The sequence below is a fragment of the Paenibacillus sp. LHD-117 genome (assembly GCF_030929555.1).
Lineage (GTDB): Bacteria > Bacillota > Bacilli > Paenibacillales > Paenibacillaceae > Pristimantibacillus.
On record NZ_JAVFVT010000019.1, the window covers coordinates 57,672 to 115,342 of the forward strand.

Below are 57,671 nucleotides of genomic sequence, written 5' to 3' on the forward strand. Positions count from 1 at the left end.
AGGTGTATGCTTCTTCCGTCAGAATAACCGTTATGCCATGCTCTGCCGCTTTGTATTGGATCATCTTGATCAGCATCCGATGAGGGATATGACAGAAGGACTGATTGTTTCGCCGCCCGATCGAAGCCTCTTGCTTCCAGCCGTCGTTATGCCCGATGACGATCGTGCCGATCTGCTCTTCCACAGCCAGATTCACAATCTGAAAGCTTACCTTGTGGAACAGGTCTTTGATCCTGCGGTGTCGCTTCAGATGCATCCGTTCTAACCGTCTCGATGTGTGCGTTCCTTCGCCAGGCGCTTTGCCCATGCGTAGAAGGCTCGTGTAATAGGCCTTCATCTTGTTGTAGTACTGATTGATCGACTTGACAATCCCGCCCTTCACCACGACCGGTTTCGAACCGGTGGTAGTGACGATGGTTGCAAGATTGTTGACGCCAAGATCAATTGCCATTAGTAAATCAGAATGAATTACGGCCATTACGTTTTCTTGCGTAGCTTCCTTCATTGCTTTCTGATTTACAAAAACCAGTTCGACTACATAGCGGCCATAGCTTGGGACTACTCGCACCTGCATCAATCTGCCATCCGTATGGCCTAACTTGCCAATGTTAAGCTGCAGCTTGGTCTTGGGGAATTTGAGATACTTCCGATCTTTGATCACGCAATCCTGATTCGAGAAGACTACTTCCTTCACCCTGTTTCGGGCATATCCCGGTATATGGGGCTGTCCATTATACTTCTCAGGATGATTGCGGTGGTCCTTGATGCTGGCGAAGAAGGCGTTCCAGTTTTGAAACACAACTTTCATGATTCCTTGACTGCTTTGCGCGGGAAGCGCCCGATAGTCGGTTTGTTCCATCACTCTGAATAAAGCGTCCAGGAAGTTATATTGAATAAAAGGAGTTTCCTGGGTCGGAAGCTTGAATGGGCGAGAACGATTCATTTCGTTTCGTCGCTCGTTCATGGCGTCAATAGTTGAGTTAAGCGTGTCTATAACTTGCTGCTGCAACGGCTGCAGCGGTTCATTCCGCCCAAAAGCTGTAAACACTTGACGAATATAAAAGTTCGTCGTGTTGTAGAGATTCTTGGCATCCTGACAAGCCTGGTCCAAGTAAGCAAACAATCGATGACCGGGTTTAATCCAAATTTGATAGGTTCGATAATCTTTCTTCGCTTCAGGCAAGATCTCACCTCCCCTCCATAAATAATGCGAATATATGTTCTGTTTCAATTATATCGCATATGTTGTTGGGGAAGAAGAACATTTTGAGAGAAGACTCAGGAAGACGCCGATTCACCTCGCCACTTGCAGAAGTGGGAGTCCTCTCGGCGAAATTGATAGACCTATGCTAACTGCGTACCTTGCCATGTTTTCGGGAACGAATGGGCAGGACTGTTCCTTGAGACGGCGATCGGACCGTAGTTTGTTTGCGTAAAGCGGGCAAGCGTTTTTGACATCAATTAATGAACAAGCGATTCATCGGTAGATGCATGAATGGTTTCTTGACGATAGTTTGGTTCTATTTTTTTCTTCGGACATATTCTTCCTTGCGACATCCTATGGGAAGGAGCACCAACTTCTCCCCCTCCTTTATACCTTCGTATCCCGTCTCGAGTTTCGGTCCGTCGCCGAGATATTTTTTTCCAATGACATCCACATGACCAGCAACTCGCTTGACCAAGTCAGGCGCTAGGAAAGCAAAAAACCGCCCCCGCCCGAGCCGTTACCCCCCCGATAACGGTCCTAGCAGCAGAGGCGGTATGATCAAGCTTCATAAATAGTATCAGCGTGGTAACCTCAAGCGCTAGTCCTCGGCGCGGCGGCCAGCCTCTTTCCCGCAGCCCTATCCGCCGCAGCCGCGTCTCACCGCATCAAATCCCCCTGGAAGGAGAACACAGAATCGATAAAATCGACGAGCAATCCCGGGAACACGCCGAGCAGAATCGTACCCGCGGCGCACAGCCAGATGACCAGACCGATCGGCAGCGGAACCCGCACGGCGTCTTCGCTGCCGCTTCGCATGAACATTTGACGAATGAGCCCGAAGTAGAAATAGTACGAGATGACGCTGCTCAGCACCATCACCGCCACGATCCAATACGCTTTGGCATTGGCGGCGCCCAGCAAGATGAACAGCTTGCCGAAGAAGCCCGCCGAGATCGGCAGCCCCGCCAGCGACAGCAGGAAAATGACCATCGCCGCGGCCGTCCACGGCGCCCGGTGATACATGCCCGCGAAACCCTTCAGCTCGTCATGACCGGCGGAGCGGCCCACGACCGTCAGCACCGCGAAAGCGCCGATCGTCATCAGCAAGTATGCCGCGAGATAGAACAGCAGCTCCGTCGCGTTGTTGCTGTGCACCGCCGTAATCGAAAGCCCGATCGGCACGAGCAGATAACCCGCGTTCGCCACGCCGGACAAGGCGAGCAATCGCTTCGCGTTTTTTTGCCGAAGGGCGGCGAATACGCCGACGAGCATGGCGATTGCCGCGACGAGCAGAATGGCGAAGAAAAAATCGTCGCCCTGCCCCGCTCCTCCGGCATCCTTCGCGCCGAACAGCCCCGTCGAATAAACGATGCGCATGACGACGGCGAGCGCAGCCCCCTTGGATACGACCGCGAGGAACGCCGCCACCGGCGTCGGCGCGCCTTGGTAGACGTCGAGCGACCAGGCGTGGAACGGCGCGGCCGCGATTTTGACCCCGAAGCCCGCCAGCATCATGCCGAAGCCGACATAGACGAATGCCTCGTAGTTCTCCACGGCCCCAGGGAGCGCCTCTCCGATGGCATTCAGCTGCACCGATCCCGTTACCCCGTACAGATAGGACATGCCGAACAAAATGAAGACCGACGATATGCCTCCGGTCACCACGTACTTGAACGCCGCCTCCGCGGATAAGTCCGATTTGCGCCGCATGGCTACCAGGATGTAGCTCGTAATGCTGAGCAGCTCCAGCCCGATATACAGCGTCACGAGATTGCCGGAGGAGGCCATCGCCATCGCGCCGATCGCGGCGGGAAGCAGCAAGTAGAAATATTCGCCTTTGTCCGTAATGGCGTCGTCGCGCGACGTCGATCCTAACCCGAGCAGCACGACGAAAGATGTGCCGAGGAGGAAGAGCAACTTCAGCAGACTCCCAAAATCGTCGATCCGGTAGCTGTCGCCGAGCAGCGAGATGATCGCGGCATCCCCTTCTCCGGCGTTCATATCGATCATCCGAAGCGCGACGAGCAGTGCCGCTCCCAGAAGGCTCGCTAATGTCAGTCCGCCGATCCAGCCCCGACTCACTCCGCGCGGGAGAAAGAGGTCGAGCACGATCAACGCGATGAAACAAAGGCCAAGCAGCAGCTCGGGAGACATGATCAGCACATCCGGCCATGTCAGCGGCACAAACTCCGTATTGTCCGGCATTGCTTACCCCCCTGACCTTGTCGCGAATAATTGATCCATGAAGCCGCCGACGCTGAATTGCACCGTATCCGTCAGGACGGACGGGTAACAGCCGAGCAGCACGATAAAAGCAAGCAGCACGATCATGGGCAGCGCCTCGATAAAACGGGCATCCTTCAAGGCGACATGCTCCTCGCGCCGTTCTCCGAACGTAATGCCGAGCACGCTTCGAAGCACGTACACCGCCGTCAAAATAATGCCCACCACCGCCGCGGCCGTCAGCCACCGCATCGTCTCGAACAACCCGAGCAGCGACAGGAATTCGCCGACGAAGCCGGACAAGCCCGGCAAACCAAGCGAAGCGAGCCCTGCCGTCAGCAGCATCCCGCTCATGAACGGCATAGAGCGCGCTAGCCCTCCCAGCGCAGGAATTTCGGTCGTACCAGTCCGTTCATATAGGCTGCCGACGATGAGGAAGAGCAGCGCCGAGACGAAGCCGTGAGAGACGAGTTGGAAGACCGCGCCTTGCAAACCGATCTCGTTAAATGCGGCCAAGCCGAGCAGCACGATGCCCATATGGCTGATCGAGGAGTAGGCGAGTACAAGCTTGAACTCGGTCTGACGGAAGGCAAGTACAGCCCCATACAGCAAATTGACGAGGCCAAGCGTCGCGAGAACGACCGCCCACTCGCGAGCCTGCTCCGGGAAAAGCAGCAAGCCGAAGCGCAGCAGACCATATGCCCCCATCTTCAGCAGGATGCCCGAGTGAATCATGACGACGGCGGGAGAGGCTTCCGTATGGACTTTCAGCATCCAAGTATGGAACGGGAACACCGGCAGCTTGATCCCGAATCCGATCAGCAGCAGCACGAAGATCGTCCAAGCCATGGCGCCGCTCATCTCGAACGGATTGAGACCGCCCGTGGCGGCTGCGGTCAGATTCACCCATGCGTTCGGATCGGCCAGATTTCTGGCGATGTCCATATAACTTCCGCTGTAGATCATTTGCGCACCGCCGGTCGTCTCCTCGATCCGGAACCCTGCCGTATTCACGAGCAGCACGAAGGCGATCAGCATAAGCGCGGATCCGATTCCGTTGTAGAGGAGGAACTGGTTGGCCGTTCGCTCGCGGTTGTAATACCCCCATATCCCGATCAGGAAATACATGGCCACCAAAGTCACTTCGAAGAATATAAAAAATAAGAACACGTCGCGTGCCATAAACACACCGAGCATACCGAATTCGAGCAGCAGGAACCATGCGTAGAACGCCTTGCGCCGTTTCTTCACGTGAATAGCCGCGAGCGCTGCCATTGCCGTCACGATCGTCGTGAGGAGCAGCAGCGGCAAGGATAATCCGTCAAGGCCAAGTGAATAGTTAAAGGAGAAAACGATATCCGTATCCGGCCGCAAGTCGTGGTTGACCGGCACTTCCAGCCATGCCGCGTCTTCGCTGTAGACCTCGCCGCCTTGATGATTGTCGTAATCGGCATAAATCCATAAGGACAAGACCAGCGGGATCAGCGTAGCCGCGACCGCGGCAGCCGTAATCCAGCGATGCCGCCCCTTGGGAAGCAGCAGAAGAACGGCCAGCCCGAGCACGGGCGCTAACAAAATGATCGACAACACTGGAATGTCGGCCAGCATGCTCATGATAGAAGCCTCCTTCCGATGATGGCGACCGCCAGCACGATGATGCCGATCACGGCGGCGAGGCTGTACGTTTGGATCTGCCCGTTCTGCAAGCGGAGCGCCGTCTTGCCAGAGTAGCTCGCGACCGAGCCGGCAAACTTGACCAGCCCCCCGATCACGTACTTGTCGAATGCTCCTAGCGCCGTTCCAAGCGCGCGGAGCCCCCGGACGAACACCAGCTCATAGGCCTCGTCGATGTAATACTTCCGCTCAAGCAGGCGAACGAGCCATGGCGCAGATTCTTTGACGGCGGCCGGGCGGAGACGTCCAGAACCGTAGAACAGCCAGCCGAGATAAACACCGGCCGCCCCTGCGAGGATCGACAGCGTAATCGCTACCACGTTTCCGTGTGCGCCTGCTTCCTCGCCCGACAGCCAGCCGCCGAGCCAGCCGTTCCATGGCGTCTCGACGAATCCCGCAACGATCGCCGCGACCGCTAGCACGACGAGCGGCACGGTCATCGTAACCGGCGATTCCTTTGCCTTCGCGACGCCCAAGCTTTCCGCTCCTGTTCCTCTCTTGCCCAGGAAGACGAGCGCGAACACCCGCGTCATGTAGAAGGCCGTGCAAAGCGCTGCCGCAAGCCCGACCGCGAACAGGAACGGGTTCTGCTCAAGCGCGACCGCTAGAATCACATCCTTCGACCAGAAGCCCGCCAGCGGCGGGATGCTTGAGAGCGCCAGCGCGCCGATCGCAAAGGTTAGGGCCGTCACGCGCATGCGCGGATAAAGTCCGCCCATTTCCTTGATGTTCTGCGTATGAACGGCATGAATGACGCTCCCCGCTGCGAGGAAGAGGAGCGCCTTGAAGAACGCGTGGGTGAACAGATGGAATATGCCGCCAGTCCAAGAACCTAGCCCGATCGCCATCATCATATAACCGAGCTGGCTAATCGTCGAATAGGCAAGCACGCGCTTCAAATCGTTCTGCGCCATCGCGATCGTCGCGGCGAAGAGCGCCGTGAATCCGCCCACGTATGCGACGACGTCGCCGGCAAAGGCGGATGCCTCCAGAATCGGGAAGGTTCGCGCCAGCAAGTATACGCCGGCAGCGACCATCGTAGCCGCATGGATCAAGGCGCTGATCGGGGTTGGCCCTTCCATCGCGTCCGGCAGCCAGACATGCAGCGGGAATTGGCCCGACTTGCCGACGGCGCCGAGGAAGATCAGCAGCGCGATAACCGTCGTAATGCCCGTCGCGATGGAGCCGCCTTGGCCTTCGAAGACACTTTCGATCATCGTGAAGCCCAGGGCATGCTCCGGCATGTACCAAAATAAAAGGAAAATGCCGATCAGCAGCCCCGCATCGCCGATTCTCGTCACGATGAATGCCTTCTTGGCGGCGGCCTTCGCGGCAGGTTTCGTATACCAGAAGCCGACCAGTAGGAAGGAGCAGACGCCGACAAGCTCCCAGAAGACGTACAAGGACAGCATATTGTCCGACAGCACCAGTCCCAGCATCGAGAACGTGAATAACGCAACGTAACCGTAGAAAACGGTAATACGTTCGTCCTTTTTCATGTATCCGGCCGAGTAGACGTTGACGAGCAATCCGACGAAGGTGACGACGATCAGCATGAGCGCCGTCAGATTCGTGACTTCGAAGCCAAGCTCGAACGTATATCCCCCGATGCTGATCCAGTCGAAGCTATAATCGTAGTCGACCGCATTCGGTCCGATCCGCTCGAGCAGCACCAGCACCGATAGGACGAATGAAACCAGGGCGGCCAAAGATCCGATCAGCACGCCCGCCTTGCGGAAATTCCGCCCCAGCGCCGTCAGCGCCAGGAACGCGGCGAGCGGGATGAGCGGAATGACCCAAGCTGCTTTCGTATAGAAGTCCATTCCCGCTTCACCTCCTCATGGCATTCATTTGTTCGACGTCCACGGAGCCCCGGGCCCGGAACAGCGCGATCAGCACCGCTACGGCAACGGCAGCCTCCGCCGCGGCAACGGTAATCGTAAAGACCGAGAAGATTTGGCCCGTCAATGACGGGACGACCCCGTATTTGGAGAAGGCGATCAAGTTCAAATTGACCGCGTTCAGCATAAGCTCCAGCGAGAGGAGCACGATAATCGCGTTGCGCTTGGCAAGTGCGCCGTACAAGCCGATGCAGAACAGAATCGCGGCCAGCGTCAGATAAGAAGGTAACATCTTAATTAATCCGCCTCCTTCTTCGCCAAGGAGATCGCGCCGATGAACGCCACTGTGAGCAGGACGGACAGCAGCTCGAACGGCACGATATAGCCGGTATAGAGCAGCTCGCCAATCGCCATCGTATTGTCCGTCCCAGCCTCAAGCACCCCCGCAGCTCCCGCTTCCGGAATTTCCGTCGTGCGAATCGCGTAGAACAGCAGGCCGAACAGACTAAGCGCCCCCGCGGCGGCTAGCGTCTCGCGAAGCGTGCCGACCGTTTCTTTCTGCGCGTCGTGCTTGGTCATCATAATGCCGAAGATCATCAGGATCGACACCGCGCCCGCATAGATGAGCACTTGGACGAACGCTGCGAATTCCGCGTCCAGCAGCACGTATATGCCGGCGAGGCCGAGGAATACCGCCGCCATGGATACGACCATGTGAACGACCTTCTCCAAGCTGATCATAAGGACGGCGCCGGCAATCATGACGGCGGCGAAAATGAAGAACGCTACGAATGCTCCCGTAACCTCCACGTTAAACAATTATTTGGCGCCTCCTTTGGCCGGTGCCCCGATGTTGTTGTTATCCTTGCGCACGAGCGTATTATTGTCGGTCAGCCACTCCGCATCCTTATACAATTCGTCCCGGCTGTAGGTCGCGAGCTCGAAGTGGTTCGTCATGACGATCGCTTCCGTCGGGCATACCTCCGTGCACAGATCGCACAGGATGCAAATTTCGAAATTGATATCGAACGTGTCGATGACCTTGCCCCGCTTCTCGGGATCCGGATTCGGCTTGCCCGTCAGCGTGATGCAGTCGGTCGGGCAAATTCTTGCGCATTGGTTGCAGACGATGCACAGGTCGGGAATAAAATGCTGGATGCCGCGGAAGCGGTCCGGCATATGAATCGGTTCATCGGGATAAGCGGTCGTCACCTTGGGCGCGGCCATCGACTTCAGCGTAACGCCGAGTCCTTGCAGCATTCCGTTCATCATGCGAATTCCTCCAATCCTTATTTGACGAACAGCTCCAGATATAAGGCCGTCAAAAACACATTCAGCAGCGCGACCGGCAGCAGCACCTTCCAACCGAGTCCCATCAGCTGGTCCACGCGGAGGCGCGGGAACGTAGCCCGGATCCAGAAAAACGAAAAGACGACGGCGACGAACTTCAGCAAGAACCAGACCAGTCCGGGCACGAAATCGAGGAATGGGGCGGGCGGATGCCAGCCTCCCAGGAACAGCACCGTCACGAGAGCGGCAATGGCGTAGACGTACACGTATTCCGCCAGCATAAAAAACGCGAACCGGAAGCCGCTGTACTCGACGTGATAACCGGCTACCAGCTCCGACTCCGCCTCCGGCAGGTCGAACGGCGTTCGGTTAAGCTCCGATACGGCCGCGATATAGAATACGGCGAAGCCGATGATCTGGGGCAGGAAGTTCCACTCCCAGAACCAGTCGCCTTGGGCGGCGACGATCGTCTTCAGGTTCAAGCTGCCGCTGAGCAGAATCACTCCGACGACCGAGATGACCAGCGGCACTTCGTAGCTGATCATCTGCGCCGCCGAACGCATGCCCCCAAGCAGCGCGTATTTGTTATTGGATGCCCACCCGCCGAGCACCATCCCCAGCGTAGTGATCCCGGAGAGCGCCACATAATAGAGAAGACCGACGTTGAGGTCGGCAAAATAAAGCTTTTCCGTATACGGAATGACCGCCAGCACGGCGAAGGCCGGCACGAACGCGAGCGCCGGCGCGAGAATGAACAGCAGCCGGTCCGCCTTGCGCGGTATCGTGTCTTCCTTGATGAGCAGCTTCAGGATATCCGCCACCGTCTGCAGCAAGCCGAGCGGCCCGACGCGGTTCGGACCGATCCGGAGCTGCATCCAGCCGATGACCTTCCGCTCGTAGTAGATGGCATACGTCACGAACCCCAGCACGATCAGCAGGAAGACGACTCCCCACACGAACAAAATAAGCGCGTTTCCCCAAGTCATCGTCTCGTTCAGCCATGCGCCCATCAGCAGTCCACCTCCCCGACCACGATATCGATGCCGCCCAGAATCGTAATCAGATTGGTCATCGACTCGCCGACGAGAAGCTTCGGCAGGATGCCGAGATTGACGAACGACGGCCGGCGGAATTTGAGCCGGTACGGCTCGGCCTTGCCTTTGGATACGATATGGCAGCCGATCTCGCCGCGCGGCGATTCGATTCTGGCGTAGGCTTCGCCCGCGGGGGGACGAATGGCGCGAGGCACTTTCCCCATCGTCTCGCCGTCCTTCGGAAACTGCGCGACCGCTTGCTTCAAAATGCGCAGGCTTTGGCGAATTTCCTCCAGCCGGATCCGGTAACGATCGTAACAATCGCCGTTCGTCCCGACGGGTACGTCGAATTCGAACCGGTCATATAGGCTGTACGGTTCATCCTTGCGCAGATCCCACTTCACGCCGGTGCAGCGCAGGTTCGCGCCGGACAAGCCGTAGTCGATCGCCGTCTCCGCGTCGTATCGTCCGACGCCCTTGATACGGGCGAGGAAAATTTCGTTGCCCGACACCAGCTTATCGTACTCCTCCAGCTTTTTCTCCATGTACGGGATGAATGCTTCGACTTTATCCATCCAGCCGGGCGGAGCATCCCACTTCACGCCGCCCACTCGCATGTAATTGTATGTAAGCCGCGCGCCGCACAGCTCGTTGAATAAATTAATGATCATTTCGCGATCCCGGAACGCGTACAGGAACGGGCTCATGGCCCCGATGTCAAGCAAGTACGTGCCCCACCAGACGAGATGGCTGGCCACCCGCTGCAGCTCCATAACGATCAGGCGCAGAAATTCGGCGCGAAGCGGCACTTCCAGCCCCATCATCTTCTCCACAGCGTGGACGATAACGTAGTTGTTCGTCATGGCCGAGACATAATCCATTCGGTCGGTATAAGGAATGATTTGCGTAAAATTCAAGTCTTCCGCCAGCTTCTCCGTTCCCCTGTGCAAATAACCCATGACCGGCGTAGCTTCCGTGATCACTTCTCCGTCGAGCTTCACCACGATTCTGAACACGCCGTGCGTGCTTGGATGCTGGGGTCCTACGTTTAGCAGCAATTCCTCAGTTCGAATCATCGACTGGCTACACCTCCGAATCGAGCGGTTCGTAGTCTTTGCGAAGCGGATGGCCGACCCAGTCGTCCGGCATCATGATCCGCCTCAGATCGGGATGGCCGGGGAAATCGACGCCCAGCAAGTCGTAAATCTCGCGTTCGTTCCAGTTCGCCGACTGCCACACCGGCGTCGCGGACGGAACGGAAGCGGCATCGCGCTCCGTCCTCACCTTCACGGCGACATCGCGTTTGCTGACTAGCGACAGCAGATGGTAGACCACCTCGAGATGGGTCTCGTAATCGACGCCGGTCACGTTGCGCAAATAATCGAACCGAAGCTCGCCGTGCTCCTTCAGCAGCCGCGCGGCCGACGGCCAATGCCCGCTCTTCAAGACGAGAGTCGGCATGTCGCCGTTCAGCTCGTTCAGATACGCTTCATCGATCGCGTCTTCCGCGACCTCGCCCCGCAAGAGTGCCTGCAGCAGCTCGAGCTCCGGCAGCCGGACGGATGGCGGCTTCGGCTCCTCGGGCGCCGCCCCTTCCGCGCCCTCAGCCTCAGCCTTGGCTTTGGCCGCGGCCCGCGCCGCCCGCGCTTCCGCAGCCGCCTTCAGCTTAGCCTCACGCTCCGGATCGGCGGCTGCTTCAGCCGGCGCGCTTCCGCCGGACTCCGCGGCCTCTGCCTCCGCCTTGGCTTTCGCCGCGGCCCTTGCGGCACGCGCCTCCGCGGCCGCCTTCAGCTTCGCTTCGCGCTCCGGATCGGCGGCCGGCTCGGGCGCGGCTTGCGGTACGCCCTCTTCCGCGGACACCGCCGCGGCAGGCTCGCCCTCAGGCTTCGCCTCTGCCTCAGCCGCGCCGCCCTGTTCAGCCTTCGCCTCGTCTCCGCCGGCAGACGCCAACTTCTCCTTCGCTTCCGCCGCCCCCGGCTCCTGCGGCTCCTTCTTCTGCTCGTCGCTCACCCTCCGTTCACCCGCTTCCCTGTCTTCCCTTCGTAGCGGATTTTCTCCTGCAGCTTGTTGATGCCGTAGATGAGCGCCGCCGGATTCGGCGGGCAGCCCGGTATGTAGACGTCGACGGGCACGATCTGGTCGACCCCCTTAATGACGGCGTATGACTTCACGTACGGCCCTCCCGCGGTCGCGCAGGAACCCATGGCGATGACCCACTTCGGCTCCGGCATCTGGTCGTACAGACGGCGCAGCAGCGGTCCCATCTTCTTCGTCACGGTACCCGAGACGATCATGACATCCGATTGTCTTGGCGACGTGCGGAACATGACGCCGAACCGGTCCAGGTCGTAGTGAGAAGCTCCCGTGCCCATCATCTCGATGGCGCAGCAGGCGAGTCCGAACGTAAGCGGCCACAGCGAGTTGCTGCGCGCCCATGCCTTAAGGCTCTCCAGCGTGCCCATGAATACGTTGCGTTCCAGCTCTTTGCGTTCTTCGAGCGTAATCGATTCCAGGTTCAATTCCATCTCAGCACCCTCTTCTTCCATGCGTATAGGAGTCCAATGAGCAGCATTCCCGCGAAAATGACCATTTCGACCAGAACAAAAAGGCCGAGCTTATTGTACGCAACGGCCCATGGATATAAGAAAACGGTTTCCACATCAAAAATAACAAACATAAGCGCAAACAAGTAATACCGGATATTGAATCTGACCTGACCTTCGCCTACGGGTTCGTTGCCGCTCTCGTACGTGCTGCTCTTCGGTTCCGTCGGCTTGTGAGGCCTGAGAAGCTTGCCCAGGGACAATGCGACGACCGGAAGCAGGATGCCCAGCACGAGAAAGATGGCGACGACAACGTAGTGGTTGACGTAATTTTCCACACGATCGCCTCCGTCATTGGATGGTATGGGATCTGTTCGAATTGCTAGGAAAGGTACGGTTCATTTTTCCTCACAATTATAACAAATGCTTCCACGACCGTCTATGACGGAGTTGGCCATGTACCCGCGCATCTCCTACGGATTCGGACCGTTTAGCGGGAAACGTCCGTCCAGGCTGCTTCGCTTGCGCAACGCATAGGCGGCCAGAAGCAGCAGCAGCGGAAGGACGAGCCCTTGCGCCACGCTATACACCGTCCATACGTTCATGGCGAACGTCGTCGTGTGAACGCCGTTGCGGTAGATGACGAGCGATAGTGAAGCAATCAGCACGCCAAGCGGGAAGACAAGCGGACGGTACGCGCGAAGTCCCAGTAACTGCCCCAGCAGGATGGACAACGTGTAGAAGCATAAGGAAAGCTTCATGAACACGGTACCGATCCAGATCACGGCGAATAGAATCTCGACGCGAACGAGGATCTCTTCTATATTTATGAGCTTGGCCATCTCATAAACCGCGAACGGGCTTCTCGATACTTCCGAAGGGCTCATCACGGCGATCAACAAGGCGACGATCAGCGTGCTGATCGCGCCGCTCATCGCCACCGCCAAGAATACGCGTTTCCGCAGCTTCTCCCGCTCCGTCTTCTTCACCATCGGCAGGATCGCCGTCAAGAACACACATTCCGTCAAAGGAAAACCGAGCACGGGGTACATGCCTTTCAGCGGCGTCATCCAGCCATTCCCGAGCACGGGTGCAAAAAATTCCAGATGCACTTGGTTCATCAGCGACACCGTGATGATGACCAGAACGAAGACGGTCCATACGAACAGCATTTCGCCCGTACGGGCAATCGTCTCGAGTCCAAGATAAACCCCGTATATAATAACCACCATGAACGTTCCGCTAATAAACCAATTTGGCGTTTGCGGCAGGACGGTCTTGCTCATGAAATCGACCATGTTCCGAAGCACCAGCGTGCTGAGCACGAAGAAGAAGAACACGTACGTCAAGGCTATGAGCTTGCCTGCCCATTTCCCCGCGATGACCTCCGAAAATTGGCCGATCGTCAGCCGCGGGAACCGGTTCATGAGCGCCAAATAGAGCAGGACGATCCCGTAATGGATCGGAATGATGAGCAGCATCGTTATCCAACCGTCCTGCTTCGCAATGGAAACGGTCGCCGTAGGCACGATGAGCGCTGCGCTGCCGAGGGAGAACAAATACAGCATTTTGGCCAGCTGCCCGGAGGTGACTTCGCCATTCGACACGCCATTCATTTTGGGCATTTGCTTATCCTCCTTTGATCCATTCCACGATCGGAACATAGATCGGCTCGAATGTGATGGAGATCCAGTCGGTCGGAAGGCTGATCGGCAGATGGAGCGCAATCGCCGTCTGAAGAGCCCCCGCTCCCCATAGGATGACCGTCGCCCAGCAAGCTTCCCTGACCTGCCGCTTGGCCAAATTTCGTTTCCAAATCATAATAGTGGCGAGCACGGTAAACAACGAGATAATCAATACTTGCACCATAAGTTATCCCCTCAATTTGCTACGGCATCGGTTCTTGCGCCCATGGAATCGACATGGCTGATGCATTCGATCTCGTACTCGATCCGCGGGAACACCGATTTCCAATTCGTCTTCAACTTTCGCCAAGCAGCCGGTTGGTCCCTGTAGATTTGCTCCCCCCAGCCCATGACGTCTACGTTTCTGCCCTTCAAGGCTTCGACAGCCGATTGAATCTCTGCCTCTACTGCTGCATCAAGGCCTTCTTCGAGCGTCTTCAACGTATGTTCGTCATGAATGGACAGCTCCGGGCAAGTGATCTCGTGCACGCTCGCATCCAGCCGGACCTGTATATAGATGGAGGGCAATTCGCTGTCCCCCGTCGCCCGCTTCGCCTTCACCTTTGTACCGGAATGAATCACTTCCATGATGTAATGTCCTTTGTTATTGGCGCACGGGAATTTGACGACCGTGTTCTCCACTTTGTCCTGCGACCAGGCTAGCCCCCGTGATTGATTCGGAGACAAATAACCGATCAGCTTGCCATGATTGAAGATCGCCATCGTCGTAAGCTCCGGGAGCACCTTCGGATCGATGCGGTCGACGATTTCCTTCGTGCTGCCCGCATCCGGATCTCCCTCGACCCCGATCGCGGGAATCGCGACCTGTTGTTTCTCGGAGTTGGCCTTTCGGGTGATGTCGCGCACGAGCACGCCGTAGACTTGGGCTTTCGCTTTCTGATCGACGGTGATCATCTCTTTCATCTGATTGGCGGGCACCGATTCCATCTGTGTCCGGATCTGAAGCAGCTTGCCCGCCTTGACGCCCCTTGCGATGACGACGCTGATGTCGGTCCGAATGTCGGCGTTACGGTCGATCAGGTCCATGAGCGGGAATATGCCCTCCCTCGATGCCGCTTGATCGCTAATGACAAGCAGCTGGGTATGGGAGAAGAATAATCTCCTCGACGTCTTGGCCGACATTTTGCGGATCGCCTCGAAGAGCGTATCGCCTTTCTCCGTAATCGTCATGACAGGGCTGCCGTCCCCGCCGCCGTCGCCGGTCGTCGCGTTCTGCGGCAGGACGACCTGAACCGTCAGTTCGTAGCGGAACTTGCCGCTGGGATCGTCGTCAACGCCCAATGCGATCACGACGCCAAGCTTATCCAAGTAACGGATGTCCCAGCAGCCCGCGAGCGGGAGCAAGGCAGATGCCAGCAGCGCGACGAGCGCCAGTCGAACGGCCAGCGAGCCAAACTTCAGCTGTAGGGCGAATCGCTTCTTCATTGCGACGGCTCCCTTCTCGGTTCGATGGCCGATTCCTCTCTGACCTGATCTTGATTCGCCAGCTTCTGAGGCCGCTCTCTCATCATCCATAAAGGCGCACGGAGGAGCGTATCTTTAAAATCCTTCCAGTAGAAAGGGGCGAACGGCTTCAAATACGGGATCCCGAACGAGCGCAGGTTGCTGATATGCAGCAAGATGAGCAGCACGACGAGCGCGATGCCGTAGAACCCGAGCGTAGACGCCGCGATGAGCAGCAAGAATCGCAGCAATCTCGGCGCAATGCCAAGGCTGTAGACCGGCGCAACGAAGCTGGAGATCGCCGTGAAGGCAACCACGATCACGACGGCCGACGAGACGATGCCAGCCTCGACAACCGACTGCCCGATGACGAGACCTCCGACGATCGAGAGCGCGCTGCCCGCCGTACTCGGCATTCGAAGCACCGCTTCGCGCAAAATTTCGAATACGAGCTCCATGATGAACGCTTCGAGATAAGCGGGGAACGGCACGCCTTCCCGCTGCGCGGCAAGCTTGAGCAGCAGCTGCGTCGGAATCATCTCCTGGTGATAGCCGATGACCGCCACGTACAGCGACGGCATGAGGAGGGCTATAATGAACGAGACGAAACGCAGCATGCGGAGGAACGTCGCCATTTGATAGCTTTGGTAGTAATCCTCCGCCGCCTGGAAGAACATGTTGAGCGTCGATGGCACGACCAGCACGAACGGCGTTCCGTCGACGATGATGGCAATCCGGCCTTCTAGCAGGTTGCTCGCGATGACATCGGGGCGCTCGTGGCTAATGATCGTGGGGAACGGCGTCCATTTCTGGTCCCCGATCATTTCCTCGATATAGCTGGACTCCAAAATGCCGTCGATCTTGATATCGTCGATTCGGCCGCGCAGATCCTCCAGCACATCCTCGTCCGCGAGGCCCTTAATGTACATGATGGCGACCGGCGTTTGCGTGATCTCGCCGGCTTTCTTCTGTTCGAGCCACAGCTTCGGACTGCGGATCTTGCGCCGGAGCAGAATCGTGTTCACGCGAAGCGATTCCGTGAAGCCTTCCCGCGGACCGCGGATCATCATCTCCGTCTTCGGCTCCTCCACGGATCGCTTCGGACCGCCGTTGACGTTGCAGCCGATTCCCACGCCGCAGCCGTCCACGAAAATAAGCGCGTAACCGAGAAATAATTTTTCGAAGAGCTCCTTGAACGTCGTAACCTCCGTGATTAATCCGATCGAGATCAAATGCCCTTTGATCCGGTTCATGACCGGTTCCTCCGGCGAACTCGATTCAACCGGCCTGACGCCAGCATGCAGAAGCCTGAGCCGATCCGCAAGCTCGGAATCTACCTGTATCGACCGCAGGATGAACTCGTCCATTCGTTCTTGTTCGGTCATGCCTTGTATGTAGACGATCGCGATGTCCTTGTTCTCGTCATTGCCGAGGCGGTCGGTCAGGTCGAGACCCCGAATTGTCAGATCCTCGCTTTCGCCCATCTCGCGCTTGATCTTGTCCAGCAGCTTTGGCAGGTCCGGAAGAATGGGCTGGTTCTCGTAGTCCTTCATCTGTTCCGCGACATGTTTGTCCGCGCTCGGCGAATTTCTTTCCTTCCGCTTGCTCTTGCCCGCCTTCTTCGCCATATGTGTTCCGAACATGGAAGCCCCTCCATTCCTCCGGGATTTAGATACCCCTTAGAATGACTCATCCATGGAAAAACTATGTATTTAACGCAACGTATCCCTCTTCCTCAATCACCGTTACGTTCAACGCGTCGGCTCATCGTTCAACAGCAATGGATATGCAAAAACCGCCCGGAGACGCGATTGCGTCTTCCGAACGGTTTCTGATTTTGGTCTTATTATCTCACACGCGTTTCCGTGAGCTTGAATTGGCTTACCAATTGATGCATAAGCGACGTGATGGCTTCGACATGCTGCGAAGTTTGCTGCACGTTGTTCATCTCGCCGATCAGATCCTGCACGCGTCCTTCCACTTCGGCGGAAACCTTCCTGTTCTGGCGGCTGACGAGCGCGATGTTCTCCAGCAGCTGGACGACCTCCTCGACCACCGCCGACTTGCGGGCGTCCCGGTTGCTGGCTTCGCTGAGCGTGCCGATTGCCGCGGCAACCAGCTGGTTGCCCTCCTCGACCACCTTCGTGCCTTCCTCCATCGAGACAAAGGCTTTTTTCGCTTCCTCATAAATGTTATGCGTAATCGCATGCACTTCCTCGGTCGATTCCTTCGTCATCGTAGCCAGCTTCCGGATCTCGCTCGCGACGACGGCGAACCCTCTCCCTTGCTCCCCTACCCTCGCCGCTTCGATGGACGCGTTCAGCGCGAGCAGATTCGTCTGCGACGAAATTTGCTCGATGACTTGAAGCACGCTTTGAATCTCTTGCACCGTGTTCATGAACGTGTGGATCGTCGCATTCGTCTCGCCAACCTTGGTGGAAATATGCCTCATCTTGTCGCCGATGCGATCGACCTCGGATTGGGCGATGGCGATCTGCTCGGACGCCTGCTCCTCCATGCGAAGTAGCGTGTCGCGCATCGTATCCGCCGATTCCTTCGCCATATCGATATCCTTCAGCTGCAGCCGGATGCTGCCGATCATATTCGTGATCTGGCCGCTGACCCGCCCCGTCGAGCTGGTCGTAACGGCAGCGGATTCGTGCAAGGTTCTCTGGCTTGTGGTCACATCCGACGCGGCGAGCTTCACCTGCAGCATAATGCCTTCCAAAGAGTCCATCATGTTGTTTAGCCACTTCGAGATATCCTTTAATTCATCGTTGTCGAAATCCCCGAGCGGCAATCTCTGCGTAAGATCGCCTTTTCCTTCCGCATTCATCCGAATGAAACGCGTCAGCATGCGCATATGCTGCACGACTCTGTTCTCTTCCTTGCGCTTGAACGCGTCGATGACGAGGAGACCGAACAACAGATTAAATCCGCCTGCGGCAGCCGCGATAAGCCAAGGCGATGCATGCATGGCGATAAACGCGATTAATGCGGTCATCAAGACGCTGACCGTGATCGTCGAAATGAGGTGCAGTCTGCGCTGCCGCCATCCGATGCTTCGAATGCGGTACACCTCTTCCAGATCGCCCTCACACATCATGCCCCACTTATCCGGACAATGCGGAAGCTGGAACGTAACGCCTTTTCCGATGACGGGAATGTGGCGATAGTCGGAATAACCGGGGAAGGAGACGAACAGATTGCTGCCGTTCTTGATCGTATTCGATACGCCGGGATGAAGCTCGCCTGTCGCGGGATCCGTGAACAGAAGCTCGAGCTCGGTATGCTCTTTCACCGACACGATGCCCCATTCCGTCGTGACACCGTCCTTCAAGTTCTCCCCATGCGTGAAAGTACGATCTTCGAAGCGGCTTCTCGATAATGCCGTGCCGGGTTTGATATGGCGGTTAAGCCCCGCTTCGGCCATGAACAAGTAATTGTCTCCCGAGTCGGGGTAAATATGCCCGGATTCCCGCTGAATGAGATCGCCGATCACGTCGTTCGGCACACGGCCGCATAACGTGCCGGCTACTTGGCCGGCAATCACGATCGGGTGCATGAACAGCAACGTCATCGCGTCGTGAAAGGAAGAAGAACGGGGCCCGATGGACTGCGTAAACTCGTCATGATAAGGGCCGAACAAACAATTCCTCGCTTGAGAAGATTGCTGCGCGCAATACGTCAAACCCGCATGAAGCAAGCTTTGGACGCCATATACCGTTCCAAGATGCTTCTTGTGCGTCGTAGCCGCTACAGTCCGGTCGGCATCCAAGAAGAAAACTTCGGTCATATTCGTTGCTCTCGCATACGCTTTGCTCAATTGCGCTTCGATTCGCGCAAGATGTTCCGCCGACTCGGCATGTTTGGCATTGCCTTCGAGCAGATCATGGATGTGCGCGCCGAGCCTCTCCAGCTGCTTCCATTCATCCTCTGCCCAATTCATAAGCAGCTCCTTGCGCGTCTCGGCGAAACCTTCGAAGATTTGCTCCACGTCTTCCTTCAAGTCCTTATTCAGGCGCCACGAAATCCAAAGCGGAAATCCCGTTTTCGCCCCAAGCCAGTCAAACATGCTCCACTCCCCCGTTTCTCCTGTCCAGCTTTTCTTTTTATATGTTAACTATATTAACATACAAGAATCGACATTTGGATATATTTATACAAACTAAATACGAATTATGTAAAAATTATCATCATGAACGGTTTATTGATTGTTAGTTTTAAAATTGTGATGGCAACGATCATATATATTACATCAATTCGATAAGTTTACATGAATTAACCAATTTCATGTGAAGTATGCTCAAGTATTGCTTGCGAGGCAGCGGCTTCGGGACGCGCGTTTCGCGCTGCAGGGGGATGCCGGTGTATTAGCGTAACTCGGCACAAAAAAAGAACGAAGCAGAGACAATCTCTGCTTCGTTCTTGGTTTACCCTAATTACCGGCCTACGTTCAGACGATTCAACGCGCGTTGCAGCGCCAATTCCGCTCTGCGGTAGTCGAACTCGTCTTGCTTGGATGCAAGACGATCTTCCGCGCGCTTCTTGGCAGCCTCGGCACGTTTGATGTCGATGTCCTTCGATAATTCGGCACTCTCCGCTAGGATGACGATCTTATCCTTGCGGACTTCGATGAAACCGCCGTTCACTGCGACGACATCGACGACGTTACCGCGCTTGATTGTAACCGGAGCGATGCGAAGCGGCGTTACGAGCGGAATGTGGTTAGGCAGAATGCCTAGCTCGCCTTCCGAACCTTTCACGCTCACCATGTTCGCAGTCTCTTCGTATACCTTGCGCTCGGGCGTTACAATTTCTACCAGAAAGGTACTCATGTGGATTCCTCCCGCCTTTCGCTATTATAGCGTGCTGGCTTTCTCCACGGCTTGTTCGATGACACCTACGTAACGGAATGCTTCTTCCGGAAGATGGTCATGTTTGCCCTCGAGAATTTCTTTGAAGCTGCGTACGGATTCCTTAACAGGAACGTAGATGCCTTTGTTGCCTGTGAACGGCTCGGCAACGTGGAACGGTTGGGACAAGAACAGCTGAATGCGGCGTGCGCGGCCAACCGTAATTTTGTCTTCTTCGCTCAGCTCGTCCATACCGAGGATCGCGATAATATCTTGAAGCTCTTTGTAGCGCTGAAGAATTTTCTTCACGCCTTGAGCCACGTTGTAGTGCTCTTCGCCCAGTACTTCCGGCGACAGGATACGGGAAGAGGATGCCAGCGGGTCAACCGCCGGGAAGATCCCCATCTCGGAAATTTTACGTTCCAGGTTCGTCGTTGCGTCCAAGTGGGCAAACGCCGTTGCTGGAGCCGGATCCGTGTAGTCATCCGCAGGAACATAGATCGCTTGGATCGACGTAACGGAGCCTTTTTTGGTCGATGTGATACGCTCTTGCAATTGACCCATCTCAGTTGCCAGCGTCGGCTGGTAACCTACCGCGGAAGGCATACGTCCCAGAAGGGCCGAAACCTCGGAGCCTGCTTGCGTGAAGCGGAAGATGTTGTCGACGAACAGAAGCACGTCGCGGCCTTCTTCGTCGCGGAAGAACTCAGCCATCGTCAGACCCGTCAATGCAACGCGTGCGCGCGCTCCCGGCGGCTCGTTCATTTGACCGAATACCATCGCCGTTTTGCTAAGAACGCCGGAGTCTTTCATCTCGTGGTACAAGTCGTTGCCTTCGCGCGTACGCTCGCCAACGCCTGCGAATACGGAGATACCGCCGTGCTCCTGTGCGATGTTGTTGATCAATTCTTGGATCGTTACCGTTTTGCCTACGCCGGCGCCGCCGAACAGGCCGATCTTGCCGCCTTTGGTGTAAGGAGCAAGCAAGTCGATAACTTTAATGCCCGTCTCGAGAATTTCCGCTTGCGTGGACAATTCGTCGAATGCAGGCGCGGAACGGTGAATCGGAAGATTCACGTCGGATGTTACGTCGCCGGCCTCGTCGATCGGCTCGCCCAGTACGTTGAATACGCGGCCAAGCGTCGGAGCGCCAACCGGAATCGTAATCGGAGCGCCGGAATCAACGGCCTCCATGCCGCGAACCAGACCGTCCGTCGTGCTCATCGCGATCGCGCGAACCATGTTGTCGCCAAGGTGAACGGCAACTTCAAGCGTAAGGTTAATGTCGACTCCGCCGTTTGTTGCCTTTTGGTCGATCTTAACCGCGTTCAGAATCTCCGGCAAATTGCCGCGTTCGAACTCAAGGTCGACGACCGGACCCATGACGGATACAACGCGTCCTTTTTTCATTGCTTTCCCTCCTGCTTCCTTCGATTTATGCAAAAATAAACATTATGATTGTGCGTTAGCTCCCGCAACGATCTCGGATATCTCTTGCGTGATGGCCGCCTGACGCGCGCGGTTGTACGTGAGCGTCAGCTGGCTGATCATCTTCGTCGCGTTCTTCGTCGCGCTGCCCATCGCGGTCATGCGGGCGCCGAATTCCGATGCCTTGCCGTCGAGCACGGCGCTGTAGATCAGCGTTTCCGCATACTTCGGCAACAGCACTTCCAGCACGCCCTCCGGCGACGGCTCGTATTCGTAAGCCGCTACCGACGTTCCTTCGCCGATTTCCTCGAGAGGAAGCAGACGGGATTCCGTAGGGATCTGGGTGATCGCGTTGACGAATTGATTGTAGTAAAGATACAGCTCATCGTATACGCCTTCGGCGAACTTCTGAACGGCCGCGTTCGCCACGGACTTAATGTCCGCAAAGGTAGGCGCGTCCGGCAAGCCGATAACCTCTTCGACGATCGGCATGTTGCGGCGGCGGAAGTAATCCCGGCCTTTGCGCCCGATCACGAACAGCACGTATTCGTCCGTCGATTGATGTTTCTCTTTGATCGTTTGCGTTACTTTGCGCAAGATGTTCGAGTTGTAGCCTCCCGCGAGGCCGCGGTCCGACGTGATGACGAGATAACCCGTCTTCTTAACGGGACGCGTCTCCAGCATGGGATGTTTGACATCCTTCGTGCCGGCGGCGATGCTCGCAACAACTTCTTTCAGCTTATCCGCGTAGGGACGAGCGGCCGTAGCGCCTTCCTGTGCTTTTCTCAGCTTGGAAGCCGCGACCATCTCCATCGCCTTCGTGATTTGCTTCATGTTTTGTTTGCTCTTGATCTCGCGCTTAATATCACGCATGTTTGTTGCCATTTGGTTTCACCCGCCTTCGAGTGCCCCGAACCGATTCGGGGCGTGGTAAGGGCCTACGCCCGGACTAAGACGGACGGGCGTAGGCGCGAATATCTAAGCCGATTCGGAGATTCGGGCGGACCGGCGGGAAGCCGTGTCCTCCTGAGCTCGCGACCTTAGGCGAAGCTTTTCTTGAATGTTTGGATCGCTGCGACCAGCGCCTTCTCGTTGTCCGCTACCAGGTCTTTCGTGTCGCGGATGGAAGCGCCGATCTCTGGGTGATTGGAATCCAGGAACGCCAGGAATTCCTTCTCGAAGCGGCCGATTTTATCGATTGCAATGTCGTCCAGATGACCTTTGACAGCCGTGTAGATGGACATAACTTGTTTCTCGACCGGCATAGGCACGTTAACGCCTTGCTTCAAGATTTCCATCGTGCGGGCACCGCGGTTCAGACGAGCAAGCGTCGACTTGTCAAGGTCGGAACCGAACTGCGCGAACGCTTGAAGCTCGCGGTATGCCGCAAGGTCCAGACGGAGCGTGCCGGCAACCTTCTTCATCGCTTTGATCTGAGCGGAGCCGCCTACGCGGGATACGGAGATACCTACGTTAACCGCAGGACGTTGGCCGGAGTAGAACAGGTCGGACTCCAGGAAGATCTGTCCGTCGGTGATCGAAATCACGTTCGTTGGAATGTAAGCCGATACGTCGGAAGCTTGCGTCTCGATGAATGGCAGTGCCGTGATGGAACCGCCGCCCAGCTTGTCGCTCAGCTTCGCCGCGCGTTCCAGCAAGCGGGAATGCAGGTAGAAGACGTCGCCCGGATAAGCCTCGCGGCCCGGTGGACGGCGAAGCAGCAAGGACAATTCGCGGTAAGCCGCGGCTTGCTTCGACAAGTCATCGTATACGATCAGGACGTGCTCGCCTTTGTACATGAAGTACTCGGCCATGGATACGCCCGCGTAAGGAGCCAAGAACAGAAGCGGAGCCGGCTCGGAAGCGCTCGCCGTTACGACGATTGTGTATTCCATGGCGCCGTGGCGGCGAAGAGTTTCCACAACGTTAGCAACGGTGGATTGTTTTTGTCCGATGGCAACGTAGATACATTTTACGCCGTTGCCCTTTTGGTTGATGATCGCGTCGATCGCGATCGCCGTTTTGCCCGTTTGACGGTCGCCGATGATAAGCTCACGTTGGCCGCGGCCGATCGGTACCATCGCGTCAATCGCTTTGATACCCGTCTGCATAGGCTCATGAACGGATTTACGGTCGATAACGCCCGGAGCCGGGGATTCGATCGCGCGAGTTTGAGTTGTGTTCGTAGGACCTTTGCCGTCCAGCGGTTGACCCAGCGGGTTAACAACGCGGCCCAGAAGCTCGTCGCCTACTGGAACTTCCATGATGCGGCCCGTACGTTTCACTTGGTCGCCTTCGCGGATATCCGTGTATGGTCCAAGGATTACGACGCCGACATTGGATTCCTCAAGGTTGAGGGCCATGCCAACGACGCCGTTCGCGAATTCGAGCAGCTCGCCTTGCATCGCGTTCTCAAGGCCGTGTACGCGAGCGATACCGTCACCGACGTTGATGACCGTGCCGACATCCACGACTTGAATCTCGGATTTATATTGTTCGATCTGTTGTTTAATCAGCGTGCTGATTTCATCAGGTCTGATACTCAATTCGTTCACCCCTATCTACAGTGCTTTAGAATTTAAACGTTTTTTGTAAACGATCCAGCTTGCCGGACAGGCTGCCGTCGTACAGGCGGTCGCCGATACGAACCTGGATGCCGCCGAGCAGCGATGGATCGACCGATTGCTCAGCTATAATTTTCTTGCCCGTAATGGAGCCGAACTCCGCTACTACGCCGGCAAACTCGTCCGCCGTCAACTGGCGGGCGGAGTAAACCGTCGCGTGCGCTTGTCCGAGCGCCTCGCCCGCGATCTTGGTGTACGCTTCGTACACGTCCGAGATGATCGCCTGACGTCTGCGGGATACGATGACTTGAAGCGTATTCAGGACGAGCACGGATACCTTCTCTCCGAATGCCGACTTCAACACCGCCATCTTGGCGGCAGGGTCAACGCTAGGCAAGGAAAGGAATTTCTCGATCTGTACGTCCTGCTTCAGAGCTTCGGCGATCAGCTTCAGCTGCGCTTCTACTTCCGAAACAGTGCCTTCGGCGGAAGCAAGCTCGAACAACGCTTTAGCGTAGCGCTTCGCTACGACCGTATCGCGGCTCATTTGCTTCCTACCTCTTTCAGGTATTGGTTAACGATCTGCTCTTGCGACTTCTCGTCAACCTGCTTCTCGATAATCTTCGAAGCGATCTTCACGGAGATGCCGCCCACTTCGGAACGAAGCGCGGCAATCGCTTTGTTCTTCTCGCTCTCGATATCCTTCAGCGCGTCGTCCTTCAGGCGGGATGCCTCGTTCTTCGCGGATTGAACGATCTCGTCGGCTTGTTTCGTGCTTGTCGTTCTCGCTTGCTCGATAATCGCGTATGCTTCCTTGCGCGCTTGCTCGAGCGCAGCCTTCTGCTCTTCCATCGAAGATGCAGCTTCCTTGCGGCTCTTCTCAGCCGTGCTCATTTGCTCGCTGATCATCTTTCTGCGCTGCTCCATGATCGAGAACAACGGTCCGAAAGCGTATCTGCTCAGCAGCCAGTACAAGATCAGGAACGCCAAGATCGCAAACACTGTATTTTCCCATACAAAATCCATAGCTGCCACTCCTTCCTTTAAAGCTTGAAATCAAAACGAAGGCGAAGAGGGCTAGGCCTTCCCCGCCATTGCATGTGAACTATACCTTAACCGAAGAACGCCAGGAAGGCGATAACGACGCCGATGATCGGCACAACTTCGACGATACCTACGCCGATGAACATTGTTGTTTGCAGTTTGCCTTGAAGCTCAGGCTGACGAGCGATACCTTCGATTGTTTTGCTAACGATCATACCGTTACCGATACCCGCGCCAAGTGCGCCCAAACCTACTGCCAAAGATGCTGCCAAAACTCCGTAATCCATTGAAAAATCCTCCTCGAAATGGGGTTTATTGGTTGTTTGTCGTGCTTGTATGACTTAATCCCGTATCGGGATCGCTTCGATCCGTAGACGGGGTTTAAAAACCTTGAATCAATGATGCGCTTCTTCCTCGTGGTGGTGGATCGTCGCTTGCGAGATGTACACCATCGTCAGAATCGTAAACAGGAACGCCTGGATGGCGCCGACGAAAATACTAAAGCCTTGCCATGCCGCCAGGAATGGAATGCCGACCCAGCCCAGCATGAGAATCGTCGAGATCAGCACCTCGCCCGCGAAGATGTTCGCATAGAGACGAAGAGCAAGCGTAACCGGCTTCGAGAATTCCTTAATAATGTTCAGAGGCAAGAAAACCGGATACGGTTCCACATAGTGCTTGATGTAATGCTTCGTGTTGTCTCTCAAACCAAGATAGTGGACCAAGAAGATCACTGTGACCGCAAGTCCGGCAGTAACCGAAAGATCCGCTGTCGGAGATTTCCACAGCGACACGTGGACATGTCCATGATGCTCTTCCAGCAATTGAGCCGAAACGCCCAGCCAAGTGGTAACCTCGTGAACGTTAAACACGATGCCGAACGGCAGACCCAGCAGGTTAGAGAAGAAGATGAACAGAATCAGAGTAAGGCCCAGCGACAGATAGCGCTTTACTTTCTCCAGCGGCATGGTGCTCGCGATCGTGTTGTGCACGAACTCGATAACCCATTCCATGAAATTCTGCAGCTTCGACGGTTTGTCTACGGATAGGTTGCGAACGGCAAGGCGCGCAAGCACGAAGGTGATGATCATCGTAATAATGATCGTCGCCCAAGTGGACAAGTCGATCCTAAAGTCCCCTATAGGAATAATGGGAAATTCATGCATTAAAAAATTTCACCCCTTTCCGCAGTTAAAGTCGTTTATTGTGAAGAAAAGCTGATACCAAAATCATGAACGGCATCATCATGCAGGCGGCCAACGTAGCCGGCAGGTTAAGCGTATCCGGGTTCTTGAAAGCAATCATGGCCACCAGCAGCACCATCGCGATGCGGCTGCCCAGCCCAAGACCCATCCTGCGGACGCTTCGGCCCGCGAGAGCTTGTCCCACTATCCCTACTCTCCGCCTTAACAAAAGCGCATTCATGAAACTTGCGAGTGCGCCCAGTAGCAGACCGGCAAAAATGCTCTTCCATTCCGGGAACACGCCCCAGAGCAGCAGGCATGCGGCCGCAAAAAAAAGCGCCCCGCGCATCGCCGTTCTAAAAATATTATCCATCTTGTCCTTTCATCACCTTTCTGACGATCAGAATGGCTGAAAGGATGCCGACAGCCAGACCGACGAACAGTCCGGAAACCGTCCAGGCCTTCGGATCGCCCAAGCGTTCCCCAGCCATGGAGCCAAGCCAATAGCCCAAGAATACACAAATTCCGACATCCACGCCAATAGCCCCGACCATCGCCGCGGCCTTCCATGGATTGTCTTGGTTGCCCTTCCCATTCATATCGCCCCAACCCCTGTCAATCCTCATTTATTTTATCGAAGCGCCGCAAGGTTTGTCAATTGAAAGAACATCGAATTTTCGGGGAACCGAAGCGGAAAAACCCTTATGGAACGGGGGTTCCCCCGTCTTCGAAACCGTACAGTACTACTGTATGCTGTATATTTCGCGTTCACGCCGTAACCGTTGCAGAAACTATGAACTTTGTGTGAACGGCTGAGGGCGATTCGGTTTTTTCCCAAAATGATGCAGGATCGCGTCGACGATCCTTTCGGAGGCCTTGCCGTCGCCGTAAGGATTCGCCGCTTGGCTCATTCGACAATATAAGGAAGTGTCGTTCAGGATGGCGTTCGCGCGCTCGTAGACCCTCTCCTCGTCCGTGCCCACGAGCTCCAGCGTGCCGGCTTCAATCCCCTCGGGACGCTCCGTCGTGTCGCGCAGGACGAGCGTCGGCACGCCGAACGACGGCGCCTCTTCCTGCATGCCGCCGGAATCCGTCATGATCATGTACGCGTGCGGATAAATATTGTGGAACTCGAACACGTCGAGCGGTTCGATCAGGCGAATGCGCGGATGGTCGCCGAGCAGCTCCTTGGCCGGCTCGCGAACGGCCGGGTTCGGATGGACGGCGTAGACGATCGCGACGTCTTCGTGCTCGTCCGCGATCCGCTTCACCGCGCGGAAGATGTTACGGTGCGGCTCTCCTAGCGATTCCCTGCGGTGCGCGGTCATGAGGATCATCCGCTTGCCTTTCGCCCATTCGATGACCGGATGCGTGAAGGACTCATCCACCGTGTACTGGAACACGTCCGCCGCCGTGTTACCCGTGATGTAGATCGTATCCTCGGACTTGTTCTCCTTACGGAGATTGTTCGCCGACCAATCCGTCGGTGCGAAGTGGATATCGGATAAGACGCCCGCCAGCTGACGATTCATCTCTTCCGGGTACGGGGACATCTTGTTCCAGGTCCGAAGGCCCGCTTCGACATGTCCAACCTTGATCTGCTTCAGGAACGCGGCGTAGCTCGCGAGGAAGGTCGTCTGCGTGTCGCCGTGCACGAGCACGATATCCGGTTTCGCTTCGGAGAGCACCGGCTCCAGGCCTTCCAGAACGCGCACCGTCGTCTCGGTCAGCGTCTGGCGCTCCTTCATGACGTTCAAATCATAATTCGGCTTGATTTCGAAGAAATCCAGCACCTGGTCCAACATCTGGCGATGCTGCGCCGTTACGCATACGATCGACTCGATGTCTCGATCACGCTTCTGAAGCTCCAGCACGAGCGGAGCCATCTTCACCGCTTCCGGACGCGTCCCAAAAATAGTCATTACCTTTAGTCTAGTCAAAACATTCCACTCCCACATCATAATCCTGCAAAATTAAATGAAGTTCAAAAAGTTCGGTTTTCAGCACCGAGAAGATTGGATGAAGTCGAGAACTGAGGAGCGGAGCGTAGCAGAGCTACGTGAGCACCGGAAGTTCCGACTGAGTTCAAGATTCGATGTCGAATAAACTTCTTGAAACACGTCGTGATCAAAAGCGGGCTTTTTGAACAACCTTAGTTCGTGCCGAACATGCGGTCGCCTGCGTCTCCTAGGCCGGGAACGATGTAGCCCTTCTCGTTCAGGCGCTCGTCCAATGCCGCGATGTAAATATCGATGTCCGGATGCGCGTCTTGGAACGCCTTCACGCCCTCCGGAGCCGCGATGAGGCACATCAGCTTGATCTGGTCGCAGCTGCGCTGCTTCAGCGAGTTGATCGCCGCGATTGCCGAACCCCCCGTCGCCAGCATCGGGTCGATGACGATCAGCAGCCGGTTCGGCGCGTCCGTCGGCAGATTTATATAATATTCCTTCGGTTGCAGCGTCTCATGGTCGCGGGCAAGCCCGATATGGCCGACTTTCGCGGACGGGATCAGCTTCAGGATGCCATCCACCATGCCAAGGCCCGCTCTAAGAATCGGGATCAAGCCGAGCATTCGGCCCGATACGACCTTCGCGTCCGTCTCCGCGACGGGCGTCTGCACCTTGATCGTCTCGAGCGGGATTTCCCGCGTGATTTCGTAAGCCATTAACGTTGCCACTTCATCCACCAGCTCGCGGAAGTCCTTCGTATTCGTATCCTTGTTGCGGATATACGTAAGCTTGTGCTGGATCAAAGGATGATCACAAATTACCAGTTTGCTCATGGAGCATAATTCCTCCCACGTTTCCTTATACCTTCTATTGTGTTGATATATGCTTCTATTTATCATGGTCACAATCCCATATATTATAGCACTGTAAATTAGGGCTTGCATCTGGGACGGCAAAAAAATAATAGCGTCCGGGACGGACGCAAAAAACGCCCCGCTCCCGAACGCAAGGGCATTCAGGTGCGGGGCTTATTTAGGCTTCCTTGCTGGCCGCTTGGCGGACAACATGCCGCCTTCGCCTGTCCGCCAAGCGCGCTACGGCGAAAGCGGCCGCGACCGACGCAGCGCACACCGCGGCGTAGTGTATGAGTGAATGGCCGACCAGCCAGCGCTCCAGCCCCGTCGCGTCCGCCAGTCCGCGGATCGCAACGATCGCAGCGGGATGCAGAAGATAGATCCACTGGCTCACGGAACCCGCGAGCGGCTATGCCCGGACTTTAACCCTAAGCGCCAGAAGAAACAGCACATATACCGCTGGTAAGAGCATCACGTACATGCTATCGTGCCGAGGCAGATCCGCGGCTTGCAGCGCCATCCCTTCCAGATACAGACCCGCAAGGGACATCAGGAATAAACCGGGCAGCGCAAGCCGATGCCCGTCCCGTTCGGGATGCTGCGCCGCCCGTAAGCCGAGCGCCAAAAACACGGGCGCGAAGAACAGGCCGTTCCGCGTATAGTCGAACCAAAGGAACAGCCAATCGTAGGTTTGCCTCAGCACGTCCGACCGGATCGCCAGCCCGTAGTAGCTGTCGCCCAGCAATCCGACGACGTACAAACCTAAGGTTACGGCGAACATCCCTTTCGCCGGCAGCCATTTATGAAGGAAGCAGACCAGATGGATCCCGACCCATAACGCCGGCAAATACCAGAGATGATAAAACATGCCGTCGATCACGATATCCCTGATTACGGATCCTAGGGTCGTTCCTTCGCCGAAATCTCCTTTGTAGACGTTCAACGGCAAGTAAACGATGATTGCGACAGCATACAGCCCTGCAATCTTGCAGCCGTATTTGCGCAGCGCCCTCTTATCCTTCCGGGGGCGGCCGGTCAGCTTGCGGAAGAAGAGATACCCCGACGCCATAAAAAAAAACGGCACGGCTAGCCGCGCCAATATGCCCGTCAGAAGGAACTCCGAATATTCGCCGTACGTCAGCAGAGGCCCGGTATGGATCGCAACAACCAGGAAGGCGGCCGCGAGCTTGACGGCATCGATTCCCCCGTATCGCCGGCTAGCGGAATTAGAAGACATAACCGGCTCCATGATAGGCCGTCATGATGAAACCATCCGCGTTGTTTCCCGACAACGAGTAGTCGTCGCATGCCGGAATCCACACGGCCGTGCGCCCTTGCGGCTCCGCCGGCACGTAATACGTCTCCGCCCGCCAGCCCTCGCCCTCATGGGTCAGCCGCTCTCCTTCATAGGAGTAGCTTTTAACGTAATCGATATACTCTTCGAGGCAGAAGCCCAGCCGCTCCATCGTCGCCGCATGTGGCGCCCCGACGTAGCGGAAGTGCCAAGGCTCGCAGGCGATTCCCGTCAGCCCCTCCTTGCCTTCCTTATAGCGCTGTATGAAGCCGTACGATGCTGCCAGCAGCTTGAAGGCCAGGCACTTGCCGCGATCGGGGAAGGAAGGCGCGATGAAATCCAATTCGCCTTCCGATCGCTCGCCTACGTCGACGGCCAGCCCCGTCTGATGTTCGCTTCTACCCGGGAGCGCCACATACTTGGCCGTGTACGCCGGCCCGTTGTCCTCCAACGACCGAGTGTAAATATTCGTCTGTTCCTCCATGGACCGGTAGCCGCTGACGACGACGATGTCGTCCCCTGCTTCCGCCGCTTCCAGGAGCGCCGCCAGCTGCTGCATGCAAGCCGTCTCCAATGCGATCACTTCATCCAGCACGCGAATGCCGGTTTCCGCGACGAGGGTAAGCGGCGGCTCTTCGGTTGTCCGAACAGGATGGTCGGCGTTCACGAGGAGCAGATGTCCGCGGTGGACATCCTTCCGATCCAACAGCTTAGTCCCATCAGGGATGCGGGCGATGTTTTGCTCGCCAAGCATTCTTTCGTCGTGTCTCGCTTTCATCTCTTGCCCCCCTAATGTCTATAAATGCGTTCCACTCGCCCGGACAAGGATGTCGATATTTCCTGCGGGACGCTGCCGAGAAACGCGGCAAGCTCCGAGAACGTGATTCGCTCGTCGCCTTGGCTCCCGATCAGGACAACCTCCGTGCCCGGCTCGCACTGCTGAGGCAGGCGCACCATCAGCTGGTCCATGCAGATTTTGCCCACGACGGGCACCCTGACGCCCTCCACCAGCATCTCCGAGCCGCGGAGGCTTTGGTGCCAGCCGTCTGCGTACCCGATCGGTACCGTGCCGATCCATTCGTCTTCTTCGGCGACATAGGAATTGTCGTAGCCGAGGCACTCCCCCTTGCGAAGGCGCTTCACTTGGATCAGGCAGCTGCGCAGGGTCATGGCAGGCTGCAACCGCACGGTGCGGACAAGCGCTTCGGGATAGAACCCATACATCGCCGCCCCGATTCGTACCATGTCCATGGCGAGCCCGGGGAATCGAAGCGCCGCCGCGCTTCCCGCACAATGGTAATGTTTGGCCTCAATGCCCGAAGCCCTGCTCCATGCTTTCATCTCCAGGAACGCCGCATACTGCCGCTCGAGAAATCCCGTGTCCGGACGGCCGGCCGTCGCGAAATGCGTATAGAAGCCGTCGACCTCCACATCGTCCCCTGCCAGCCACGGCGCGAGCTCGTCCCATTCTTCCTTCGTCCGAAGACCGATCCGCCCAAGACCCGTATCCACCTTCACATGGACTCTCAGCTTGATCTTGCTGGACGGATGCCGGTAAGGCGCCATCTGTCGGAACCAGTCCGCGCTCGTAACGGTGACCATCAAGTCGTGCTCCAGCGCGAACATCACTTCCGCAGGATGAATGGGCGTCAGGATCAGGATCGGCAGCGCGATGCCCTTCGCCCGCAGCTTCAGCGCTTCGTCCAGATAAGCGACAGACAGCAAGTCCGCCCCCGCCTGCTCCGCCATGACGGCCGCTTCCGCGCCGCCGTGCCCATAGCCGTCCGCCTTCACGACGGCCATCAGCTTGACGCCGGACGGCAGCGTTTGCCTGATCCGCTCGACGTTCGCCTTGATCGCGTTCAAGTCCACTTCGGCAACCGTGTCTCTGTACATATCCTCACCTCGTATACCGGATGGTTTCCTTCTCCGCATGCCGCATGAACGCATAATCGATCAGCTTCTCGATCAATTCGGAATAAGTAGTGCCGTCCGTTCTCTCCCACATGACCGGGTACATGCTAGTGCCCGTAAAACCTGGCAGCGCGTTAATTTCGTTCAAATAAAGCTCACCTTCCGCGTCCAGGAAGAAGTCGACTCTGGCGAGCCCGGAGCAGCATAACGCCCGGTAGGCCCGCAAAGCCGTCCCGCGAATCCGGGCCGTAACTCCTTCGGGTAATTCGGCGGGAATGGACATGACCAGCTCCTTGTCCATGTATTTTGATTCGAAGTCGAAGAAACGATGGCGATGGATGAATTCCCCCGGCATTGAAGCGATCGGCCGGTCGTTGCCCATAACCGCCACCTGGATTTCCCGACCGGGAATCTCCCTCTCGACGACCAGTCTACGGTCGTAGCGGAACGCCTCCTCGATGCCTTCAGACAGCTGCCGAACGTTCTCGCATCGGCTGATGCCGATGCTGGAGCCGAGTGTCGCCGGCTTGACGTAACAAGGCAGACCGAGCTCGCGCTGCACTCTCTCCATGAGCGCCGGTCCCTGCTCCAGCCATTCTCCCAAGCCGAAGCTGATATAACGCGTCTGCCGAATGCCCGCCTGCTCCAACAGTCGTTTGGAAACGTCCTTGTCGAGCGTGAGCGCCGCGCCCAAGACGCCATTGCCCACGTAAGGGATGTCCAGCAGCTCGAGCAGTCCTTGCACCGTCCCGTCTTCGCCGTTCGATCCGTGAAGCAGCGGCAGCGCGGCCTTCTTTCCTTCGACCGAGAAATATCGGAGCAGCACGTTTCCTATCGATTCCGAAGCTTGTCCGGGCGCCGCATCCTCCCGCTTCGGTACGAGATTTTCCATGCCCGCGGGCGGCTGTTCCTGCAAGCCCGCGCAGCGCCATTGTCCTTCCCGGGTGATGTACACGGGATACACGTCGAATTTGCTCTGGTCAACGCTGCCCAGCACCGTGAGCGCGGTTTTGAGCGACACTTCGTGTTCGACGGATTTGCCGCCGTAGAGAACGAACAGATTTATTTTCAATGGAATAGCCTCCTATCGGGAATCGAACATCTGCTACTAACGATACCCTTCAATCGTTAAGAGGCCCGTAAGCAAAACATAACAAAAGCTTAATTTAATTTAACGAACGTTATCATTCCGTAAGGAATGTCGTTGTTCACTTTCGGCGTCCAAATGCCGTTATTAGAAGAGTGGAAGAAAATTTTTGCCAAAGAAAGGGAAGGGATGTAGTGAAATTGGGAAAAAGTTGGAGACTGTCGTTCAAAGATGCCCGCAGATGGCTGGCAGCCGCTCTCGCGATGACCCTCGTGATGGGCACGCTCGGCGGAGTCGCGCAAGCGGCCGAGGAGACCGTCACCGGAATCGAGCTGGATTATGAAGAGGAAGATTACAACACTTCGACTTCTTCGCTCGAAATGTTCGTGGAAGACGACAAGGTGAACGTAACCGTGCTGGCGTCGATCTCGGGATCGGCATCCAAGAAGGACGTAACGGCAGACGCGGCATGGAAAACATCGAACAGCTCCATCGTCAAAGTAGACAAAGGCGTACTGACGGGGGTCGGCGCGGGGTCGGCGACCATTACCGCTACTTATAAAGGATTTACGGCAAGCATGAAGGCGACTTCCGATTTCGTGTATGACGAAGTCGTGATCATGCAGAACAACAGCGCCGCGCCCGCGTCTATCCCGGACGTGAAACTAGGCGATTCGCTCGCGTTTATGCTGGACGGCCAAAAAGGTTCTGCCAGCGGCATCAACATTACTTCGGAGGCGGTATGGACCTCGTCCAACACGGCGGTCGCGACGGTCGACGAAGGCAAGATCACGCTCGTCGGAGCCGGCACGGCGACCATTACCGCCAAGTACAAGGGCAAGTCCGATACGGTCAAATTGACGGTAACCTCTCCTTACAAATCGATCGAGATCGGACCGGAGCAGCCTGGCGATTTGCTAGAGCTCGAAGTCGGCGCGGACAACCGCGTTCTGAGCGCGACGGCATCACCGAAGACGGGTGGAACGTTAACCGTCACTGAGCTAGCGAAGTGGACAAGCGCCAACACCAAGGTGGTTACGGTCGAGAAAGGCGCCGTCACGGCCGTCGGCGCGGGCAAGACGACCATCACAGCATCCTACCTCGGCGTAACGGATACGATCAGCGTCGTCGTGCGCACGCCTTACCAGTCCATAAAGCTTTCTCCGGAGAAGGAGTACCACATGCAGCTGCAGGACGCTCCGCTTCAGATGCAAGCGGATGTGCTCAATAACGCGAACGTAGGCTCCAACATTACGGCGTCTGGCGAATGGTCCTCCTCGGACGTGTCCGTCGCGACGGTATCGCAAGGCAAGGTGACGCCGAAGGGCGTCGGTACGACGAAGATTACGGTGTCGCACAAAGGCATCAGCCGCAGCATCGACGTAACCGTATACCCGAGCATCACGAAGCTGAAAGCCGAGAAGACGAAAATCGACGGCTTTAAAGGCATTACTGCCGAGCTGCCGAAGGTAACGGCGACGACGTTCGACGGATCGACCGTCGACGTATCCAAGCTTGTCAAGTGGACGAACGAGGACGAAGATATCGCAAAACTTGAGGGAACCTCCTGGACCGCCAAGGAGCTTGGCGAAACGACGTTTACCGCGAAAGCCCAAGGCCTCTCAGCCGAAGTTACGCTTACCGTCCACCTCAAGCCGGTCAAGCTGATCGCGGAAACGAAAGACATGAGCATCGTGCTTGGCAAGTCAACGGAGCTTCCGCAAGTGAACGTCATCTACGAGGACGGGGAAGAAGCCGATATTTCCGAGTCGATCGAATGGAAGACGACGTCGGACAATATCCTGCTGCTGGAGAAATCGATGAAAGGGCTGGAATCCTCCACGGTTACGCTGACCGGCACGTACCTGACCAAGACGGTCTCGGTTCGCGTGAAGATCGAGGAAGAAATCGTCAAGCTTACCTTCGAGCCGGCGAAGATCGAGCTTAACCCCGGTCGGTCCAAGTCCATTAAAGTTTACGGCTACTATAAAGACGGCAAAAAAATATCCGTCGGCACCAAAATGAACTGGACAGTCGCCAATACGAACGTTGCAACCGTAAGCGGCTCTTCATCCGTCAAAGCCATTGACGTCGGAACGACCAAAGTGTCGGGCTCCTACCAAGGCAAGACAATCGAAATCACCGTCATCGTAACGTCTAAGCTGAAGTCGCTGCAGCTGTCCGGCAAGTCCGCTCAGCTCGCCATCGGCGATTCGTACAACGTGACGGCGCAAGCCGTCTATGTCACGGGCAGCCCGGTTGACGCCACGACAGCCGCCGTCTGGACCTCCTCCAAGGAAAGCGTCGCGACGGTGAAGGACGGCAAGATAACGGCCGTCGGCAAAGGCAGCGCCACGATCAAAGCGGCATTCGGCGGCAAAACCGCCACGTTCCGCGTAACGGTGAAGTAACGCGAGCTTTTATAGCAACGCGAAAAAGCCTTCCATCCGATATCACATTCGGATTGGAAGGCTTTTTTAATCGATCGTTCTATCGTTTATGCGTAATGGCAAGAAGCAAAGTGGCCTTTGCTCACTTCCAACAGCTTCGGCTCGTCCGTCTTGCATTTGTCCGTCGCGAGCGGACAACGCGTATGGAACTGGCAGCCTTTCGGCGGGTTGATCGGGCTTGGAAGGTCGCCCTTCAGCACGATGCGTTCACGAGTCGCCTCGACCTGCGGATCCGGAATCGGAATCGCGGACAATAGCGCACGCGTATACGGATGGCGAGGGTTGTCGTACAGCTCGCTGGACTCCGCAAGCTCTACGATTTTGCCTAGGTACATAACCGCAACACGGTCGGAAATATGCTTAACCATGGACAAATCATGCGCGATAAACAGATACGTCAGGCCCATCTTACGCTGCAGATCTTGCATCAGGTTGACGACCTGCGCCTGAATCGACACGTCCAGCGCGGAGATCGGTTCATCGGCAATGATGAACTTCGGATCTACGGCCAGGGCACGCGCAATGCCGATACGTTGGCGTTGGCCGCCGGAAAATTCATGCGGGTAACGCGTCGCGTGCTCGGGGTTCAGGTTAACCAAATCAAGCAAACCTTCGACCTTGCGCTTGCGCTCGGCCTTGCTGCCTGCAAGATTGTGAATGTCCAGCGCTTCGCCGATGATGTCGGTAACCGTCATCCTCGGGTTCAAAGACGCGTACGGATCCTGGAAGATCATCTGCATGTTGCGGCGCAGCGACTTCAGCTCCGAGCCGCGAAGCTTGTAGATGTCCTTGCCGTCGAACGTCACGCCGCCGCTAGTCGGCTCGTACAGCCGAAGAATCGTGCGGCCCGCCGTCGACTTGCCGCAACCGGATTCGCCTACGACGCCCACGGTTTCGCCGCGGCCGATAGAGAATGAAATATCGTTAACGGCTTTCAGGATATTGCCTTTGCCGAGATTAAAGAACTTGCGCAAATCGTTGACTTCTACCAATGGGGTGCTCTTGCTCATACCGGCACCTCCCGGTCCGCATATTCATGAAGCATCCAGCATGCTGCCGCATGGGAGCCGCTTCCCTTGATCGCGTGCAGATTCGGGTCGTTGTCCACGCATACTTTCATCGCTTCGTCGCAGCGCGCGCAGAAGCTGCAGCCCGCCGGCGGCTTGATCAGATCCGGGGGCGTGCCCGGGATCGGGATCAACGGCTCGTCTTTCTTCTGGTCCAGACGCGGCAAGGAACGCAGCAAGCCTCTTGTGTAAGGATGCTGCGGGTTTTGGAAAATTTCCCACTTGGTTCCCGTCTCGACGATACGTCCGGCGTACATAACGATTACGCGGTCGCATACGTCGGCTACGACGCCAAGGTCATGCGTAATAAGAATAATAGAAGTGCCCATCTTCTGCTGAAGATCTTTCATGACGCGCATGATCTGCGCTTGAATCGTTACGTCCAGCGCCGTCGTCGGCTCGTCCGCGATCAGAAGCTTCGGATTGCAGGCAAGCGCGATCGCGATCATGACGCGTTGGCGCATACCGCCGGAGAATTGATGAGGGTATTGCTTGATCCGTTGCTCCGGATTCGGAATGCCGACCAGATGCAGCATTTCGATGGCGCGAGCCATCGCTTGCGACTTGCTTACGTTCTGGTGTTTGATCAGACCTTCCGTAATTTGTGCGCCGACCGTAAGCGTCGGGTTGAGCGACGTCATCGGATCCTGGAAGATCATGCCGATCTTGTTGCCGCGCACCGTCTGCATTTCTTTCTCCGTCAGGGTCAGCAGCTCCTGCCCGTCGAACTTCACCGAGCCGTTCTTGATGCGGCTTGGCGGAGAAGGATTGAGCCTCATGATGGATTGGGCGGTGACGGACTTGCCCGATCCGGATTCGCCTACGATCGCGACGGCTTCTCCTTCCTTCACGTTGAAGCTAATGTCGCGGATCGCCTGCACTTCGCCTCCGTAGACGTCGAAGGATACGCTTAAATTGTTCACTTCCAGCAAGGTCTTCATAGACAATGACCTCCTCTCAGTTATGCTGTGTTGTTATTTTTTCAGCTTCGGATCGAATGCGTCGCGCAATCCGTCACCGAAGACGTTAAAGGCAAAGATGGTTAAGCTCAAGAAGAATGCCGGGAAGAACAAACGCCATGTGTCGCCGCTTAAGATAGCGCCCACGCCATCGTCAATCATCGTACCCCATGAAGCGACCGGCGATTGAACACCTAGACCCAGGAAGCTAAGGAACGCTTCCGTGAAGATCGCGCTTGGAATCGTCAGCGTAAGGGTAACGAGAATAGGTCCCATTGCATTCGGTACAAGGTGACGGAAAATAATGCGCATCGCGCCTGCGCCAAGCGACTTGGAAGCGAGCGCGTATTCTTGATTTTTGAGCTGCATCACTTGTCCACGCACGATCCAGGCCATGTTGATCCAGCCCGTAATCGACATGGCGATGATAATCGTCGTCAAACTCGGCTTCATCACGACAAGGAGCAGGATAACGATAAGCAGGTAAGGAATCGCAGCCAGAATTTCAGAGAAACGGTTCATGACTTCGTCGACTTTGCCGCCGAAGTAACCCATAATGCCGCCGTAGATGATGCCAATGACTAAGTCGATCAAGGCAGCTACAACGCCAACGAATAACGAAACCTGAGCGCCTTTCCATACGCGCTCGAACATGTCCCGTCCAAGATTGTCCGTTCCGAACCAATGCGTCGCGTTTGGCGCCTGATTCGTATTCGTCATATCGTTCGTGAAGTGGTCGTAAGGCCAAATCCACGGAATGAAGATCGCGCACGCGATCAAGGCGACGATAATCCAGAAACCGAACATCGCAAGCTTGTTGCTTGTGAGCCTCTGTTTAATGTCTTGCCATGCGGTAAGGCTGGCGCGTCCTACCTCGTCGACGCGAACCTCGCCTCTTTCAAGCTTTTGGAACATATCGGGAGTCAAGCTATCGGAACGTTCCTTGGAACGCAAATTTGCATTGGAATCTGACATCAGTTATTTCGCCACCTTTCCGCCGGCACGCATGCGCGGATCTACCAGCACGTAAGCGACATCCGCCAAGAAGCGGCATAACATCAGAATTACGGCGTAGAAAATGGTAATGCCCATAATAAGCGGGTAGTCACGATCTATGACACTCGAAACAAAGTGCTTTCCGATACCCGGAATCGCGAAGATTTTCTCCACGACGACGGATCCAGTAATGATACCGGCCGTCAAATAACCCAAATACGTAACGACGGGAAGCAACGAATTCCGAAGCGCGTGCTTCACGATGATGACGTATCCAGAAAGCCCTTTGGATTTGGCAGTTTTAATAAAATCGGCATTCAATACTTCAATCATGGTCGATCTTAGCAATCTTGCGATAAAAGCAATTGGGCCTGAGGCGAGCGCGATCGTTGGCAAAACATAATCAAGCGGACCGTTCAAACCGGCTACTTCGAAAATTCTGAACTTCATGGACAAGAAATATTGCATAACGGGTGCAAGTACGATACTTGGTACTGCAAGGCCGATAACAGCCAAAATCATGGCAATATTGTCGAGCAGCTTACGATGATACATCGCAGCCAGTATACCCAAAACGCATCCTACGACAACAGAAGTAATAATCGCCGAAATACCGAGTTTTAGGGATGGGCCGAACGATTGTTTAATCATTTTGTCAACGGACTGGAACTTCTTCTTCATGGAAATACCCATATCGCCTTTGGCCAGGTTTTGCAGGTACTTGCCATATTGAACAATTAACGGTTTGTCTAGACCGTAATACGCTTCCAAGTTTTTCTGAACGGCTTCGCTTGTTGCTTTTTCCGCTTGCAGCGGGCTGCCCGGAATCGCGTTCATCAGCATAAACGTCGCGCTAATCAGTATAAAGAGCGACAACAGCATAAATAAAAACTTGCCTAAGATGAAACGGAGCATTTCGATCACCCACTCTCTTTTTTTACATTTCAAAAGGGTATATATAGAGAGACTATATATACCCTTCTGGAACAAGTTACTCTAAGTTAGTCGCTATGAATGGACAAGGTTGAGTGACCTATTTTTTGCTGCCGTGTACCCAGTCCAGGTGACCTGAATAGTCGGATACAACGCCTTCGAAGCCTGGTTTCAGCATCGTTACAGTTGTGTAGTAGTAAGTCGGCAATACGCCCATATCATCGGAAACCGCGATTTTCTCAGCGTCAGCCATCATTTTTTGGCTTTCTTCCGGAGTAGCAGCCACCAGGGAATCGTCAAGAAGCTTGTCGACTGCCGGGTTGTTGTACTTGCCGTCGTTGTTGCCGGATTTCGAGTGAATCAAGTCGTACGTGAAGTTGATTGGGTGGTTGATGTCCGCGCCCCAGCCGGAACGTGCGATATCGAATTGACCCGCTTTTCTGGACTCCAGGAATGTACCCCATTCTTGGTTCGCCAATTTCACTTCGACGCCAAGGGTTTTACGCCACATGTCGACTGCCGCTTCAGCCAATGCTTTGTGGCCTTCGCTTGTGTTGTACAGCAATGTTACGTCCGCAGGGAACGAGGACAAACCGAGCTCTGCAAGACCTTCTGTAAGAAGTTTTTTCGCTTCTTCAGCATTTTCGCTGAAGTAGCCAGTGTCCGGGTAAACTTCACGGAACATTTTGCCTTCTGGGCCCGTGATGGACGGCGGCACCAAACCGAATGCCGCTTGTTGGTTCGCTTGCGCCACGTTGTCGATCAGAGATTGACGATCAAGCGCCATGGAGAATGCTTTACGGACTTTCACGTTGTTGAACGGTTCTTTGTTGTTGTTGAACAGGTAGTAGTATACGGAAGCAACAGCTGTAACTTCAGCTTTCTTCTCGGATACTAGTTGTTGTACAAGGTCGGATGGTACGGAACCAGCTTGCGCGCCGATCCAGTCGATCTTGTCCGTTTCGTACAATTGGTAGACAGTACCTTCGTCTTCAACCAAGGAAATCGTTACTTTGTCGAAGTTGATTGCATCAGCGTTGTAGTAGTCAGCGTTTTTCTCAAGAACAAGCTTGTCGGCATGTGCCCACTCCGTCAGCTTGAACGGACCGTTGGATACGATCGTGCTCGCTTCAGCAGCCCAGTCAGCAGCGCCTTCTACAGTCGCTTGGTGAACCGGTAAGTATGTGTAGTGCGACAGCAGGCTTGTGAAGTAAGGAGCTGGAGAATTCAGCGTTACTTCGAGCGTGTAGTCATCGGAAGCTTTAACGCCTACTTCGTCAGCCGAGCCTTCGCCGGAGTTGTATTTTTCGCCGTTCGCAAGGTAGAACAGCATGTATGCATACTCGGATGCCGTCTCTGGATTCAGAGCGCGTTTCCAAGCAAATTCAAAGTCTTTTGCGGTAACAGGGTCGCCGTTGCTCCATTTGGCATCTTGGCGAAGTTTGATGGTGTAGGTTTTGCCGTCTTCAGAAGGTGTGATCTCTTCAGCAAGCGCGTTCTCAGGCTCGCCTTTTGTGTTCAAGCGAGTAAGGCCTTCGTAAAGACCTGCGGCTACGATGCTGGATTGCGCGTCTGTCATTAGAGCGGGGTCCAAGCTTGGCGGTTCGCTTGCAAGGGTGAAGCGGAATTCTTGAGGAGTTTTTGGCGTTTCTTCTCCTCCGTTGTTTGCTCCGTTGTTAGCCGGATCAGCAGGTTTGTTGTTGTTGCCCGCACAAGCGGTTAACAACATGCTGAATGCGATAACAAGGACTAGCATGAATTGCGCTGGCTTTTTGAAACTCCCTTTCACATACATCAACTCCCAGTTTATATATAATTTTGTAAAACCACGTTGAATAAGAGGTGAAGATGAATTTCTTTGCTTCGTGTCAATATTTCTTACATGAAAAAATATTTATTCGACGTAAAACAATATACAACTTATTTTAAATAATTGTCAACAGATAACTTGTCCGTAAAAGTTTCCAGCCGCCTTTTTTACTATGTCCTCGGTAACTTGATAATATGAGTCACCTGAAACTTCTTATTATTCCCACAACCTTTAGCACAGCACCGCATATTTGCACTAATGCGTATACGCATTAGCGTATTTCGGCGCTAACACGTGCCAGTACTGCTATTTCGGCGTTTTGACAACGATGCACAAAAATGCAAAGGCTTTATGTATCATTTATACAATTTGCCTATTTTTGTGTTAATATGCGACATCTAAGCGACATCAGCTTTGAAATTTTGACCCAAAGCAAACCCCTCATCCTGTCGTAATACGTCAAAATTTATTGATATCATCAATACATTATAGTTATATTCTGTTAATTAATAATATCAAGAAGTAATATTGATGTAAATATAAAAAAAGCACCGTCGTAGCATTTTGCCACAACGGTGCTTTTTTCATGCAATATTTGTTGTTAGTAGGTCATGTTTGGGTAGAGCGGATATTTCGCCGTCAGGTCGCGAACCATGCCGCGGGCTTGGTCCAAAATAGCGCCATCTTCCGGATTATTAAGCACTAGCGCGATCACTTCAGCGATCACCTTCATTGCGTCCTCGTTCATGCCGCGAGCCGTGGCCGCAGGCGTGCCGATCCGGATGCCGCTCGTGACGAATGGGCTGGTCGGATCGAACGGAATCGCATTTTTGTTGACTGTGATTCCAACTTCGTCCAGCACGTGCTCGGCAACTTTGCCCGTAATGTTCAGGTTGCGCGTATCGATCAGCATCAAGTGATTATCCGTGCCGCCGGAGACGATGTTGATACCTCTGGACAGCAGCTCTTCAGAAAGAACCTTGGCGTTGCGCACGACGTTCTGCGCGTATTCCTTGAACGAAGGCTGAAGCGCTTCGCCGAAAGCAACCGCTTTGGCCGCGATAATATGCATCAGTGGACCGCCTTGGGAACCAGGGAACACGGCTTTGTCGATCGCAGCCGCCCAAGCCTTGCGACACAGAATCATGCCGCCGCGAGGTCCGCGTAGCGTCTTGTGAGTCGTCGTCGTGACGAAGTGCGCATGCGGAACCGGGTTAGGGTGCAGACCCGCCGCGACAAGACCGGCGATATGCGCCATGTCGACCATGAACAAGGCACCGACTTCGTTTGCGATTTGGCCCAGCTTCTCGAAGTCGATGATGCGCGGATACGCGCTCGCGCCGGCCACGATCATGCGAGGACGATGCTTGAAGGCAAGCTTCCGAACTTCTTCGTAATCGATCGTGAAGGAATCTTCTTGTACGCCGTAAGCAACGAAGTTGTACAGCAAGCCGGAAGCGTTGACCGGGCTGCCGTGCGTCAAGTGGCCGCCATGCGCCAAGTTCATGCCGAGTACGGTATCGCCGGGCTGAAGCGCGGCAAGGTAGACGGCCATGTTCGCTTGGGCGCCGGAGTGAGGCTGCACGTTCGCGTGTTCGGCGCCAAACAATTCCTTGGCACGGTTGCGAGCCAGATCCTCGACGATATCGACATGCTCGCAGCCGCCGTAGTACCGTTTGCTCGGATAACCTTCTGCGTATTTGTTCGTCAAGACGGAGCCCATCGCTTCGAGCACCGCTTCGCTGACAATGTTCTCGGACGCGATCAGCTCGATGTTGTCGCGCTGGCGCTGCAGCTCAAGGCCAAGCACCTTCAATACTTCTGGATCTTGTTTGCGTAACTGTTCCATATCGTTAATTCCTCCTAAAAAATAGTTGTTATTCGCAGTGCTGCGCGGATTGATCCGCTTTTAGAGCGAGCTGGGGTTCATAGACGGCTCGCGCGCCTCCGATCAGCTTCGGCCTCGTTACGGCCATGGTGACATGCGCTTCGCCGATCGAACGAATCGACGGCCTCACAGGCACGGCTACCCGCTTCAGGTGCATCCCGATAAATGTATCTCCGATATCAATGCCCGCATGCGCTTGAATCGACTCGACGAGGCACGGCTCGCGGAGCTTGCCGTATGCAAAGGCGGCCATGGAGCCTCCCGCCTTCGGAATCGGCACGGCGTGAACGAGCTCCAGCCCATACCGCCTTGCAGCCGCTTCCTCCAGAACAAGCGCGCGATTCAGATGTTCGCAGCATTGGTAGACGGGGATAAACGGGATGTCCTTCCTTACGGCTTCCACCCCGGTGAAGATCGCAGCCGCTGTCTCTACGGCGCCCGCCGTGCCGATCCGCTGGCCCATAACCTCGCTGGTGCTGGCGCCGATGACCAGCAGTTCGCCTTCGCGAAGGCGGCCGGCTTCGGCAAGCTCGCGCACGATCGTTTCGACGGCGGCCGTCCAAGCTGCCGGATCCGCGTTTTTCCTTTCATGAGTGGACATGCGTAGCTTCCTCCCCTAGCCCCGTTTAAGGATGCAAGTTAGACTGCTTCTCGATATCCATCACTTTATTGATGCGCCCCAGATGTCTTTCTCCGCCGGAGAACGGCGTCGACAACCAGATCTTTACGATCTCCTCGGCTACGCCGGGACCGATGACGCGTTCGCCCATCGCGAGCACGTTCGTATCGTTATGCTCGCGAGTCGCTTTCGCGGAGAACAGATCATGGACAAGCGCGCAGCGGATGCCCGGGTATTTGTTCGCGGCGATCGACATGCCGATGCCCGTGCCGCAGATCAGAATGCCGCGGTCGGCTTGGCCCGTTGCGACCTGCTCGCATACCGGCATCGCATAGTCCGGGTAATCGACGGACTGGCTGCAGTCGCAACCTACGTCTTGGATCTCATGACCGAGCGACTCGAGCAATGGTACGATAACATCCTTCAAGCGGTAACCCGCATGGTCGGCTCCAATTGCAATCTTCAATGCAAACACCTCTTCTCATGATTTTCCTTGCCTAGATCATTGCGCTTGGCAACTCACCTTATGCTGCTAGTATACCTCTCCCGCGGGAAAACCTCTATCGGCACAAGCTCCCATACCCAGACCGGCAACCAGCACATGCGGCTTCATCCAAGGTGAAACGGCTGAAGCCGTCCATTGGCGGCGCAGCGCGTTTCATTCCGAGAAATATAAGCCCAGTATAGGTGAAACTTATACTTTCTTATATTTCGAAAAAAAGAAAAAGAGCAAGACATGCTTCTCAGCATGCTGCTCTTTGCCCAGGCGACCGGCCGTATATTCCGATGCTCCACCGTGGTTACCCACTTCCGTCGCCAGTTACATCGGAAACCGTGTTTGTATTTTCATCATAGCGCAAGAACGGTCAGAAATCAATCCGGATTTCGCTTCCTTAATCGTTCCCCCTGCGGCCGGACAGCTTGTCCAGAAGTCTGCGAACCGCTTCCTCGATCTCCCTGGAGCAGCTCTCGTACACCGATGACGACCCGCCGAACGGATCGGCGATATCGAAGCTCGGAATCCTCCGCTCCAGCTCGAGCAGCCGAAGTCGCTCCGCGCTTGTCAAGTGCTGGCCGAGCGCGCCCTTCATCTGCATGTCGGAATACAAGCTCTCCAGCTCTTCTATATTCTTCAGCACGGCAAGATCCGAGTTGGCGAATTCTTTTAACGTATACGTTTTGTCTACCGCTCCGGGATGATAATGCAATAAGTCCCGTTTGTGTCCGGAGGTCATCGTCAAAATAAGGTCAGCCCAGCCGACGGCCTCGGCCGTCAGCGCCCGGGAGGAACCGCCATGCGCGATTTCCCGCCTGCGAAGCGTCTCGAGCGCGTTCGAGGAAATCGGAAGCCCGTCGATCGTGGACACGCCTGCGGATCTCACGGCTACCGTGATTCCCCTCTTCGCCGCTTGCTCTCGGAGCAGCGCCTCGGCCATCGGCGAACGGCAGGTATTGCCGGTACATACGAACAATATTCGTTTCATGTCGCGTATCTCCTCTCTTATAGTGCGTGTTCAATAAGTCCAGTTTTCAGCACCAAGAAGGTTGAAAGAAGCTAGGAAATGAGGAGCGGAGCGTAGCTGAAAGCTACGTGAGCACCTGCAATGTTTCCGGAGGAAACATACTTCGAAAGCATACGCTTGTTCCGGCTGAATTCAAGATTCGACGTCGAATAAGCTTCATGAGATACATCGTGATCAAAATTGGACTTTATATTACGAACAATACGCCGAACACGAGCAGGATCGCTCCGCCGAACGCCTCCCCGTATTCGCCCAGATTGCCGCTCACCTTCCTGCCTAAGAACAAGCCAAGCATCGACATCAGTCCGCCGAGCAGACCGAACAGCATTATCGTCAGCCACAGATCCGCCGAGAACATGCCGAGCGTTACCCCTACCGAAAACGCGTCGACGCTGACGCTTAGCGCGAGTACGAGCAGGCCCAAAAAAGAGCGGTGGTCGAATGAACGTACTTCCTCTCCTTTCAGAGAGCTGTAGATCATATGGCCTCCTAACAAAATCAACAGAATGCCCGCCGCTGTCGAAGCGACCTGTCCGAGCAGCCCGCTGACGAGCTGTCCGGTTACAAGCCCTCCGACGGGCATCAACACGTGGAATAGTCCTATCACGAAACCGAGCTTCAAAATATCGCGCAGCCTGATTCCTTTCAGGCCGATGCCTAGTCCCAGCGAGAAAGCGTCAAAGCCTAACGCCACCGCAATGCAGAGCAGTGTCAATACTTGTCCCGCGTATAAATTCGCATCCCACACTACCCATCTCCCCCATGTCCGCTGCGCATTCTCTAACCAACATATGCGGACAAGAGGTCGTTCATACTAAATATTGGATGGGGACAGCTGCAAGATGCGGCCGCCCGCCGCCTTGGCCATCCGGTTCAGAAGCGCATCGCCTATGCCTCCCGGGGTGGGCGCCTCCGCCCATATGCGCTCAATGCCGGCGGCATCGAATTCGCGCAGCGCGGCATAAAGCCGCTTTGCCGCTTCCTCCGGATGATCCTCGCCGCCCATGTCGAGTACGAGATCGGCGTCGTACCTTGCGGCGCGCTCGGCGAAGGCGAGCACTCCCGTCGATAGGCCCGCGGCGCGGCTTTGGCCCACTGCCGATCGAATGGCGTCGGCGACAAGCGCCCGGTCACCCTGCACCAGCGTCAGCTCGCCGCGGGGCGCGTAATGCGCGTACTTCATGCCGGGAGAACGCGGCGCTGCCCCTTCCCGCAGCTCGGCCTCGTTCACGATATCCGCGTCCGGCAATGCGGCTTGCAGCTGCTCCGCTGTTATGCCTCCGGGTCGCAGGATCCGAACGATACGGACGCCATCCAGCTCCACCACCGTTGACTCCAGACCGACGCCCGTCGCGCCTCCGTCTACGATGCCGCCGATCTTGCCGGACAAATCCTCCAGCACGTGCTCGGCGGTTGTCGGACTCGGCCTGCCCGATCGGTTGGCGCTTGGCGCGGCCACCGGACAATCCGCTAGCTTCAGCAGCGCAAGCGCTACCGGATGATCCGGCATGCGCACGGCAACGGTCGGCAGCCCCGCCGTTACGAGCGGCGACAATGCCCCCCGCTTCGAAGGTAAAACAATCGTCAGCGGACCCGGCCAGAACCGCTCCATCAGTACGTCCGCCAGCGGGGAACGGGGCAGCGTCAGCTCATCCAGCTGCTCCTTGCCGGCGATATGGACGATGAGCGGATTATCCGACGGCCGTCCCTTCGCTTCGAAGATGCCCGCTACCGCGTCGCTGCTCCGCGCATCCGCGCCGAGCCCGTACACTGTCTCCGTCGGGAAAGCGACGAGCCCGCCGCGCCTAAGCGTATCCGCCGCTTCTCGCAACCGCTCTTCCGAAAGAGCCGCCGCAGCGCCGGAATGGGACGATGCCGCGTATTCTGCTTTCCAAATCTTTGTATCTGCCATCGTATGCTCAATCCTTGTAGTGACTTATGTTTGCTGTTGCTTGTCGTTATTATAACATATCGATCAAGGGTAACGGCTTCATAAAAATAAGGAGGCCTCCCTCGTCCCATCGGACTTCGAGAAACCTCCGCGATTGAATTAGAACAACGATTTGATCCAGTCGAACAGCTTTTGCAGCATTTCCCAGATAAAAAACTTCGCTTTCGGAGCCTCGACTTTCTCCTGTTCTTGCTGTAGCTCGGCCGCTTCTCCTTGATCCGAGAAGTCGCTGCCGGCCTTCGCCGTCTGAACATCCGAATCCGCAGTCGCGTTAGCCGGTTGGTCGGCCGCCGCGGACGCCTCGCCCGTCGCCGCGTCCACGAAGCAAAGCGGAGGGAACAGCACGCACCACCAATTTTGCCCTTTGCCTTCGCCGATGGTAATCAGCAGCGCCTCGTATTGGCCCGCCGGATACACCTTGTTGCCGTACATTTTCGTCGGAAAGTCAACCATGCCAAGCTGCGCCGAGGACGTATACGCGAACCCTCTGCTCTTCAGGACGCCGGCCACGATGCTCTCCAGCTCGGGCATCTTCGATTCGATTGTCTTGCGCGCTTCCTCGATGGTTTGCGGACCCGTCGCCCAGCCGTTCATCGCTTTGACGACTTCGTCGCGCACGATGCGCTTGACCATTTGGTCGGCGGCGCTGTCGGAATTGGCCAGAATGCGCAGACGGATCGCTTCCGTCGGGATGTCGCCCGTAGCGACGGCCGCATCCATTTTTTGAGATTCCCAGCTCATGAGGAGTACAATAATAGCCATTATAATAAAACCATACGATTTACGGTAGGGAATGCGATAAGGTTTGGCGGAATAATGGTAAGATGTAGAATAATAACGGGACATGACACAAGCTCCTCTCGCGCACCCGCCGGTGCGTCTGCTTGCGTTCCGGAACGTCTCTATCCGTCAGTATGTCCGCCTGAACCATCCTATAAACCTATTACATTCGAAAAATACTAGATTCATGCAGCCGTGCAGATAACCGCAGAAAATAAGGAGTTGATCCAATTGAAAGAAACGTATACGTTATACCGTCCCTTGCTGCTGACGCTGGCGTACCGGATGCTGGGGTCGCTTAGCGAAGCCGAGGATATCGTGCAAGATACGCTTGCAGACTATTACATGGCGGACCGCGACGATATCGCCCACGAGAAAGCCTACTTGGTTCGGATGGTCACGAACCGCTGCCTGAACTTGAAGCAATCGGCGCGCAAGCGAAGGGAAGTTTATGTCGGGGAATGGCTTCCCGAGCCGGCCGTACAATACGCGGGGGCAGCTTTGCCCCAGGGAGACATGAACCCGGCAAATGTCGTCGAGCGGCAAGAAAACATCACCTACGTCATGCTGGTCATGCTGGAGCGCTTGTCGGCCGTCGAACGCGCCGTGTTCCTGCTGCGCGAGACGCTAGACTTCGACTACGGCGAGATCGCGGGCATCGTGCAAAAATCCGAGGCGAATTGCCGCAAAATATTTAGCCGGGCCAAGGAAAAGCTGGGCGACGTCTCGGCCGGAATGCCTTCGCCGATGGAGGGCGAAGGGACGGTGTCAGATTCGGAAGCCGGCATGGCAGCGGTGCCGGACGAACGCGTCAGCGGCGCCGGAACGGCGTCCTCGGAGGCGCCCGGCGATACCGCCCGCCAGCGGGCGGAAAAGGCCTGGGCCATCGCCCAGGCGTTCATGCGCGCGGCCGAGACAGGCAATTCCGCGGCGCTCATCGGCATGCTCGCCGAAGACGCCGTGCTCGTGTCCGACGGCGGCGGCAAGGTGCGCGCCGCCATCTTCCCGATCGTCGGCAGCGAGCGCATCGCCGCCTTCTTCGAAGGCATCGCGCGCAAGGGTACGCTCGGCGAGACGTTCCTGCCGGCGGTCGTCAGCGGCCAGCCCGGCCTGGTCGCCATGACGGGCGGCCGCCCGTCGAAGGTACTGACGTTCGGCTGGGATGCCGATGGCAGGCTGTCCCGCATTTTTATTATTTTGAACCCGGATAAACTGGTTTCTGTCACAAACGGGAGGCCTGCCTTGTCTTAGCATGTAGAACCGGTCGATTCGGTCGGCTCTACACAGACAAAGGAGTGAATCGAAATGGAACAAAGAATGGCATTGATGGACGTATCCCCGGCGGCTTATGAAGCCATGCTAGGTCTGGAGAAGTTCCTAGCCGGCTCCAGCCTCGACAAGAAGCTCAAAGAGCTCGTGAAGATCCGCGCCTCCCAAATCAACGGCTGCGCATTCTGTCTGCATATGCACGCGACCGACGCTCGCCGCCTCGGCGAGACGGAGGAACGCATCTACACCTTAAACGCTTGGCGGGAAACGCCTTACTTCAGCCCGCAGGAGCGCGCGGCGCTTGCCCTGACGGAAGCCGTCACGTTGGTCGCCTCGTCTCATGTGCCGGACGACGTCTATGCCGAAGCGGCCCGCCATTTTGACGAAAAGGCGCTCAGCGAGCTGATCATGGCCATCGTCACCATTAACGCGTGGAACCGGATTGCAATAACGACCGGAATGATGCCGGCGTAACAACGAATTCGATCGTGTTGAAACGATTGGTATACCGAAGTGGAATATTCGCATAAGTACTTGAAATCCATGTTCAATTTTATCGGAGTCAAGAACTACCGGATCATCCGGGCACAAGGGAATGCATTCCTTGATCGGGGTGAAGTCTTGGAAAAAGCTTTCCAAGAAGCCGAATCGACGGCCGCTTCCTTGTCTGAAGCCGATCATGCGAGAAGCGGCATGCGCTAAACTTACTCTGATAAGGTGCAAAACTTATAACTCATCTTTCGCAGCTCCAAAATGAGCACAAAAGCAGAGTCGCTTCGGAGGATTGAGTTTTGCGAGTTTCCCTTTCGGCTTTCGGCTGCAGGCACACAACGCGATGAGTAGGGAGCTCCTGCCATGCAAGTATCCCTGTAGTTGCTGCAAACATACATCATTTCCTGCAGCTTAGCGATCCATTTTGAAGGAATGATGCGATTCTGCATTATTTTTCATGCCGAAAGCGCTTTTCAAGGTGTATTGGCAAAAAAATACTGTACAATCGCATCAATCTCCGTTTTTTGAAGCAAAACGGTGACGAATTGATGTAGAATCGCAGCATTTCTGGTTCTCGGGACGGTGCCACGGTGCGATGGGGGGGATACCCAGCCCAACCAAGCGTCATCTCCAGCAATGGTTGTCGGCTTACCCCAGCTCCATTATGGCTTGCTAGCCGATTTCATACTGCGAAAGTTGAGTTATTAATTCTTAGAATTTAAAAAATCACTCCTTGCGGCCCATTAACCGCAAGGAGTGATTTTTTTGTTGCCGAACGTTAGTTGCCGTCTGATTCGGCTGCCGAGTTGATCGCGACGATGTGGCGCTCGATGCCGTTGTAGTCGACAATGATGCGGATGTCGTCCCATGCCCCCATCTCGCGCATCATCTCCGCCACTATGCGCGGCTGCCCCATGCCCAGCTCGAACGCCACGATTCGCGGCATGGCCGGGAGCAGCGGCAGCTGCTCCAGCATGCGGCGGTACGGGTCGAGGCCGTCCGTACCGCCGACCAGCGCGAGATGCGGCTCGAAGTCGCGCACCTCGCGCTGCAGCTCCGGCATATCCGCCGCGGGTATATAAGGCGGATTGGACACGAGCACGTCGATACGGCCCCCCGAGGCGACGAAGGGGGCCAGCAGGTCGCCCTGCGTGAACGAGACGCGGCCCGCCGCCCCATGGCGGGCCGCGTTCGCGCGGGCGACCTCAAGCGCGTCCGGCGACAGATCGGACGCGAACAGGCGCCATGCAGGGCGCTGCGCAGCGAGCGTCACGGCGATGGCGCCGCTGCCTGTTCCGACGTCGACCACCGTCGGCACTGCAGCCGAGGAGCAGCCCGGGTCTGCGGGCTGCTCCGATATGCCGCTGCCCGCGCCTTCGGGCAGCGCCTCTCCAGCGGCCGCCGGCCAGAGCCGATCGGCGGCTGCGAGCACCGCTTCCACGAGGAGCTCCGTCTCGGGGCGCGGGATGAGCACGGCCGGCGTCACCGCGAACGGCCGGCCGTAAAACCACTCTTCACCGATCACGTACTGGAGCGGCTCTCCCGTCGCGCGGCGGCGCACCATCGCCCTCCACTCCTCCCCCTTTGCTTCGGGGAGAAGATCGTCTCGGCCGAACAGCAGCGCCGCTCGGTCGATTCCAAGCGCATGCAGAAGAAGACGCTCCGCATGGCTGCGCCCTTCTTCCACGCCGTTCGCTTCCAGCCAGGCGCCCGCTCTCACGCACGCCTCCCTCAGCGTCATCGGCAGCGTATACCACATCTCATCCGTAGCATCACCCTTATCCATCTCGGGGTTAGATGCCCATCGTCTCGCGTTCAAGCAAGTCGGCTTGCTCGGCGATGGTCAAGGACGAAATAATTTCGCTCATGTCGCCGTTCATGACGGAATCCAGCTTGTGAAGCGTCAAGTTGATGCGATGGTCCGTCACGCGGCTCTGCGGGAAATTGTACGTGCGGATCCGCTCACTGCGGTCGCCCGTGCCCACTTTGCTCTTGCGCTCGCCCGCATACTTCGCTTCTTCCTCTTGCCGCTTGATATCGGAGATCCGCGCGCGGAGGACTTGCAAGGCTTTCATCTTGTTGTCGTTCTGGGATTTGCCGTCCTGGCATGTTGCCATAATACCCGTCGGTACATGAAGCACGCGAACGGCCGACTTCGTCGTATTGACGGACTGTCCGCCGGCGCCGCTGGAGCAGAACGTGTCGATCCGGATATCCTTGTCGAGAATCTCGATCTCTACTTCCTCGACCTCCGGCATAACCGCTACCGTCGACGTGGACGTATGGATCCGCCCGCCCGACTCCGTAACCGGAATACGTTGCACGCGGTGCGCGCCGCTCTCGTACTTCAGCTTGCTGTAGGCGCCTTTGCCATTCACCAAGAAAATAACCTCTTTGAACCCGCCCAGGTCATTCTCGCTGAAATCCATCAGCTCTACGCGCCAGCCTTGGGAATCCGCAAACTTCGTGTACATGCGGTACAAGTCGTAGGCGAACAAAGCAGCCTCGTCTCCGCCTGCCGCGCCGCGAATCTCGACGATAACGTTTTTGTCATCGTTCGGATCCTTCGGAAGAAGCACGATGCGCATCCGCTCTTCAAGCTCTTCCTTGCGAGGAGTCAGTTCGTCGATTTCCATCTTGACCATCTCGCGCATCTCGTCGTCGAGCTTCTCGCCCAGCATCTGCTTGGCATCATCCAGTTGTTCGGAGACTTGTTTATATTCCGTATAGGTATCATACGCTTCTTGTAAATCCGACTGTTCCTTGGAAAGCTCTCTTAGCCGCTTCGGATCGCTGGATACATCCGGATCGCACAGCAGCTCGCTTAGCTTCTCGTACCGGTCGGCCAGTGCTTGTAAACGGTCAAACACGTTAGTCACCTCTGTTTAATTTCCTTTAGATTATTCATTAGTATACCATATCGTTCTCGCTTGATCGATATGTGGTTTACTTTAACATCCGCTACGCTGCCTGCCCCGATTACTTAATCACAACTTGTCCACAATACCATTTCATTTATCCACATTTATTCACTATTTTATCCACATCCTGTGCACAGGCTGTGCACATCTTGTCCACATGACCGTTTCAACTACTCACACTCACAATAAAAAGCTCGGAAACGGTCATCCTGATTGACCGTCCCGAGCTCACTTGCCGCTCCGATAATGCTATACGTTGAATCGGAAGTGCATGACGTCTCCGTCGCGCACGACGTAGTCTTTACCCTCCAGGCGAAGCTGTCCCTTCTCGCGAACGGCAGCCATCGATCCCCCGGCGGCCAGATCCTCGTAAGAGACGACTTCCGCGCGGATGAAGCCGCGCTCGAAGTCGGTGTGGATAACGCCGGCCGCTTGAGGCGCCTTCGTGCCTTGGCGGATCGTCCATGCGCGCACTTCCTGCACACCGGCCGTGAAGTACGTGTACAGGCCAAGCAGCTTGTAAGCCGCACGGATGAGACGGTTCAGGCCGGACTCGGCCATGCCGAGCTCTTCGAGGAACATCGCCTTGTCGTCGCCTTCAAGCTCGGCGATCTCGGACTCTACCTTCGCGCTGATCGGCACCACTTCCGCGCCTTCTTCCGCCGCGAACTTGCGCACGATCTGCACGTACTCATTGCCGTCCGTATCAGCCGCTTCCTCTTCGCTAACGTTGGTCGCGTACAATACCGGCTTCATCGTCAGCAGATGCAGGTCGCGGATGAGCAGCTTCTCGTCGTCCGTCATCTCCAGGCTACGCGCGGGCTTATCGTTGTAGAGAGCTTCCTTCAAGCGCTCCAGTACTTCCACCTCTTGCGCGACCTTCTTGTCTCCGGACTTCAGGTTTTTGCGCGAACGCTCAATCCGCTTATCCACCGTATCGATATCGGCCAGGATCAACTCCAAGTTGATCGTCGTGATGTCGCTGATCGGGTCGACCTTGCCCGCGACATGCGTAATGTTCTCGTCTTGAAAGCAACGTACAACGTGTACGATCGCGTCAACCTCGCGAATATGCGCCAGGAACTTGTTGCCAAGTCCTTCGCCCTTGCTCGCGCCCGCCACCAAACCCGCGATATCCACGAATTCGAAAGCCGTCGGTACGATGCTCTTCGGCGTAATCAGCTCGACGAGCTTGTCGAGACGTTCGTCCGGCACTTCAACGACGCCCACGTTCGGATCGATCGTGCAGAACGGGTAGTTCGCGGACTCCGCGCCCGCCTGCGTAATCGCGTTAAACAATGTCGACTTGCCTACGTTGGGCAATCCGACGATTCCAGCTTTCAAAGCCATGTATTAGACACTCCCTATAATCCGTAAAGTAAACAACTCCCGTCATTATAACCTAGCTCCATCTACAAAGAAAGTACCAAGCGCTGACATACCAGCCCTCCGGAACCCGGAATGGCGCAGGGCGCATCTCGGTAATACTACACGTCAAAAGGAGGTGACCCCGAATGGAGAACCAAACGCATAAGGGCAATTACAAGGGCACGACGAACATGCACGCAAAAAACCAGGACATGGCCTTCGTCAACGATACGCTTGAGGACGCCAAGTCCGTAACCAATTTCTCGACGAAAAAGAAAAAGACCGATAAATAATCCGTCTCGACTGCACTCCAAACTCTTGCAGCCACGCCTTAACCGGTATGTACCGGTTACAGCGTGGCTGCAGAGCGTTCTTTCCCTAATAGGAGCAGAAGCTAATCATGGAACGCATTACCCTTTCACCGCGCCCTCCGTCAGGCCTTTCTCGATATACTTCTGGATGAACAGGTACACGATAAGAACCGGAACGACCGTAAGCGATACAGCAGTTGCCATCAGACCGAAGTCCGTGCCGTATTGCGAGCTGATCTCGCTGAGCAAAAGCACGATCGGTCGAACGTTCTCCTCGCTGACGAAGATCAAAGCGGAGAACAAGTCATTGTAGGACCACAGGAAGACGAAGATGCTCGCGGACGCGAACGCCGGTCTGCCGACAGGCAGGAAAATCCTCGTGAACATCGTCCATCGGTTGCAGCCGTCGATGAACGCCGCTTCTTCCAGCTCCTTCGGAATGGTGGACAAGTAACCCGCCAGAACGAGAATCGCGAACGTCAGGTTGCCCGCGGTTTGCGGGAAGATCAAGCCGCCGTAAGTGTTGGCCAGATTCCATTTGATCAGCAGCTCGTATACCGGAACCACCGTCGCGAACGCCGGTATAAGCAAGCTCGCGTATAGAATGGAGTAGATGACCTTCCTGCCGCGGAAGTTGAAACGGGACAGGACATAAGCGGCCAAGCCGCCAAACAGCAGTACAAGCAGCACCGTGCTGCCGGACATGATCAAGCTGTTCAGATAACCTTTGCCGATATTGATGCGCTCGAAAGCATTTGTATAGTTAACCATTGTAGGATCAAATGCGATTTTAAATGAGTTATTCATGACTTCCCTGGACAACTTGAACGAGTTGTTCACGATCCAGAACAAAGCGTAGATCGTCGTAAGCGACCAGCCGAATAACACCACGTACATAAGAATCGTGCCGATTGGGAATTTGCTTATCTTGCTTGCAGGACGCGGTTTAAGCTCTCCTTTAACTGTTTGTTGCATGTTCGTACACCCCTAATACCAGCTTAGTATGTGATTTCGTCTCTCTTCATAAGGCGGTTGGCAAGCAGAGACAGCAATACGCCGAACACCACGATGTAGATGGCGATCGTCGAGCCGTAACCGAAGTTCTGGTCCACGAGCGCTTTCTTATACATATACGTTCCGAGCACTTCCGTGCCGGCTTGGCCGCGGGTCAGGACGAAAATGAATTCGAATACCTTCAGCGTGCCCGTAATCGCCAGCGTGATCACGACTTTAATGTCGCTCATGATAAGCGGAATGGTGAGCAGGAACGTCTTTTTGATGCCCGTAATGCCCTCGAGCTTTGCCGCTTCGTAGAAGTCGGAAGGAATCTTCGACATGGCTGTCAGGAAAAGTACGAAGTAGAAGCCGACATAATGCCATACGGTTGGAACCGCGATTGCTTTAAGCGCGTTCGACTCGCTGAGCCACAGCACTTTATCGAAACCAAGGTTTTGCAGGATGTTATTCAATAAGCCGAACTGGAAGTTGTAGAACAACACGAACAATAACGCGATTGCCGTACCGGAAATGACGACCGGGAAGAAGAAGACCATCCGGAAAAAACCTTTGCCCCACGTAATATTATCGACCAGTACCGCCAGAATGAGCGCGATGCCGACTTGGAATACGATAACGTATAACATCAATTCCAGCGTGTGCAGCGTTGCAGCCCCTAGAAGCTCGTCGGAGAACATCCGAACGTAGTTGTCGAATCCGACAAACGTTTTGCTGAAGAAACCACTCGTTCTGAAGAAGCTTAAGTACATGCTCTTAAAGAACGGGTAGTACAGGAATATCGACATAAAGACTGCTGCCGGCAGCAGAAATAAGAAGATATACTTACGATCGCCCTTCATCATTATCACCTTTGATGTTTATTTTCTGGCGCACTATTGCTTGGAAATGAAGCCGCCGCCCATGCTAGCAGAGGGGCGGCGACTATCGTTTCTTTGATGCGTTCGAATGCTGGCTTGCTTGCTATTATTGAACTTCGATTGCTTTCGCCGCTTCTAGAAGCTGTGCAGGCGTCTTCTCGCCAGTCAGCATCGGTTGTACTTTACGAAGCTCAGTGAATGTCTCAGGCTTCACTTTGGAGTCGACCGGACCGTTAACGGAAGTCGATTCGGATACCATTTTGAAGCCGTCAAGAACCGCTTGCGCCAAACCTTCCGGTTGAACGCCTGCAGCTGCAGGAGTACCGCCGTTAGCCGTTGCGATCGTTTTGATGCTTGCTGCGGAAGTCAGGTGTTTCAGCAATGCGATTGTTGCGTCTTTCTTAGCCGCGTCGTCATAAGCCGCTTTCGACATGTAGAAGCCCGTACCGAAGCCGCCAACTACGTCTTTGCCTGTGCCTGCGCCGCCAGGGATTGCAGGGAAAGGAAGAACCGTTGTTTCAGCCTTCACCGCGTCGGAGAAGCCGCCGATTGCCCACGATCCTTCGAGGATCATAGCCGCAAGGCCTTCGGAGTAGTAGTTCGCCGCCATGCCAAGGTCGATTGTAGCCGCGTCTTGCGGGAATGCGCCCAGGTCATACAGTTCTTTCATAGCCGCGAAGCCTTTTTCCCAGTTTGGATCGATGCCGTCTTTCAGGCCTTTGTTTTGACCTTCCGCGCCTGCTGCAGCAAGTACGAAGTGCTCGATCAGGTAGTGGGATTGGTCGAATGGAGCGGACAATGGAATGATGCCTTTAGCCGCGAACGCGCTTACCGCCGCTTTCAGCTTCTCCCAGTCTGTTGGGAGCTCTACGCCGTTGTCAGCGAACAGCTTTTTGTTAACCATCAGACCTTCGAAGAAACCAGTCAATGGAATTGCATATGTTTTGCCGTCAGGGGAAGCGTTCTTCACGAAGTCGAGCGCTGCTGGTGCGAAGCCGCCTTTCCATGCCGCGTCGCCGTCCAGAATCTCGTCCATCGCCACGACTTTGCCTGCTTTGATGATTTCGTTGGCGTCGGCGCCTACGAAGTAGAACAGCAGATCCGGCTCGTTGCCGCTTGTCATGTCCGTGTTTACTTTCGTTCTAAAGCCGTCGTCATTAGCGGACATGACGTCGTTCTTCACTGTAACGTTCGGGTTAGCTGCCACGAACTCGTCGATAACAGCTTGGAAAGCGTCTTTCGCCGCGTCCGTGCCGCCGAATGTCGAGAATACGCGAAGCTCGACTTTTTCTGCCGGTTTTTCTGTTTCTGCAGGCTTGTCAGTT

The 57,671-nt window shown here is 55.7% G+C and carries 55 protein-coding genes, 1 pseudogene and 1 riboswitch (2 of these 57 cut by a window edge); of the genes and pseudogenes, 5 read left to right on the plus strand and 51 right to left on the minus strand.

Annotation, left to right across the window (positions count from 1 at the left end; all coding sequences use genetic code 11):
* The 33 genes from RB620_RS16090 to RB620_RS16250 all read right to left on the minus strand — a co-directional run.
* Window positions 1-1,186, minus strand: partial view of an RNA-guided endonuclease InsQ/TnpB family protein gene (locus RB620_RS16090; protein WP_374121416.1) — the 5' portion only. 278 nt of this gene lie to the left of the window's left edge; 1,186 of the gene's 1,464 nt are visible here — the first part of the coding sequence; its start codon is at window positions 1,184-1,186; its stop codon lies beyond the left edge, outside the window.
* Window positions 1,187-1,864: 678 nt separating this feature from the next.
* Window positions 1,865-3,412 (minus strand): NADH-quinone oxidoreductase subunit N, encoded by a 1,548-nt coding sequence (locus tag RB620_RS16095; RefSeq protein ID WP_308095962.1) that lies wholly within the window; start codon window positions 3,410-3,412, stop codon window positions 1,865-1,867.
* Window positions 3,413-3,415: 3 nt separating this feature from the next.
* Complete coding sequence (locus RB620_RS16100; RefSeq protein WP_308096064.1) at window positions 3,416-5,038, minus strand: complex I subunit 4 family protein; 1,623 nt, start codon at window positions 5,036-5,038, stop codon at window positions 3,416-3,418.
* A 2-nt stretch (window positions 5,039-5,040) separates the two neighbouring features.
* Window positions 5,041-6,927, minus strand: coding sequence for an NADH-quinone oxidoreductase subunit L (gene nuoL, locus RB620_RS16105; protein WP_308095964.1), 1,887 nt, complete (start codon window positions 6,925-6,927; stop codon window positions 5,041-5,043).
* 7 nt (window positions 6,928-6,934) lie between these two features.
* Window positions 6,935-7,237 (minus strand): NADH-quinone oxidoreductase subunit NuoK, encoded by a 303-nt coding sequence (nuoK, locus tag RB620_RS16110; protein ID WP_308095966.1) that lies wholly within the window; start codon window positions 7,235-7,237, stop codon window positions 6,935-6,937.
* A 5-nt stretch (window positions 7,238-7,242) separates the two neighbouring features.
* The gene (locus RB620_RS16115; protein WP_308095967.1) at window positions 7,243-7,764 is read right to left on the minus strand and encodes an NADH-quinone oxidoreductase subunit J; all 522 of its coding nucleotides are present in this window, start codon (window positions 7,762-7,764) and stop codon (window positions 7,243-7,245) included.
* On the minus strand, window positions 7,765-8,214 hold the full coding sequence (gene nuoI, locus RB620_RS16120; RefSeq protein ID WP_308096066.1) for an NADH-quinone oxidoreductase subunit NuoI: 450 nt from the start codon (window positions 8,212-8,214) through the stop codon (window positions 7,765-7,767).
* A gap of 20 nt (window positions 8,215-8,234) precedes the next feature.
* Window positions 8,235-9,245: an NADH-quinone oxidoreductase subunit NuoH gene (gene nuoH, locus RB620_RS16125; RefSeq protein WP_308095969.1), complete on the minus strand. Its 1,011-nt coding sequence runs from the start codon at window positions 9,243-9,245 to the stop codon at window positions 8,235-8,237.
* Window positions 9,245-10,345: an NADH-quinone oxidoreductase subunit D gene (locus tag RB620_RS16130; RefSeq protein WP_308095971.1), complete on the minus strand. Its 1,101-nt coding sequence runs from the start codon at window positions 10,343-10,345 to the stop codon at window positions 9,245-9,247. Before RB620_RS16130 ends, nuoH begins: the two co-directional genes overlap by 1 nt.
* Before the next feature lie 7 nt (window positions 10,346-10,352).
* Window positions 10,353-11,279 carry an NADH-quinone oxidoreductase subunit C gene (locus tag RB620_RS16135; protein WP_308095973.1) on the minus strand — a complete coding sequence of 309 codons (927 nt, stop codon included), beginning with the start codon at window positions 11,277-11,279 and terminating at the stop codon, window positions 10,353-10,355.
* Entirely contained in the window at window positions 11,276-11,794 is a 519-nt protein-coding gene (locus RB620_RS16140) for a NuoB/complex I 20 kDa subunit family protein (RefSeq protein ID WP_308095974.1), read from the minus strand. Before RB620_RS16140 ends, RB620_RS16135 begins: the two co-directional genes overlap by 4 nt.
* Window positions 11,785-12,150 carry an NADH-quinone oxidoreductase subunit A gene (locus RB620_RS16145; protein WP_308095975.1) on the minus strand — a complete coding sequence of 122 codons (366 nt, stop codon included), beginning with the start codon at window positions 12,148-12,150 and terminating at the stop codon, window positions 11,785-11,787. The genes RB620_RS16140 and RB620_RS16145 overlap by 10 nt, the downstream gene beginning before the upstream one ends.
* A gap of 135 nt (window positions 12,151-12,285) precedes the next feature.
* Complete coding sequence (locus RB620_RS16150; protein WP_308095976.1) at window positions 12,286-13,437, minus strand: GerAB/ArcD/ProY family transporter; 1,152 nt, start codon at window positions 13,435-13,437, stop codon at window positions 12,286-12,288.
* A gap of 4 nt (window positions 13,438-13,441) precedes the next feature.
* Window positions 13,442-13,681 (minus strand): hypothetical protein, encoded by a 240-nt coding sequence (locus RB620_RS16155; protein ID WP_308095978.1) that lies wholly within the window; start codon window positions 13,679-13,681, stop codon window positions 13,442-13,444.
* A gap of 11 nt (window positions 13,682-13,692) precedes the next feature.
* Complete coding sequence (locus RB620_RS16160) at window positions 13,693-14,943, minus strand: Ger(x)C family spore germination protein (protein ID WP_308095979.1); 1,251 nt, start codon at window positions 14,941-14,943, stop codon at window positions 13,693-13,695.
* Complete coding sequence (locus tag RB620_RS16165; protein ID WP_308095981.1) at window positions 14,940-16,604, minus strand: spore germination protein; 1,665 nt, start codon at window positions 16,602-16,604, stop codon at window positions 14,940-14,942. Before RB620_RS16165 ends, RB620_RS16160 begins: the two co-directional genes overlap by 4 nt.
* A 203-nt stretch (window positions 16,605-16,807) precedes the next feature.
* Window positions 16,808-19,036 carry a methyl-accepting chemotaxis protein gene (locus tag RB620_RS16170; RefSeq protein ID WP_308095983.1) on the minus strand — a complete coding sequence of 743 codons (2,229 nt, stop codon included), beginning with the start codon at window positions 19,034-19,036 and terminating at the stop codon, window positions 16,808-16,810.
* 367 nt (window positions 19,037-19,403) lie between these two features.
* Entirely contained in the window at window positions 19,404-19,799 is a 396-nt protein-coding gene (locus RB620_RS16175; protein WP_308095985.1) for a F0F1 ATP synthase subunit epsilon, read from the minus strand.
* A gap of 24 nt (window positions 19,800-19,823) precedes the next feature.
* Window positions 19,824-21,227, minus strand: a complete 1,404-nt coding sequence (gene atpD / locus RB620_RS16180; RefSeq protein WP_308095986.1) for a F0F1 ATP synthase subunit beta — start codon at window positions 21,225-21,227, stop codon at window positions 19,824-19,826.
* A 42-nt stretch (window positions 21,228-21,269) separates the two neighbouring features.
* Window positions 21,270-22,130, minus strand: coding sequence for an ATP synthase F1 subunit gamma (atpG, locus tag RB620_RS16185; RefSeq protein WP_308095988.1), 861 nt, complete (start codon window positions 22,128-22,130; stop codon window positions 21,270-21,272).
* A gap of 155 nt (window positions 22,131-22,285) precedes the next feature.
* Window positions 22,286-23,791, minus strand: coding sequence for a F0F1 ATP synthase subunit alpha (gene atpA / locus RB620_RS16190; protein WP_308095990.1), 1,506 nt, complete (start codon window positions 23,789-23,791; stop codon window positions 22,286-22,288).
* Between the two features lie 25 nt (window positions 23,792-23,816).
* Complete coding sequence (locus RB620_RS16195; protein WP_308095991.1) at window positions 23,817-24,356, minus strand: F0F1 ATP synthase subunit delta; 540 nt, start codon at window positions 24,354-24,356, stop codon at window positions 23,817-23,819.
* Entirely contained in the window at window positions 24,353-24,835 is a 483-nt protein-coding gene (atpF, locus tag RB620_RS16200; RefSeq protein WP_308095993.1) for a F0F1 ATP synthase subunit B, read from the minus strand. The genes RB620_RS16195 and atpF overlap by 4 nt, the downstream gene beginning before the upstream one ends.
* Window positions 24,836-24,921: 86 nt before the next feature.
* The gene (atpE, locus tag RB620_RS16205) at window positions 24,922-25,140 is read right to left on the minus strand and encodes a F0F1 ATP synthase subunit C (protein WP_308095994.1); all 219 of its coding nucleotides are present in this window, start codon (window positions 25,138-25,140) and stop codon (window positions 24,922-24,924) included.
* A 108-nt stretch (window positions 25,141-25,248) separates the two neighbouring features.
* Window positions 25,249-26,019, minus strand: a complete 771-nt coding sequence (gene atpB, locus RB620_RS16210) for a F0F1 ATP synthase subunit A (RefSeq protein WP_308095996.1) — start codon at window positions 26,017-26,019, stop codon at window positions 25,249-25,251.
* Window positions 26,020-26,044: 25 nt separating this feature from the next.
* A complete protein-coding gene (locus RB620_RS16215; RefSeq protein WP_308095998.1) occupies window positions 26,045-26,410 on the minus strand; it encodes an ATP synthase subunit I in 366 nt (121 codons plus the stop codon).
* A complete protein-coding gene (locus RB620_RS16220; RefSeq protein WP_308096000.1) occupies window positions 26,403-26,636 on the minus strand; it encodes an AtpZ/AtpI family protein in 234 nt (77 codons plus the stop codon). The genes RB620_RS16215 and RB620_RS16220 overlap by 8 nt, the downstream gene beginning before the upstream one ends.
* Before the next feature lie 192 nt (window positions 26,637-26,828).
* Window positions 26,829-27,977, minus strand: coding sequence for a non-hydrolyzing UDP-N-acetylglucosamine 2-epimerase (wecB, locus tag RB620_RS16225; RefSeq protein ID WP_308096002.1), 1,149 nt, complete (start codon window positions 27,975-27,977; stop codon window positions 26,829-26,831).
* Window positions 27,978-28,189: 212 nt separating this feature from the next.
* On the minus strand, window positions 28,190-28,819 hold the full coding sequence (gene upp / locus RB620_RS16230; RefSeq protein ID WP_308096004.1) for a uracil phosphoribosyltransferase: 630 nt from the start codon (window positions 28,817-28,819) through the stop codon (window positions 28,190-28,192).
* Between the two features lie 430 nt (window positions 28,820-29,249).
* Window positions 29,250-30,077, minus strand: coding sequence for an acyltransferase family protein (locus RB620_RS16235; RefSeq protein WP_308096005.1), 828 nt, complete (start codon window positions 30,075-30,077; stop codon window positions 29,250-29,252).
* Entirely contained in the window at window positions 30,067-30,912 is an 846-nt protein-coding gene (locus RB620_RS16240; protein WP_308096006.1) for a D-alanyl-D-alanine carboxypeptidase family protein, read from the minus strand. The genes RB620_RS16235 and RB620_RS16240 overlap by 11 nt, the downstream gene beginning before the upstream one ends.
* 11 nt (window positions 30,913-30,923) lie before the next feature.
* On the minus strand, window positions 30,924-32,030 hold the full coding sequence (gene alr / locus RB620_RS16245) for an alanine racemase (RefSeq protein WP_308096009.1): 1,107 nt from the start codon (window positions 32,028-32,030) through the stop codon (window positions 30,924-30,926).
* A 4-nt stretch (window positions 32,031-32,034) separates the two neighbouring features.
* The gene (locus RB620_RS16250) at window positions 32,035-33,120 is read right to left on the minus strand and encodes a D-alanine--D-alanine ligase family protein (protein WP_308096010.1); all 1,086 of its coding nucleotides are present in this window, start codon (window positions 33,118-33,120) and stop codon (window positions 32,035-32,037) included.
* A gap of 215 nt (window positions 33,121-33,335) precedes the next feature.
* Here RB620_RS16250 and RB620_RS16255 point away from each other — a divergent pair, with 215 nt between their 5' ends.
* A complete protein-coding gene (locus tag RB620_RS16255) occupies window positions 33,336-35,546 on the plus strand; it encodes an Ig-like domain-containing protein (RefSeq protein WP_308096011.1) in 2,211 nt (736 codons plus the stop codon).
* Window positions 35,547-35,632: 86 nt separating this feature from the next.
* Here the strand turns inward: RB620_RS16255 and RB620_RS16260 are convergent, their stop codons facing one another.
* The 12 genes from RB620_RS16260 to spoIIR form a co-directional block, all read right to left on the minus strand.
* Complete coding sequence (locus RB620_RS16260) at window positions 35,633-36,595, minus strand: ABC transporter ATP-binding protein (RefSeq protein WP_308096012.1); 963 nt, start codon at window positions 36,593-36,595, stop codon at window positions 35,633-35,635.
* A complete protein-coding gene (locus tag RB620_RS16265; RefSeq protein ID WP_308096013.1) occupies window positions 36,592-37,593 on the minus strand; it encodes an ABC transporter ATP-binding protein in 1,002 nt (333 codons plus the stop codon). The genes RB620_RS16260 and RB620_RS16265 overlap by 4 nt, the downstream gene beginning before the upstream one ends.
* A 33-nt stretch (window positions 37,594-37,626) precedes the next feature.
* Window positions 37,627-38,586 (minus strand): ABC transporter permease, encoded by a 960-nt coding sequence (locus RB620_RS16270; protein ID WP_308096015.1) that lies wholly within the window; start codon window positions 38,584-38,586, stop codon window positions 37,627-37,629.
* Between the two features lie 3 nt (window positions 38,587-38,589).
* A complete protein-coding gene (locus RB620_RS16275) occupies window positions 38,590-39,522 on the minus strand; it encodes an ABC transporter permease (RefSeq protein WP_308096017.1) in 933 nt (310 codons plus the stop codon).
* Window positions 39,523-39,640: 118 nt separating this feature from the next.
* Complete coding sequence (locus RB620_RS16280; protein ID WP_308096019.1) at window positions 39,641-41,329, minus strand: peptide ABC transporter substrate-binding protein; 1,689 nt, start codon at window positions 41,327-41,329, stop codon at window positions 39,641-39,643.
* 622 nt (window positions 41,330-41,951) lie between these two features.
* Complete coding sequence (locus RB620_RS16285; RefSeq protein ID WP_308096021.1) at window positions 41,952-43,199, minus strand: serine hydroxymethyltransferase; 1,248 nt, start codon at window positions 43,197-43,199, stop codon at window positions 41,952-41,954.
* 28 nt (window positions 43,200-43,227) lie between these two features.
* The gene (locus RB620_RS16290) at window positions 43,228-43,839 is read right to left on the minus strand and encodes a TIGR01440 family protein (protein ID WP_308096023.1); all 612 of its coding nucleotides are present in this window, start codon (window positions 43,837-43,839) and stop codon (window positions 43,228-43,230) included.
* 25 nt (window positions 43,840-43,864) lie between these two features.
* Entirely contained in the window at window positions 43,865-44,323 is a 459-nt protein-coding gene (rpiB, locus tag RB620_RS16295) for a ribose 5-phosphate isomerase B (RefSeq protein ID WP_308096025.1), read from the minus strand.
* A gap of 287 nt (window positions 44,324-44,610) precedes the next feature.
* A riboswitch (ZMP/ZTP riboswitch) is annotated at window positions 44,611-44,691 on the minus strand.
* Window positions 44,692-44,750: 59 nt separating this feature from the next.
* Complete coding sequence (locus tag RB620_RS16300) at window positions 44,751-45,341, minus strand: low molecular weight protein arginine phosphatase (protein ID WP_308096027.1); 591 nt, start codon at window positions 45,339-45,341, stop codon at window positions 44,751-44,753.
* Window positions 45,342-45,567: 226 nt separating this feature from the next.
* Window positions 45,568-46,128, minus strand: a complete 561-nt coding sequence (locus tag RB620_RS16305) for a manganese efflux pump MntP (RefSeq protein WP_308096029.1) — start codon at window positions 46,126-46,128, stop codon at window positions 45,568-45,570.
* Between the two features lie 66 nt (window positions 46,129-46,194).
* A complete protein-coding gene (locus RB620_RS16310; protein ID WP_308096031.1) occupies window positions 46,195-47,292 on the minus strand; it encodes an L-threonylcarbamoyladenylate synthase in 1,098 nt (365 codons plus the stop codon).
* A 138-nt stretch (window positions 47,293-47,430) separates the two neighbouring features.
* Window positions 47,431-48,177, minus strand: coding sequence for a stage II sporulation protein R (spoIIR, locus tag RB620_RS16315; RefSeq protein WP_308096033.1), 747 nt, complete (start codon window positions 48,175-48,177; stop codon window positions 47,431-47,433).
* Between the two features lie 165 nt (window positions 48,178-48,342).
* Here spoIIR and RB620_RS16320 point away from each other — a divergent pair, with 165 nt between their 5' ends.
* The 3 genes and pseudogenes from RB620_RS16320 to RB620_RS16330 all read left to right on the plus strand — a co-directional run.
* Window positions 48,343-49,362 (plus strand): sigma-70 family RNA polymerase sigma factor, encoded by a 1,020-nt coding sequence (locus RB620_RS16320; RefSeq protein WP_308096034.1) that lies wholly within the window; start codon window positions 48,343-48,345, stop codon window positions 49,360-49,362.
* Between the two features lie 54 nt (window positions 49,363-49,416).
* Complete coding sequence (locus RB620_RS16325; protein ID WP_308096036.1) at window positions 49,417-49,854, plus strand: carboxymuconolactone decarboxylase family protein; 438 nt, start codon at window positions 49,417-49,419, stop codon at window positions 49,852-49,854.
* 21 nt (window positions 49,855-49,875) lie between these two features.
* Window positions 49,876-50,082: pseudogene (locus tag RB620_RS16330) on the plus strand (FMN-dependent NADH-azoreductase); the annotation flags it as partial.
* A 568-nt stretch (window positions 50,083-50,650) separates the two neighbouring features.
* Here RB620_RS16330 and prmC read toward each other — a convergent pair.
* From prmC to ychF, 3 genes are all read right to left on the minus strand, one after another.
* Window positions 50,651-51,613, minus strand: coding sequence for a peptide chain release factor N(5)-glutamine methyltransferase (prmC, locus tag RB620_RS16335; RefSeq protein ID WP_308096068.1), 963 nt, complete (start codon window positions 51,611-51,613; stop codon window positions 50,651-50,653).
* A 52-nt stretch (window positions 51,614-51,665) separates the two neighbouring features.
* Window positions 51,666-52,742 (minus strand): peptide chain release factor 1, encoded by a 1,077-nt coding sequence (gene prfA / locus RB620_RS16340; protein ID WP_308096037.1) that lies wholly within the window; start codon window positions 52,740-52,742, stop codon window positions 51,666-51,668.
* A 300-nt stretch (window positions 52,743-53,042) separates the two neighbouring features.
* On the minus strand, window positions 53,043-54,143 hold the full coding sequence (gene ychF, locus RB620_RS16345) for a redox-regulated ATPase YchF (protein WP_308096039.1): 1,101 nt from the start codon (window positions 54,141-54,143) through the stop codon (window positions 53,043-53,045).
* Between the two features lie 164 nt (window positions 54,144-54,307).
* Between ychF and RB620_RS16350 the strand changes: the two genes are divergently transcribed.
* Window positions 54,308-54,454: a hypothetical protein gene (locus RB620_RS16350; RefSeq protein ID WP_308096040.1), complete on the plus strand. Its 147-nt coding sequence runs from the start codon at window positions 54,308-54,310 to the stop codon at window positions 54,452-54,454.
* Between the two features lie 117 nt (window positions 54,455-54,571).
* On the opposite strand, the gene RB620_RS16355 is transcribed toward RB620_RS16350, so the two are convergent.
* The 3 genes from RB620_RS16355 to RB620_RS16365 all read right to left on the minus strand — a co-directional run.
* A complete protein-coding gene (locus RB620_RS16355; protein WP_308096042.1) occupies window positions 54,572-55,447 on the minus strand; it encodes a carbohydrate ABC transporter permease in 876 nt (291 codons plus the stop codon).
* A gap of 23 nt (window positions 55,448-55,470) precedes the next feature.
* Complete coding sequence (locus RB620_RS16360; RefSeq protein ID WP_308096043.1) at window positions 55,471-56,328, minus strand: carbohydrate ABC transporter permease; 858 nt, start codon at window positions 56,326-56,328, stop codon at window positions 55,471-55,473.
* A gap of 124 nt (window positions 56,329-56,452) precedes the next feature.
* On the minus strand, window positions 56,453-57,671 hold the 3' portion of the coding sequence (locus RB620_RS16365) for an ABC transporter substrate-binding protein (protein ID WP_308096045.1). It continues 113 nt past the right edge of the window; the window shows 1,219 of its 1,332 coding nt (coding positions 114-1,332); the start codon falls outside the window, past its right edge — the gene reads right to left on this strand; it ends in the stop codon at window positions 56,453-56,455.

What these genes read in the sequence shown, in the direction of transcription:
- RB620_RS16095 (WP_308095962.1), bottom strand. Translation starts at nt 3,412, where the DNA reads ATGCCGGACAATACGGAGTTTGTGCCGCTGACATGGCCGGATGTGCTG.
- RB620_RS16100 (WP_308096064.1), bottom strand. Translation starts at nt 5,038, where the DNA reads ATGCTGGCCGACATTCCAGTGTTGTCGATCATTTTGTTAGCGCCCGTG.
- nuoL (WP_308095964.1), bottom strand. Translation starts at nt 6,927, where the DNA reads ATGGACTTCTATACGAAAGCAGCTTGGGTCATTCCGCTCATCCCGCTC.
- nuoK (WP_308095966.1), bottom strand. Translation starts at nt 7,237, where the DNA reads ATGTTACCTTCTTATCTGACGCTGGCCGCGATTCTGTTCTGCATCGGC.
- nuoI (WP_308096066.1), bottom strand. Translation starts at nt 8,214, where the DNA reads ATGAACGGAATGCTGCAAGGACTCGGCGTTACGCTGAAGTCGATGGCC.
- nuoH (WP_308095969.1), bottom strand. Translation starts at nt 9,245, where the DNA reads ATGGGCGCATGGCTGAACGAGACGATGACTTGGGGAAACGCGCTTATT.
- RB620_RS16130 (WP_308095971.1), bottom strand. Translation starts at nt 10,345, where the DNA reads ATGATTCGAACTGAGGAATTGCTGCTAAACGTAGGACCCCAGCATCCA.
- RB620_RS16140 (WP_308095974.1), bottom strand. Translation starts at nt 11,794, where the DNA reads ATGGAATTGAACCTGGAATCGATTACGCTCGAAGAACGCAAAGAGCTG.
- RB620_RS16150 (WP_308095976.1), bottom strand. Translation starts at nt 13,437, where the DNA reads ATGCCCAAAATGAATGGCGTGTCGAATGGCGAAGTCACCTCCGGGCAG.
- RB620_RS16155 (WP_308095978.1), bottom strand. Translation starts at nt 13,681, where the DNA reads ATGGTGCAAGTATTGATTATCTCGTTGTTTACCGTGCTCGCCACTATT.
- RB620_RS16160 (WP_308095979.1), bottom strand. Translation starts at nt 14,943, where the DNA reads ATGAAGAAGCGATTCGCCCTACAGCTGAAGTTTGGCTCGCTGGCCGTT.
- RB620_RS16165 (WP_308095981.1), bottom strand. Translation starts at nt 16,604, where the DNA reads ATGTTCGGAACACATATGGCGAAGAAGGCGGGCAAGAGCAAGCGGAAG.
- RB620_RS16170 (WP_308095983.1), bottom strand. Translation starts at nt 19,036, where the DNA reads ATGTTTGACTGGCTTGGGGCGAAAACGGGATTTCCGCTTTGGATTTCG.
- RB620_RS16175 (WP_308095985.1), bottom strand. Translation starts at nt 19,799, where the DNA reads ATGAGTACCTTTCTGGTAGAAATTGTAACGCCCGAGCGCAAGGTATAC.
- atpD (WP_308095986.1), bottom strand. Translation starts at nt 21,227, where the DNA reads ATGAAAAAAGGACGCGTTGTATCCGTCATGGGTCCGGTCGTCGACCTT.
- atpG (WP_308095988.1), bottom strand. Translation starts at nt 22,130, where the DNA reads ATGGCAACAAACATGCGTGATATTAAGCGCGAGATCAAGAGCAAACAA.
- RB620_RS16195 (WP_308095991.1), bottom strand. Translation starts at nt 24,356, where the DNA reads ATGAGCCGCGATACGGTCGTAGCGAAGCGCTACGCTAAAGCGTTGTTC.
- atpF (WP_308095993.1), bottom strand. Translation starts at nt 24,835, where the DNA reads ATGGATTTTGTATGGGAAAATACAGTGTTTGCGATCTTGGCGTTCCTG.
- atpE (WP_308095994.1), bottom strand. Translation starts at nt 25,140, where the DNA reads ATGGATTACGGAGTTTTGGCAGCATCTTTGGCAGTAGGTTTGGGCGCA.
- atpB (WP_308095996.1), bottom strand. Translation starts at nt 26,019, where the DNA reads ATGCATGAATTTCCCATTATTCCTATAGGGGACTTTAGGATCGACTTG.
- RB620_RS16215 (WP_308095998.1), bottom strand. Translation starts at nt 26,410, where the DNA reads ATGGATAATATTTTTAGAACGGCGATGCGCGGGGCGCTTTTTTTTGCG.
- RB620_RS16220 (WP_308096000.1), bottom strand. Translation starts at nt 26,636, where the DNA reads ATGAATGGGAAGGGCAACCAAGACAATCCATGGAAGGCCGCGGCGATG.
- upp (WP_308096004.1), bottom strand. Translation starts at nt 28,819, where the DNA reads ATGAGCAAACTGGTAATTTGTGATCATCCTTTGATCCAGCACAAGCTT.
- RB620_RS16235 (WP_308096005.1), bottom strand. Translation starts at nt 30,077, where the DNA reads ATGTCTTCTAATTCCGCTAGCCGGCGATACGGGGGAATCGATGCCGTC.
- RB620_RS16240 (WP_308096006.1), bottom strand. Translation starts at nt 30,912, where the DNA reads ATGAAAGCGAGACACGACGAAAGAATGCTTGGCGAGCAAAACATCGCC.
- alr (WP_308096009.1), bottom strand. Translation starts at nt 32,030, where the DNA reads ATGTACAGAGACACGGTTGCCGAAGTGGACTTGAACGCGATCAAGGCG.
- RB620_RS16260 (WP_308096012.1), bottom strand. Translation starts at nt 36,595, where the DNA reads ATGAGCAAGAGCACCCCATTGGTAGAAGTCAACGATTTGCGCAAGTTC.
- RB620_RS16265 (WP_308096013.1), bottom strand. Translation starts at nt 37,593, where the DNA reads ATGAAGACCTTGCTGGAAGTGAACAATTTAAGCGTATCCTTCGACGTC.
- RB620_RS16270 (WP_308096015.1), bottom strand. Translation starts at nt 38,586, where the DNA reads ATGTCAGATTCCAATGCAAATTTGCGTTCCAAGGAACGTTCCGATAGC.
- RB620_RS16275 (WP_308096017.1), bottom strand. Translation starts at nt 39,522, where the DNA reads ATGCTCCGTTTCATCTTAGGCAAGTTTTTATTTATGCTGTTGTCGCTC.
- RB620_RS16285 (WP_308096021.1), bottom strand. Translation starts at nt 43,199, where the DNA reads ATGGAACAGTTACGCAAACAAGATCCAGAAGTATTGAAGGTGCTTGGC.
- RB620_RS16290 (WP_308096023.1), bottom strand. Translation starts at nt 43,839, where the DNA reads ATGTCCACTCATGAAAGGAAAAACGCGGATCCGGCAGCTTGGACGGCC.
- RB620_RS16300 (WP_308096027.1), bottom strand. Translation starts at nt 45,341, where the DNA reads ATGAAACGAATATTGTTCGTATGTACCGGCAATACCTGCCGTTCGCCG.
- RB620_RS16310 (WP_308096031.1), bottom strand. Translation starts at nt 47,292, where the DNA reads ATGGCAGATACAAAGATTTGGAAAGCAGAATACGCGGCATCGTCCCAT.
- spoIIR (WP_308096033.1), bottom strand. Translation starts at nt 48,177, where the DNA reads ATGTCCCGTTATTATTCTACATCTTACCATTATTCCGCCAAACCTTAT.
- RB620_RS16325 (WP_308096036.1), top strand. Translation starts at nt 49,417, where the DNA reads ATGGAACAAAGAATGGCATTGATGGACGTATCCCCGGCGGCTTATGAA.
- prmC (WP_308096068.1), bottom strand. Translation starts at nt 51,613, where the DNA reads ATGACGCTGAGGGAGGCGTGCGTGAGAGCGGGCGCCTGGCTGGAAGCG.
- ychF (WP_308096039.1), bottom strand. Translation starts at nt 54,143, where the DNA reads ATGGCTTTGAAAGCTGGAATCGTCGGATTGCCCAACGTAGGCAAGTCG.
- RB620_RS16350 (WP_308096040.1), top strand. Translation starts at nt 54,308, where the DNA reads ATGGAGAACCAAACGCATAAGGGCAATTACAAGGGCACGACGAACATG.
- RB620_RS16355 (WP_308096042.1), bottom strand. Translation starts at nt 55,447, where the DNA reads ATGCAACAAACAGTTAAAGGAGAGCTTAAACCGCGTCCTGCAAGCAAG.
- RB620_RS16360 (WP_308096043.1), bottom strand. Translation starts at nt 56,328, where the DNA reads ATGAAGGGCGATCGTAAGTATATCTTCTTATTTCTGCTGCCGGCAGCA.